We start from the raw sequence: 57,671 nt of genomic DNA on the forward strand, positions 1-57,671 counted from the left end.
ACTAGTGGATAATCACTCAGCTTGTTAACTTGTGAGCTTGTAAAATTGTAGACTAACACATTTGTCAACTCGTTAACTTGCCAACTTGTCAACTTGTTAACTCGACAACTAACAAGCTTTTCAACACGTTAACTTGTCAACTTGTTAACTTGTTAACTCGACAACTAAAAAAGCTCGTTAACTCGTCCACTCATAAACTCATAAACATCCCATATATATCCCGATGAAGAAAAATTTTGTAGAAGAACTAAGATGGCGCGGCATGTTGGCGCAGATTATGCCTGGAACAGAAGAACTGTTGCAGAAGGAAACGGTTACGGCGTACCTTGGAACAGACCCCACAGCCGACTCTTTGCACATCGGGCATCTAGCCGGCATCATGATGTTGCGACACTTGCAGATGTGCGGACACAAGCCCATCATCCTCGTTGGAGGAGCAACGGGCATGATTGGCGACCCCTCGGGCAAGAGCGCGGAGCGTAACCTGCTCGACTCGAAAACGCTATATCACAACCAAGAGTGCATCAAAGCACAGGTGGCTAAGTTCCTAGACTTCGATGCCAAGGGTGACAACGCCGCCGAGATGGTGAACAACTACGATTGGATGAAGGACTTTTCGTTCCTCGATTTCGCACGAACGGTGGGCAAACACATCACTGTTAACTACATGATGGCCAAGGATAGTGTGAAGAAACGTCTCAATGGCGATGCTCGCGACGGCCTTTCGTTCACCGAGTTTACCTACCAATTGTTGCAGGGTTACGACTTTCTACACCTCTATGAAACCAAAGGTTGCAAGCTACAACTAGGCGGTAACGACCAATGGGGCAACATGACCACGGGCGCCGAGCTTATTCGTCGCACCTTAGGCATAGAAAATGAGGCCTACGCGCTTACTTGTCCGCTAATCACTAAGGCCGACGGGACGAAGTTCGGCAAGACGGAGGGTGGCAATATATGGCTCGATGCCAAGCGCACTTCTCCTTATATGTTCTACCAATTCTGGCTGAACGTAAGCGATGCCGATGCCGAACGCTACATCAAGATATTCACTTCGCTGGATAAGGAAACGATAGACGCGCTGGTAGCCGAACAAAACGAAGACCCAGGAAGGCGCCCCTTGCAAAGGCGATTGGCCGAAGAGGTTACCGTTATGGTTCATTCGCAGGCTGCACTCGACCAGGCTATGGAGGCCAGCAACATCCTTTTTGGCAAGGCCACAAAGGAAAACCTGCTTAAACTAGACGAGCAAACGCTGCTCGATGTGTTCGAGGGCGTGCCGCATTACGAACTGGATAAGGCTTTGCTTGGCCAGCCTGCCATCGACCTTTTCACACGCGAAGACGTGCCAGTATTCGCCAGCAAGGGCGAAATGCGTAAGCTGGTGCAAGGTGGAGGCGTGTCGCTGAACAAGGAAAAGCTTGCCGCTGCCGACCGCCCCGTTACAGCCGACGACCTTATCGACGGCAAATACCTGCTTGTTCAGCGTGGAAAGAAAAACTATTATTTGCTTATCGTGAAGTAATGGGTTGCGCCTTTGCGCATACCACACCATAAAATTTCGCCCCTTTATCTCCTTTGGGACATTCGCAAGGCATAAAAGCCGATTGCTAAATCCTCAAAAGAGATAAAAGGGCGAAACTGTTTTTTAGGGCTAAGCGTTGGCGTTCTTTACACTTTCAGCAACCTTATCTCTTGCGACTGACCCATACAAAATAGTGAGGTTAATCTCAACTCGTGAGGTATTAACCTCACTAACTTCGTATATGTATAAAAGAAAAAGATGACGGCATGATCACTCATCCCGTCATCCCAAAGAATAATGTTAACGGACGTTGGTGTGTTGCAAAGCGATAATGCTAAGTGCAGTTACGATTGTAACGCCAACCAACATCGCGATTGTTTCAAAATCTAATAACATAATCTTTAACCTTAAAATCTATCAAACTACTAACCTAATGAAAACTTATTATGAAAAGCATTCTCTCGAATACAATGCAAAGTTACGATGTTTTTTTTAATCCTGCAATATTTGTACCGAAAAAATCTGCAAAATTTCCACGAAATTGATGTTTGTCAATGTTTTTTATGTTTTGCGACATTAAAAGGCGTGGTTTGTTAAGGCACATTTATAAAATTGTTTAGTTGGCAAGCGTTTTCCCATGTTGAACAACTTTACTTTTCCGAAGATAAATAAAGCCAGGTGATGTACCCTGTGTTGAAAGATTTTTGTAACTTTGCGCCAATATGAATACCATCTTTTAAACGTTACGCACAAATGCTACAACGCGATTACATAAAGCGACTTATCCGCGAATTTGCCGAGGCTCTGCGCCGTATGCTCGACCAAAAGGAGGTTGTTAAAAGGCGCGAGGCTATCCGTCTGCTGTACGAACAGTATTTAGGCCCGTACAGCCTTTACCATTTTGCAACTATCGACGAGTTGATGTCGGCCATTCAGTCGTTTCCCGAAGACGAACGGTTGGAACGATTGGCGATGCTGGCGGAGTTGTATTACGCTGAGGCCGATACCGAAGCATCGGTGCACGATAGGGAAGTGCTGTTGCAAAAGGCTTTCAATCTTTTTGAATATTTGGAAAGAGAAAGCGGCGTGTACTCGATGGAACGCCGCGGAAAGATGGCCGAACTGATGAAACAGCTTGCCAAATAGCGCCCCGTAGTTGGTGAAAAATGCGTTGGCGACAGGCCTTGTTCTGGGTGTATGTTGGCAATTGCATCGTATGTGTCAAGGCCGTTTCCCCTACATAATGCAAAGTGTTTCATCTTGCTTTATGGGCTTCAACAAGTTTTCTTGGGTTGACGGGATGTCGTGGGCGCATGCGTTGGTTGTAACCAAAAGAAGAACCGTGCAGGAACTTAACCTACGGCCATGTGGGCTCGTTGTGCATCTCATTAGGAGCAACTGTTGATGTGCGCCCGTTCGTCGGGCAATTGGCTTGTTGTAGTATTTCATTTCATCAGAAAAGGATGTTGGTAATCATAGTCAAACGAAATTGGATTTGGAGCATCACAAGCATCTTGTCGTGTCGGAACAAAACTTCTGCTATAACGTTTCCGATAGCTTTGAGTGTCGGTACAAGCGCATCGTCGTGTCGGTACAAGACTTCGGCTATAACAGTTCCGATAGCTTTGCGTGTGGGTACAAGGGCCTTTGTACCGATGTTCTAGTCAAACTTAATTGGATTTGGAAAACCACAGGGGCATCTTAAGCAAACAGGCATTCCCCTTTTCTCTGCATAAGGGTTTGTTGATGCCATGCTGCGCCCTTCTGGCATTCTCCTCACAACAATATTCCAAAAGCAATTCTGTTAGCCTATAATTCGTTCGTAAATATATGGTATTTTCAAACTTTTTGACTACTTTTGCAACGTATGTCTTGTTCTCATTTCAAGATTTTTTGATTTTCGGGATTAACACATACTGGGGTTAGGCTAGCAAACATGGTGTTTTATCAGGCCCTACGGATTGCACCTGCGCCTGTTTGGCTGCCGAAAACAGCCATGCTGGCGGTTCGCCTCCATATTATATGTACGGTTTAATGATGAACAGCGAAAAGAAAATCATAGTGATACTGCCGCCCGAGTTCGAGCTTTACAAGGCGATAGACAAGAACCTCAAACACCTGGGCTACACAAAGGCCGTTGTTTTGGCACCCAAGTTTAGGCATACGTTTAAAACGCGGATGGTAAATTTCGTGCTCAAACACTTACTCGGCCGTGATGAGTATAAGCGCCGCATTGCAGCCGCCTACTATTCTAAGCGGGTGGGACAGGTTGTGCACCGCTTGGCCACGAAGAGTTTTGACTATGCAATTGTAATGCGCCCCGATTTGTTGGAGATGGAAACGCTTAACGAGGTGCTTCGCGTGGCCAACAAAACAACGGCATACCAATGGGACGGATTGGAACGGTTTCCGCAGGTGTTCGAGGTCATTCCGCTTTTCGACCGTTTCTTTGTTTTCGACCCTAACGATGCCCCCAAGTACAAGGCGAAATACCCCAACCTGCTGGCTTGTACCAATTTTTATTTCGATTTCCCCATGCCCGAAGTGCAAGTAAACCCCAACGAAGTGATGTATGCGGGCGCCTATCAGGAAGGTCGCGTGGGTTCGTTGCTTAAAATGGTCGACGAATTGCAAAAATACAACCTAAAGCTCAACGTCCATTTGGTGCTGGGATGGAGGTCGGTTGCCTTCGAACACCCCATAATAACCTTTTCGAAGAAAGGGGTGGGCTTTCTTTCTTACTTGGAGACTGCAAGAAGAGCGGGCATGCTGCTCGACATTAAGGCTTGCGAACACGATGGGTTGTCGTTCAGGGTGTTCGAGGCTTTGAGGTATAACAAAAAGCTCATTACAGACAACAAGAGCGTGAGGTTGTACGACTTCTATCGCCCTGACAACATCTTTGTGGTTGAAGATGGATGTTTCGACGGCCTTAGCGAGTTCCTTGCCGCGCCATACACGCCACTTCCCGAAGAGATAATACAAAAATATAGTTTCACAAACTGGTTGAGGTATGCCCTAGACATGCCTCCTTATCAAGTAACAGACAGCAAGACATGAAAGTTTCAGTTATCGTAACCTGCTACAATCAAGAGGCTTTTTTGAACGATTGTTTAGCAAGTGTGGCCAAACAGACTTATCCCGGTTGGGAATGCATCATCGTAGACGATGGCTCTACCGACACTTCGGCACAGATTGCCAAAGGTTGGCAGGCGAAAGACGCACGCTTTAAATATGTGTATCAGGCAAACAAAGGTTGCAGTGGAGCACGAAATACGGGGCTGAGTGAGGCCGGGGGCGACCTCATACAGTTCTTAGATGGCGACGACATCTTGCAGCCTACAAAGCTGGAAGAGAGCGTAAAGGCCTTTTCGCAGGAGAAATGCGACGTCGTTGTCACCAATTTTTCGGAAGAGCACAATGGCGAACCACGTCCGCCTTTTTGCGATCTGACGAAGTACGATTTTACTTATAAGAATTTGTTGTTGCAATGGGACATCGACTTTAACGTGCCGCCCCATTGTTTTTGCTTCACAAAAAAGATATTGGAAGGCCTTACATTCAAGGAGTTTCTTAAAGCAAAGGAAGACTGGATAATGTGGCTCGAGGTGTTTAGGCGCAATCCTAAGGTGTGTTTCATAAACCAGCCACTGGTGATGTACAGGATACATGGGGGGAACATTACTCGTAACACATCTCTGATGGAACAATATACAGAGGCCGCCTCTCTTTACATATTAAAGAACGAAGACGCTTACTTCGAGGAGTTTTACCACAAGATGGTGAAACCGTATAAGGATAAGCTCAACAGGCTATTGTCGCGGCCGTGGTACAAAAAGGTGTTCTACGCCATAACGGGCAAGCAATAGGTCTGCCGAATGCCCTTTGTCGCTGGCCTCTCTCCCAGGTGTGGCTGTGGGGCGACGCCCCCTTCATGTTGATGGGCTGGTGGGCTTTTGGGCTTTTGGGGGTTGTTAGGGCCGTATTTTTGCAGGCCAACAGCGTAACCGTCACTAGATGGAAGGTGTTGGTTATGTAGGTTGGAGATAGAAAATGAAATGTTTAGGAATTCTTAATCAATGATGAAACGCCTCTTATTTATCCCGATTTTGGCATGGTCGGCCGCAATGCTCATGGCACAAGAAAAACCGCGGCGTGCCGTGTACAACGAGTTAGCTGGCGCAGCGGGCATTATTGGCGCGAATTTCGATTCGCGCTTTTCGGCTAACAGCCCCCTGGGCTACCGTCTGGGGTTGGCCTTTAATGCTGGCCGAACATCTGATAAAAGCGAAGGCGGCGCTTGCGTTTATCAAGGGCCAGCGGCGGTGTTCGAGGCTTACGGCCTTATTGGTGGCACTAACCATAGCTTGGAATTGGGGGTGGGGATGATGCACGGCATCTTTAAACGCGATTATGAGCGGGATGCAACGCCCCCTCTCGGCATGTCGTCTGATCCGCCCGAGATATGGAAGTATGGTTACTATGGCTTTGCGAACGTGGGTTATCGCTATCAGCCTGCCGTGGGTTTCTTTCTCCGCGCTGGTGTCAACCCAACGTTTGTTCCCGAAACCCATTACGGCATCTCTCGTTTCCTTGTATATCCTTACTTAGGCCTAGGCTTTGCCTTTTAACCTCCAATCGCACGTTTAGGCTGCTTGTCCATTGTTTTGGGGCGTTTGCATCGCTCCTTGGTTGTCTTCCGTTTGGTTGTCGGCATCTAGCTTGTCTTATCCTCTCCACGCAGCCCGCTACGCCTTCAAGAATATGACAAGCTAGGTGCCGACAGCCAAACAAAATCTGCACTGGCTCTAACGGCCGATTGGGGTTAAACTTTAATGGGCAGCCGACCAGTTGGCCCAGTTTGGCGATAAGACCCAGTTTGTTGCTAACTAAAAAACAATCGGGATGCCCAGACAGCCTAGGCATCCCGATGGGGTAAGCCACATGGCCAGTGGCGGTTGTGGCTATGAAGGTGTGGAAGGGGGCTTTATTTCTCTTCCAACATGGGCAGATACTTGCCGTAACCCTGCTTTTCCATATCTTCTTTTGGTACAAAACGCAGCGATGCGCTGTTGATGCAATAGCGCAAACCGCCCGTTTCTTTGGGGCCATCGTTAAATACATGGCCTAGATGCGCGTTGCCTTTGGCCGAACGAACCTCGGTGCGCAGCATACCATGCGAACGGTCTTCGAGGTTGTTTAGCAATCGGTTGTCGATGGGTTTAGAGAAAGCCGGCCATCCACAGCCCGAATCGAACTTGTCGGTAGAAAGGAAAAGCGGTTCGCCCGTGGTAACATCCACGTATATGCCGGGGCGAAACTCGTGGTCGTATTCGTTTGCAAAGGGGCGTTCGGTGGCCGCATTCTGCGTAACTTCGTATTGCAGGGGCGTAAGTTTGCTTTTCAGCTCCTCGTCGGTGGGCTTGGCGTAGGTTTTCTTTTCATCTGTTTTTTTGTTGGCTTTGCGTGCCATGTCGAACAGGGCTTGCGGCAGGTGGCAGTAGCCCGTAGGGTTCTTGTCGAGGTAATCTTGGTGATAATCCTCGGCATCGTAGAAATTTTTCAGGGGCAACACCTCCACTTGCAGCGGCCGATCATAGCGTTTGGCCACCTTCGCCATTTCTGCTTGGATGATGGGCAGGTCGTCAGGGTTGGTGTAATAGATGCCCGTTCGGTATTGTGTGCCCACGTCGTTGCCTTGTCGGTTAAGCGAAGTGGGGTTAATCGACTTGAAATAAAGTTGCAACAGCAGCGAAAGCGGCAGGCGTTCGGGGTTGTATGCCACGCGTACAGCCTCGGCAAATCCCGTTTTGTCTGTGCAAACCTCTTGGTACGAGGGGTTCTTGCCATGTCCGTTGGCATATCCCGTTTGCGTGTCGGTCACGCCGTCGATTTGTTTCAGATAGTGTTCCGTACCCCAGAAGCATCCGCCTGCGAGGTATATTTCTGCTTTTGTGTTCATTGTTTGTCCTTTCTTTTCTTGGTTTTTACTATTGCCAGTGCAGCATGCCAGGACCGTACACAACGCGGTCATGGTTAGTTTAAATGTCAGTCTGTTCATCTTTATTTGTTTTGAGTTACCACAAAACTATACATTTTTACGTAAATAACCAAAGAAAAATGGCATTTTGAACATTATTTAAAGATAAAACATTACTTTTGCACTAAGCTGATGTTGTTCGGCAGACTTTTAGTAGGGTGGTGTCGCCCACGTTTTAAAATTTCATTTACTTGCAAACAACATGCAAATACGATTGGCAACAAAGGCCGACCTCGATGCTGTGATGCGCCTGCTGGACATCGGTAGGCAGCGTATGGCGGCCACAGGCAACACCCAACAGTGGGTGCAAGGCTATCCGCAGCGTGCCACGGTTGAAGAAGACTTGCGCCGTGGGCAATGTTATGTGGGCGAGGATGCAGGGCGAGTGGTGGCTACTTTTGTGTTGGCAGAAGGTCCCGACCGCACATACGCACACATCTGGCAAGGGCAATGGCTCCACAACGAAAGGCCTTATTGCGTGATACATCGTATGGCGGCCGACGAAACCCAACGTGGCGTGTTTGCCGAGGTGATGGCCTTTTGCAAGGCGCGGGCAGCAAACCTGCGTATCGACACGCACAAAGACAACGCCCCCATGCTGCACAACATTAGGAAACACGGCTTTGCATATTGCGGGGTGATACATACCGACAATGGTAGCGAACGCCTGGCGTTTCAATGGTTACGAACAGAAACATAACGATAAAACTATATGAAGAGAGTTTTTATTAACATCAATAAGGTTGCGATGTTGCTGATGCTGATGGCATTGGCAATGGCGGCACAGCCCGCTTGGGCGCAGCACCAGTTTGGCGAAAGGCGCAAGAGTTATGGCTACGGTGTAGACCGGAACGCCGTTTATTTTGAAGGGCGTGTGATACCTGGTGCCGATGCGCGCACGTTTGAATATCTGGCACACGGCTATGCGCGCGACCGCAGGGCGGTTTACTATCGTGGCGAAGTGTTGCAAGGTGCTAATCCGCGCACGTTTCGTGTGGTGGGCGATGCCGAAGAACAGCCCCCAGTGGTGATTCCCGATGGACGGGGAGGCGGCATCGACCCACGTGATGGGGGCGATTGGGGGCGTTTCCCCGAAGAGTTGTTGCCTGGAAACAGCTTGGGTTTCGGTTATTCGAAAACCAATTTCGACGTGTATTACCTCGGAAAGAAGATAGATGCCTCGGCCAGTAGCTTTCAGGTGCTTAGCTTTGGCTATGCCAAGGATGCTTTCAACATTTATTTTGAGGGTGCAGAGGTGAAGGATGCCTCGAGCGGAACGTTTCGCGTGCTGATTGATGGCTATGCCAAAGATGCGTTTAACGCTTACTATCGTGGGCGCGAAATACCCGATTGCAATGTACGTACCTTTGAATGTATGGGTAAAGGCGTGGCGCGCGACGACGAGAATAAGTATTTCTTGGGGCAGAAGGTGGTGTGGTAGCGGCCTTGCCCAACGAGGTAAAGGCCCATTGCCCTCGGCCGCTCTCCTAGGCGTGAGTGGCGTAACATACTTTGCTGGCATGACGGTGGGCTTGCCGATTGTTTCAAATCGGCAAGCGTACCGTTGTTGCCGGCTTGTTAAATTGTGAACTCGTTAACTCGTCCACAGGTTAACTCGTCCACAGGTTAACTTGTCTACTTGTCCACTCGTCAACAGGTTGGCTTGTCCACTCGTCAACTGGTTAACCAGTCAACTTGTTCACTTGTCAACCAGTCAACTTGTTCACTTGTCAACCAGTCAACTTGTTCACTTGTCCACTAATTACTCAGGATAACAATAAAGAAAAATGAGAAAAGTATTAAGATTTTTGTTGCCCGATAGGCAACAGCGTTGTAGCACAGCCGCGTTTTTACTAGTGGCTCGTGTGGTTTTTGCCCTATTGTTGGCATCACATGGATTGCAGAAGTTAGAAGGTTTCGAACAGATGTCTGGCGGTTTCCCCGACCCTCTGGGGCTTGGCAGCGGCCTATCGTTGCTGTTGGCCATCTTCGGCGAGTTGGTTTGCTCGTTGGCTTTGGTAGTAGGTGTGCTCAGTAGGCTAGTATTGTTGCCCATGATATTCACCATGTGCGTTGCCTTTTTCATGGCTCATGGTGGCTCAATGGCCGAGGGTGAACTGGCTTTTGTTTACCTTGTGGTGTTCGTCCTGCTGTTTTTTGCAGGTCCAGGCCGCTTCTCCGTAGACGGATGGCTTGCCAAAAAACTGGGAGGGCAAGCCGCGAATTGATGCAAGACCGCTTATTTGCTCATGGGTCTGTGGGCTTACCAACCTGCAACCAACATGTGTTGTCGTCGATACAAAACGCATCGGGAACGATGTTACAACAGGGCGGTTCGGCTTGTTGCAGCCTTTAAACCGAAACCAGCGGTGCACAAGCACCGATGAAAGGTGCTTGTGCCTGCACTTCAAGATGCCCCATGCGGGTATGTTGCCAACAACTTGTTGGCACGCGTGGAGCTTAAACAATCCTTTTTTGCGTTAGCGGCTTATAAGCCCGTGAGCAGGTAGGCAGGTTTATAACTTTAAAGACGTGTGGACACAAACTAACGCAACTGGTTGCTGGTTCGTTGGCTTGTAAGTTACTGAACGCATCAACTTGTAAGCCAATAAAATCATAGATTTGTCAACAGATAGACACGCTAACTCGCAAACACATCAACACATGCACGCGCCAACTCATCAACGCAAAAGCTTAAATTGCTGCTTTTTATTTTACAATGTGGCTCTAATTTTCGCGCCATTCTAGCGAAAATACAGGCTAAAAAATAGGGAAATAGCCACTTTTTCTACCCTTTCACGTCTTTCGTTTCGTCTATTTTTAAGAAAAATACCTGCGTTTTGCACCATTTAGCCTTTCTATTTTGGTTGCCACCTCGTATTTTTTCAAGTCCAATAACTTGCTTTTAGCCCCTAAAACCCCACTTTTTAGTGCCTATTTTGCCCTTTTTGCCATGTGTTTCATGCCTCTAAAAGGTTTTGTTTATACCATTTGCCATGTATTTTTATGCTTTTCGGTTCACATTTTGCAGCAAATTGCCCCGCATTTAGCACCATTTTACCTTGCGTTTAGCACCAAAACGCACTGCGTTTTGCACCATATTGCACTGCATTTAGCGGCAAAACGCACTGCATTTTGCTGCAAATCGCCCAAAAATGGGTGTTAGTGGCGGTCAGTTTAAATAAAAATTCATTTTGCCTGCATGTACAACTACCCCCTTTTTGCACCAAAACAAACCTTCGCGAGAATCGATTTTTTGCGGCAAGGTGCGCGGTTGGTGGACGAAAAGGGTAGTCATAATGTTAAAATTTCTGCTGAAAAGTTTACAGCGGTTGACGGGTAACCCAGTTGACGAATTAACGAGTTCACTCGTCAACTGGTCAGCTCGTCAACTGTTCAACTGGTCAACTGCTTAACTGGTCAGCTTGTCTACTTGTTAACTCGTCAACTCGTTAACTGGCCAGCTCGTCAACTTGTCAACTGGTTAAATCGTTCGCCTTTTCGTGTTTTGACCTAAATACGTCCGTTTTTTGACATAAGAACATAAGAAACATAAGGAAGGCATCTTTACTTTTTTCCTCATGATGTGCCGCAGAGAAAATGCTTTCAACTTGTAAATAAAGAATTGATAAGGGCCTCTGCCAACTTACTTTTTGGGAGCATAACCGCGTTTTGACACAGACAAAGGGGGCGGAATTTCAGATTTTATCGTATCTTTGTTCAGTACTTCGTACACGGGCGGGAGCGTGTATCTTGCTTTTACGGCACAATGATAATAAACTCCTCTCAGTTTGTAGAGATTTTAAAAGTCTAGATGACTTCAAAGATTAAAGTAAGGACAACTTTAAATATTAAAATTCAAGACGACGTCAACTCATCCATTCATCCACTCTCTAACTCGTCAACTCAATATGATTGAACACCAACTCATCGTATCCATTCTGCTGGTTGTAGCCATCTGTTTGTTGGTGATGGTTAGTCAACGCATCAAGGTGGCCTATCCCGTGATGCTTGTTTTGGGCGGCATAGCCCTGAGTTTCATTCCCGGCATGCCGCGTTTGCACATCAATCCCGACGTGATATTCCTTGTTTTCCTTCCGCCGATACTCTACGAAGCCGCCGTGGCCAACTCGTGGAAAGAGCTTTGGCGGTGGCGGCGCATCATTGGTTCGTTCGCTTTTATCGTTGTGTTTATTACGGCTTTGGTTGTGGGGTATATTGCCAACACGTTCATTCCTGGGTTCTCTGTTGCCCTAGGTTTCTTGATTGGCGGCATCGTTTCGCCGCCCGATGCCGTGTCGGCTGCGGCCATCATGAAGTTTGTGAAAGTGCCGCGGCGCGTGTCGGCTGTGCTCGAAGGCGAGAGTTTGTTCAACGATGCCAGTTCGCTTATCATCGTTAAGTTTGCCCTTATCGCCATTGGCACGGGCCAATTTGTGTGGCATCAGGCTGCCGCATCCTTCGTTTGGATGGTTATTGGCGGTGCAGCTGTGGGCGTGCTGCTGTCGTATGTGCTTATCAAGCTGCACAAGTGGCTGCCAATGGACGAGAATATCGACACCATGTTCACCATCATCAGCCCCTACTTGATGTACATCTGTGCCGAAACGGTTGAGGCCTCGGGCGTGTTGGCCGTGGTTAGCGGCGGTTTGTATTTCAGTTATCGCCGAATACTCATCATCGGTTCGTCGTCTAGACTGCGAGCCGAGAACGTGTGGAACTTCCTTATTTTCTTGCTCAACGGGTTGGCTTTTCTTTTTATCGGACTAGACTTGCCCGAGATAATGGCGGGACTTAAAGCCGATGGCGTTAGCCTTTGGACTGCAACGGCCTACGGACTGCTGATTACGGGCGCGCTGGTTGTTATACGTATGTGTGCCGCGTTTAGTGCCGTGTTCATCACCCGCTTTATGAGTAAGTTCATCACCGTGGCCGATTCGCGTTCGCAAGGAATGGCCGGCCCCTTGGTTTTAGGGTGGACGGGCATGCGCGGCGTAGTGTCGTTGGCGGCCGCTTTGGCCATACCGCTCTACGTACCGGGCACACAGACGCCCTTTCCCGAACGCAGCATGATGCTGTATATCACCTTTGTGGTGATTACGCTCACGCTGGTGTTCCAAGGTTTAACGCTGCCGATACTGCTTAAATGGGTGAAATTTCACAACTACGACGACCATCTGCCGCACGAAGAAACGGAACGAATGATACGAATAGGTATGGCGCAAGCCAGCCTGGACTACCTTCGGCACAACAATAAGTGTGTGGATGTTACCCGTTCGGCCCTGTTGAACAGCCTGGTTGCGCATTGGAACGAGCAGTTGGAAACAGAAGGGTCGGCTACGCTGTACGATGACGAGTTGCGCAAGAACTATCATAACATCCTTAACGAACAGCGGTTGTGGCTGAACAAGTTGAATAACGAGAACGAAAGGGTGGACGAGGAGATTGTTCGCCACTTCATTCACCGCATTGACTTGGAAGAAGAGCGCCTGCTGAAAGAGTGAGGCCGCTTTGGGGTATGTGTGGTTGCGTTATGGCTTGCGGTAGTTGGCAGCTAGACGTAAGGTTGTGCCGATGCCGTTGCGGGGGCAACGGAAGGGCGTGGGGAACGCAATGCGTTCTCGGTAAAGGCGTTTCGGCTGTTTCGTTCGTGTAGGCCGTCCTTTTTAACTATTTTTCACCAGTACCCCATTGCTTGCTATTGCCAAAGCGGGTAATAATGTATAATTTTGTAGTTTGTAAGCTTACACATTATTTATATATAATACACAATACTTCGTATGAAAAAACTAGTTATTATTCGCCACGGCGAAAGCGAGTGGAACCAAAAGAACCTGTTTACGGGTTGGGTAGACGTGGAACTGTCTGAAAAGGGAAAGGCAGAGGCAAAACGCGCTGGCGAACTGATGAAAGAGGCCGGACTTGACTTCGATGTGTGCTACACGTCGTACCTGAAACGTGCCATCAACACGCAACAGATTGCGCTTAAGGTGATGGAACGCGAGTGGTTGCCCGTAATTAAGTCGTGGAGACTGAACGAACGCCACTATGGAGCACTCTCTGGCCTCAACAAGAAGGAAACAGCAGAGAAGTATGGCGACGAGCAAGTGCACATCTGGCGCAGAAGTTTCGACGTTCGTCCGCCCCAAATGGAAGAGGATAACGTTTACTCGGCTCGCAAAAACCCCGCTTATCGCGATGTTCCTGTTGAGGATGTTCCCATGTGCGAGAGCCTTAAAGACACTATCGCTCGTACCGTTCCTTACTTCGAAAACGAGATTAAGCCTCTGGTAATGGAAGGAAAACGCGTGTTTATCGCTGCTCATGGCAATTCGCTGCGTTCGCTCATTAAGTATTTCGAGAACATCTCCGACGAGGATATCATCAACGTTGAAATTCCCACAGGTACGCCACTGGTTTACGAATTCGACGACGACTTTAAGGTAACCAACAAGTATTACTTGAAGTAACCTGAAAAAACAACAGAGCTAGGTACACAGCCAACGCCATCGGCAAGCCTAGCCCATAAAAAAAACTGCACCCCAACCTGCTCTTAGTAAGGTTGGGGTGCAGCTTTTAAGGCATCGCCTATCAACGCGTTCGTCATTGGTTTTGATTGTCGGTGTGCTCTTCGCTGAAAGCGGCAGCTTCGGCCGCAGCGATGATTTCTTCGCGCGACTGTTGGCGAGCCGTGATATGGCTGAGGTCGAATTCGGGGTCGTCGTCAAAGTCAAGCGTCTCTGCGCTAAGCTCTTCAGATTCCCGTTCTGCATACAGGCGTTGTCGTTTTCCCTTTGGCTCGTCTTTGGGTTTGTCGTCCCTAAACACTTCCATCGGCTTTTCTTCCGCCTTTTCGTTCGTTCGTCTTTCTTGTTTCTTGGTCTTTTCTTCGGCACTGCTTGGCACTTCGGGCTTGTCTGTCACCTTATCGCGTTGCGCATCATTACGTGTCTTACGTTCGTTAGCACGCTCCGCTTTCTTTTCTGCAGCGCGTTCTTCCGGGCGTTCGGTGGTGCGTTGGGTGGCCGAACGTTCTGCCTGTTCGGCTGTTGGCAGGTTGGCTTTCGGCTTGTTGGCCTCGTTTGCCGTTTCCTTTACCGATGCCTTTGCCGACTCTTTTGGTGCCGTTTGCGGTCCGTTTGCGGGTTTTACGGGCAGCAGTTGTGTTGTTGCAGCCTTGTCGTTGCCCTCTGCGCTGTCCTCGTTCTTTGTTCGTTCGGCCTTGGCAGCAAACACACGGTCGATGAATTGCGGCTCTTTTTTCAGCCTTTCGAGCGTAAGTTTCGATGCCAACTGCTGACTTTCCTTCTTGCTGTACCCTCGGCCGTTGCATCCCTCAACGCCTTCCAGGTGAACGCAGAAAAGGAAGAAGGGACTGCCATTCTTATCCTTGCCCTGCTCTTTTACGATAAAGTCGAGTTTTACGCGGTTTTTCTGGCTCCATTCAATAAGCTTACTCTTAAAGTTCACCTCCTTGTAAGCCACCTTGTCAATGTTAATCATCTTGGCTAAGATGCGCTTTTCCATAAATCGCATGCAGCTGGAATAGCCGCGATCAAGATAGATGGCTCCCACCAGTGCCTCGAAAGCGTTGCCGCCCATGTAGCTGTTGTGCGATGAAGTGTGGCCCGAGGACAGTATCAGCCTGCTGATACCCATCTCTTGCGCCAACCTGTTAAGCGTTTCGCGCTGTACTAGTTTACTTCGTGTGTTGGTAAGAAAGCCCTCCCTTTTGCCGGGGAAGTGTCGGTAAACAATGTCGCCCACGATGGCGTCGAGTATGGCATCGCCCAGAAATTCAAGCCTTTCGTTGTTTACGGGCTTGCCGTTTGCCCCCCGTCGCATTACGCTTTTGTGCATCAGGGCGAGCTTATAGTAGCTAATGTTTCGCGGATAAAACCCAAGAATCTCAAATAAAGACGAGTAAAGCTCCTTTTCCTTACGGAAAGGGAGCCTCACCCTGTCGATAAGATTACTCAGCATACTTCTTGAAGATAACACAAGCGTTATGTCCGCCAAAGCCGAAGGTGTTGCTCAGTGCGGCACGCACCTCGCGCTTTTGTGCCTTGTTGAACGTGAAGTTGAGGTTATAATCAATGTTCTCGTCCACGTCGTCGTCGGCGTGGTTGATGGTTGGGGGTATGATGTCGTTCTGCACGGCCAGCACTGTGGCCATAGCCTCTACTGCGCCAGCTGCTCCGAGCAAGTGTCCCGTCATTGATTTGGTTGAGCTGATGTTGAGTTTATAGGCAGCATCGCCGAAAAGTTCCTTGATGGCCTTTGCCTCCGAGATGTCGCCCACAGGTGTCGACGTGCCGTGCACGTTGATGTAGTCGATGTCTTCGGGTTTTAGTCCGGCGTCTTCCATTGCGTTTTGCATCACCAGTTTGGCGCCTAGGCCTTCGGGTGGCTGGCCGTGATGTGGTGTGCGTCGGCACTTGCGCCCTCGCCAACCATCTCTGCGTAAATCTTAGCACCGCGAGCCTTAGCGTGTTCCAGCTCTTCCAGTACCAGGCAGCCAGCTCCTTCGCCCATAACAAAGCCGTCGCGACTTTTGCTGAACGGGCGCGATGCGTGTTCGGGGTCGTCGTTGCGGGTGGATAGCGCGTGCATGGCGTTAAATCCGCCTACGCCACAGCCGCATATTGCAGCCTCGGCACCACCGCTGACGATGACGTTGGCCTTACCCAAACGGATGAGATTGAAGGCATCTGCCAAGGCATTGGTAGATGATGCGCAAGCCGAAGTGGTGGCATAGTTGGGCCCGTGCAGGCCGTACATGATGGAAATGTGCCCGGCAGCGATGTCGGCAATCATCTTAGGGATGAAGAAGGGGTTGAACTTGGGTTCCTCGCCGAGGTGCTGCCCATAGTAAGTAACTTCCTCTTCAAAGGTCTTGATACCGCCGATGCCAACGCCGTAAATCACGCCAATGCGGTTACGGTCTTCTTTTTCCAAGTCCAGTGCGCTGTCTTTAATGCCCTGCATGGCCGCGATGATGGCCAATTGGGTGTAGCGGTCCATCTTGCGTGCCTCCTTCCGGTCGATGTAGTCGGTTACGTTGAGGTTCTTCACCTCGCAAGCGAACTTGGTTTTGAAATTGGTGGCGTCGAAATGTGTGATGGGTGCTGCGCCACTTTTACCGGCCAACAGGTTAGCCCACGTCTCTTCGGGCGTGTTGCCAACGGGGGTAACGGCTCCAAGACCCGTCACTACTACTCTTTTTAACTCCATTGAAATGAAAAATATTGCTTTTAAGGGCGTTTCAACCAAACGCGTTGAGTGGAAAAGAAAAGGTCGTTAAGAACACGTGCACCTTCGCTGTTCCACCCTCTTGATGCGAAAGTTGAAGTCGGCCTTGTTGTTAGTCCCCTTGGGGAAATGTTGAGTTAAGAGATTTTGGTTATGGCTCCGGCATTGCCAGAGGCCATAACCAAAAGCTTGTCACTTTACTTTGCGTTTTCTTCGATGTAAGCGATAGCGTCGCCAACGGTGCCAATCTTCTCAGCCTTGTCGTCGGGGATAGAGATTCCGAATTCCTTTTCGAACTCCATGATGAGCTCAACGGTGTCGAGCGAGTCTGCACCAAGGTCGTTGGTGAAGCTTGCTTCTGGCTTTACTTCTGCTTCGTCTACACCCAGTTTGTCAACGATGATAGCTTTTACTTTCGATTCAATTTCAGACATAATTGTAAAATTTAATAGTGTTTGTAAATAAATTTCATCCGATAATTTCGGGTGCAAAGGAAATCATTTTTATTCATACTCACAAGCATTTCGCTAAAAAAAGCAACTTAAATTGCACATATACCCCCTAATTGTGCATTGATTTTGGCGATTTTAACTACTTTTTAGGATTTAGAAAGGTGTTCTAAAGCACGATGTAGGGTGCGGAGTAGGGCGTATTTTTTGGTGAATTTCACCGATTTATCCTTTCTTGCTTGTGCCGTTTTTTTTTAAAGAGGCTGTTTGGAGTGCTTGTTTTAGTGGCTTTTGGGGGTGTCTGCAACAAACTCATGTCTATGCATTGGTGTCAGTACACTTATGTTTAAGTGCTTGTTCGGGTTGCCGTTGGTAACTTCGATGCCGTTGCGCGGGTGTCAGTACACTTATGTTTAAGTGCTTGTTCGGGTTGCGGTACTCCGTTTCCAAAAATTGGGTTTGGTGTCAGTACGCTTATGTTGAAGAACTTGTTCGGGTCGCCGTTGGAGCCTCGATGCCGTTGCGCGGGTGTCAGTACGCTTATGTTTAAGAGCTTGTTCGGGAGGAAACGCACGGCGACAGTGAGCCCGACGGACAGGAAACACGATCGTGTTTCTGCTGCATAATCATTGGCTTGCCGTGCATAAAGTGGGGTGGAATGCGTGTGTTACAGATGGGTTAAAGGGGGAAGGAAGGCCGCAAGAGCCGTCTTTCCTCGTTGCCGCTTGTCGGCATAAATACTTTTTTGGTGGGCATGGAGATTGGCATTAAGGGTGAGGGAGGGCAAAAATGCGTGGGCGAAAGGTAAAAAATGCGCGTGTGGAAGGCAAAATGCAGGCCTCGTGATGTTCTCTCCGCGCGTACGCGCGTAATATATAAGGTGTATGTGCGGCAAGACAACGACGATAGAGCCGCACTTCCGAGCTCCTTTCCAGGGGGAGAGGGGAACAGTACGCTTTTTTAATAGCACTACTAAACTCTCGCAAGTGGATAAGTCGAAGGATGATTTGTTCGCTTGCGAAAGTTTAGTGTAGCATCCGAATTTGTGACAGCTAGCACAAAACGGACAATGGATTTGTGGTTGTTTATGCTGTGTTTTCAGTTGCAGCACAAGCAACAGGAGGCTTGCTTGCCGTTAAAGGCAGGGCACACGTTTTAAGCAATGCCAAGTTTACTCGGCATTGCAGAGGGTGAACAAGCATGTTCGTTAAAGGCGTTATGGCTACTTACGGCGTTTGTATTTTATTGTGGCCTTTGTCTTTAAGTTGGTGAGTGTAAGTACGTCGCCGTTGATTTCAACCTTGAAATCCATCTCAACAAGGTCGCGCCCTTTGGGACAGGTGCTGCGCAGGTGTAGGGTGTTGTCTTTACATCCGAAGTCGCCCTTGCGAACCAGTTCAGCATTGCCGTCAACGATGGCATGCTTATCCCAAGTAAGGTCTTTGTACCATGTTTCGTAGGTGTTTGATTGTTCGCACGAATTGCAATTGTTGATTTGCTGCCACGAGCCGATGAGTTGCTGAACAACGGGGTTGTCTCTGTCGTCGTCTGAACTGCAAGCGGCGAATGCCATGACTACGATTGCGAACATAGCGCATAACGATAGGTTCTTGATAGTGTGTAACATGATGTTTGGTTTTTAGTTTATGGTATAAATATAAGCGTGTTTAGATTGTTGTTACCCACGCAGGTAGAACGCTTTTGGTTGGTTTCGCTTAGTGAGCGATGGCTATTTGGGTGGGCGGTAATGATGTTTAGCCGGCTAATGGTGTTGGGTTATGGATGGGGTCGCTGTGCCGCCAAGCCATAGGCAGCCTTTTAACCGATTGTACTTTTCATGATGGCGCAGTTTAATAACTATGCCTTTTCACTTCGCAAAGTTACAACTAATTTGATTAATATGAAAGAAAAAGAGAATATTTTTAAGGGTAAAGGAGTTATGTAGTTGAGGAGTTAAGGAGTTATGTAATTAAGGAGTTAAAGGAGTTAGGGAGTTAAGGAGTTAAGCCGTATGCTTAGTGTACTATGGGAATATTTCTTGCAAACTCGCCAGCTTGTTAAGTCCTTGATGGAGTTTAAGGGACGATAAGCTTTTCGCCACAAAGCTATTGGCTTAACTCCATAACTCCTTGATGATAAGCTTGTAGCTACAAGGCTATTGGCTTAACTCCTTAACTCCCTAACTCCTTTAACTCCTTAATTACATAACTCCTTAATTACATAACTCCTTAACTCCTCGGCCCTTACTTAATTCTGTCGATAAAATGTTTGGGGATAGTGGGCATTGCGCCGTTTTGTGTGCAAACGAAGGCGCTGGTTTCAACGGCTAGTCGATGGGCCTCGCTAACAGGAACGCCACTGAGATAGGCCGCACAGAAGCTGCCAGTGAACGAATCGCCTGCGCCAACGGTGTCGGCAACCTCAACTTTGGGCGTTTCTAAGAACGACATTGCGCCAGGGGTGAACACGTAACTGCCGTTTACGCCACAGGTAAGCACAAGGGCATCGAGGTTGTATTTGCCCAAGATGAGCCAGCATTTGTTGGTCATGTCGAGTCCGGGATAACCAAACAAGCGACCAATGGTAACCAGTTCTTCGTCGTTTATCTTCAATATGTCGCATCGCTTGAACGAGTCGAGCAGCAGTTCTTCGTTGTAGAACGTTTGTCGGAGGTTGATATCGAAGATTTTAAGGCAGTCTTTGGGTGTGGCATCGAGGAAACGGCGAATGGTGTTGCGGCTCACTTCGTTGCGTTGGGCCAACGAACCCCAACACACGGCACGGCAGTTTCGGGCCACTTCTTCAAGTTCGGGGGTGAAGGGAATGTTGTCCCAAGCCACTCCTTCCTTAATGTCGTAAGTGGGTACGCCTTGTGCATCGAGCGAAACTTGCACCGTTCCTGTGGGGAAAGGCACACGCGGCATCAGCACGTTCAGCTTTTTATCGGCGAACTTCTGGGCTATTTCGTCGCCCAAGGCATCGTTGCCCAAGGCACTAATGGCCAAGGTGTCTAGTCCGTACTGCGCGGCATGGTAGGCAAAGTTTGCCGGTGCACCGCCTATTTTCTTTCCTTCGGGCAGCACATCCCACAGTGCCTCGCCCAATCCTACGATAAGTCGTTTCATATCTTCTTTGTTGTTTTTAGTTAAGTATGCTTACTTTGCGCCAATCTTTCGGCCGTAAGTAAAGAGGTAGATTACGCCAACAGCCATCACAACGGCGGCTCCCCATTGGCCAACGGCATCGCTGGCAGGCCCCATGAGGAGGGGGAAGATGGTTCCGCCGAACAGTCCCATAATCATTAGGCCCGACACTTCGTTCTTCTTGTCGGGCAAGGACAGCACGGCTTGAGAGAACACGAGCGAGAAGATGTTGGAGTTGCCGAAACCAACCAACGCGATGGCGGTGTACAGAACGGCTTTGCTTTCGCCCACGGCTAGGCCCACCATGGAAAGAGCCATCATGACAACGGAAACGTAGAAGAAGGCGCGGTTGTTGAATTTGGCCAGTATGAACGAGCCGCTAAGACAGCCAAGGGTACGGAAAATGAAGTAAAGGCTGGTGGCAAAGCCTGCCTCGTCGAGTCCCATGTGCAGTCGTTCTTGCAGTATTTTTGGGGCGTGGGTGTTTGTTCCCACGTCTATTCCCACGTGGCACATGATGCCGATGAACGACAACAGCACGATGGGCGTGCCCAATAGCTTGATGGTTTCCATGAAAGAAGAGGGCTTATCCTTCATGGGCTCTTCTTCGATGGGCGTGGCCGACAGCATCAGGGTGGCCAAGATGCCGATTACCATGTAGATGGGGAAGAGTACACGCCAGCCCAAACCAAAGTGGGGGATGCTGGCTGCTGCGCCCCAAGCGGCGATAATGGGTGCCATGAACGAGGCGATGGCCTTTACAAACTGGCCGAATGTGAGGGTGGCTGCAAAGCGGTCGCCACTGATGATGTTCGAGATAAGGGGATTGAGCGAGGTTTGCATAAAGGCATTGCCGATGCCCAGCAGCGAGAACGAGATTAACATCAGCGTGTAGCTGTTGCCAAAGAGGGGCAAAAGCAAACTCGCCACGGTGATAACGAGCGACACGAGCACCGTTTTCTTACGCCCAATCTTGTTCATGAGCATGCCCGTTGGCACGGCAAAGATGAGGAACCAGAAGAAAACGAGCGACGGGAAAACGTTCGCGGCCGAGTCGGTAAGGTTGAGGTCGGCCTTAACATAGTTTGAGGCGATGCCTACAAGGTCGACAAATCCCATGGCGAAGAAACAGAACATCACGGGAATGAGTGTGAGTTGGGTTGATTTACGCATAATTATTTTGTATTTAAAGCCTCACCCCCAACCCCCTCTGCAAGGGAAGAGGGGGGATATGCCTTGATGTTTATAAAGATAAAGCCTCACCCCCAACCCCTCTCCGAGGGGAGAGGGGAGTGATATGCCTTGTTGTTTATGAAGATAAAGCCTCACCCCCAACCCCTCTCCGCGGGGAGAGGGGAGTGATATGCTTTGTTGTTTACTTGTTAAGATTGAATGGTTGGGGTGGAGCAGTCGGACTTGTCTGACAGGTCTGACAGGTCTGACTTGTCCGACTAGTCGGACAAATTAAACCTTATTTCATCTCAAATACCGACACACTGGACTTGTTTCCACCCGAATTTTCGAGCAGCAAGGTGTTGTAGGGCGTTGAGGGGAACACCAAATTGGTGAGCGAAACCTTGCCTTGGGCATCTATAACCTCAACGCTACTCTTATCTACAAAGATGCGGAGCATGGTTATCAGACCGCGTGTTGGGGCAATGGTAACAGCCTTGAAACCGTCGCTGAAATCGGTTCTGCCGCTTTGGGTGCGGTCTACCGACAGCGTTTGCGCGGCCACATCGTAGCTAACAACCACCTTTTCGCCTGCGGCGTTTTGCAAAGTAAGGCGCGTTTTGCCCTTGGCTTGGGGCTTAACCACCATCACTAGCTCGTATGCGCCCTGCGCTGGGTTGAAGGTTTTGCGTGCCGAAGTGCTGTTTTTGAACAGAGGTTTGGCGCGTGCGGCTAACAGTTCTTTGGAAGGTGTGCGCCCAACAAAGGTCTGACCGTTGTGTTCGAATAGGTCGAGGTCGCATGCAATGGTGTTTGCCGAGCGGAATTGCAGCGTTGGAACTTGGTTGCCGTATTGCCAATTGCTCATCCACGTCATCAGTATGCGGCGACCTTGCGGTGCGTTGTCAAAGGTTATGGCGGCATAATGGTCTTTGCCATAGTCCATCCATTTGGTCGTTTCGGGCTTGTCTTCGCAGGTAAACTGGTGCCCGTCGAACTCGCCGATGAAGTATTGCGTGGCGTTTCCGCCGAAAGGACCGCCAGGATTAATGTTGCAAATAAGCATCCACTTCTGTTTGTCGGTGCCGCGAACGGGCAGCTGCATCAGGTCGGGACATTCCCAAACGCCGTCGTGGTTGCCGTATCCTTCACCGAAGTTACTCTCGAAAGTCCACTCTTTCAGGTTCTTCGATGAGTAGAATTGCATTTCTTGTCCAGCGGCAAGCACCATTATCCAGCGTTCGGTTGGTTGATGCCAAAACACATGCGGGTCGCGAAAATCGGGTATCGGAGCCGTTATCACGGGGTTGCGGTCGTACTTGGTGAAGGTCTGCCCGTTGTCTGTGCTGTACGCCATGCTTTGCGTTTGGTTCTCGCCGGCCGATGTATAGAAGGCCACTACCGCACCTGCACCAAAGCCAGCCGTATTGTTGTGGTCTACAACGGCACAGCCGCTGAATATCGTTCCGAGGGCATCGGGGGCTATGGCCGTGCCTCGGTCCTCCCAGTGCACAAGGTCTTTGCTAACGCTGTGCCCCCACGTCATGTTCTCCCATTGCGAGCCGTATGGGTTCCATTGGTAGTAAAGGTGGTACAGACCGTCTTTATAAAACAGTCCGTTGGGGTCGTTCATCCATCCGTAGGGCGGTGTGTGATGGTACAGCGGACGCCACTTTTCGCGGTTGGTAGTGTCGAAGTTGTCGGCCATTGTCATGTTTTTCCAGCACACATAGTCGTTTAGGTTGCCGTTTTTACGAACGTCGCCCTGCACGTGCACATCGAGAACGAAGGGTTTCCCCTTAACGGCATCGAGTGCAAGTGGCACGAAATAGTCTACGTGGTCGGCCGCCAAGCGCACGTTAAACGTTTCGATGGCGTTGTTGTCTACGATAAGTCGCAGGTTGCAAAGCTCCGCTTTCTCCTCAACGGGCAACAGCAAGTAGCGCGTTGTGGGCGTATCGAAAGCCAGCATGCAATGGTTTTTGCTGAGCATGTTCATCTTTTTGGGGTTGTCGGCGTGGGCAATGGCATGCGCCACAAAGAGCAACAAGAGGGTTGTTGCAAGCCGAAGTAAAGGTTTGGTTAGTTTCTGTGCCATAATCTTTGAACGGTTGTTGCGGTTTAGGCGATGCGCGTTAGGTTATGCATAGTTATAATTCTCTGCTCCAAAGATAAAACTAAGTGGGCTAAATGCCAAGTTTTTGCGCATCGGATATGGGCGGATTAATGTTTATTAACGGGGCAATGCGCTGTGTGCGAACAACGGGTTGCCTGCGACACTTGGCCAAAGACAACCCGTTGAGTGATAAGCTGGTTATTTAGTTGTACCTACACTGAGGTTGCTAACATTAACTTCGCCGCCATAGCTGTTGATGCTCCAACAGTTTTTGGCCATGTTGTAGATGCGGTTGGTGTAGCAACACACGTCGTTGACGTACATCACCAGCACGCTGTTGTCGGTGTATATGGTTACGTTATAGGTGTTGTCGGCGGGTCGAGCAAACACATAGCCGTCTATTCCTTCAACAAAGCCCTTACCCTTCGGTCCTTCTTCCTCGAAGTTCACCTTGCGTTTGTCGGCTCCTTCGGGGTTAACCACTAGGGTGTACCACTTTTCCGAGTCGGTTCCACGAACAAACGAGATGCCGAACTTATCGGTGTTGGCGGCCGTTTTCACGGTGAAGCTGATGCGGTTTACCTGTCCCAATCGGTGGAAAAGCGCCCATGCCTCGCCTTGTAGCTTCATGTTGTCGTCGTTTTGCGTTACGCCTTGCGCGCTTTGTGCCATCAGTTTGGGGGCGGCGTTTTGGCCAAACTGCGTGCTAATGGCAGGCACTTCGCCAAGTGTTAGCGTGCCGTCGGCATGCTGTATCAGGCGATGCACCACTAGATTGCCTGCCCATTCGGGCTCGTGGGGATAAGCCCCAACATCCGTATTGTTGTTTCCGGGACGCGTAGGACACCATCCCCAAATGTAGCGGTTAGTGCCGTCGCTAGCCGTTTTGCCTGCATAGAAACCGCGACTGTCGAGAAATCCCTCGTGGTCGTCGGGCCATTTGCCTGCATCGTTGGCCGTAGCAGCCTTCAATTCGTCGAGGGTGCGCCCCTTGAAGTATTGCACGCGGCGCACGGCAGCATGTTTTTCGCTGTAAACCAAGTACCACCAATCGCCCATCTTGAAGAGGTCGGGACACTCGTAAAAGCGATCCCACATCATCGTCATAAACACTCCGACGTGTTTCCACGCCTTTAAGTCGGCCGAAGAAAACTCTGCCAACACGCCTTTTCCATCCTTATAGGTGGCCACGAGCATGCGATAACCGCTGCCATCTTCGGCCTTATAGACGTAAGGGTCGCGGAAATCGTTGGCGCTATAACCATAGTCGTTGCCGCGAATGGCGAACGTTTGGTTCTTGGTCCATGTCTTAAAGTCGGCAGAAGTGGCCACCATCACCACCTGTGCATTGTCGCCTTGGCGTGGCTGATGCTTGTTGCCGGTGTAGAAGGTGTAGTAAGTGCGCTGCGTTTCGTCGTAGATGGTAGAGCCTGTGCCCAATGCCGCATCTTGTTCGGCAGCTCCTCCGCAGGGTATCAGTTCGCCTAACGAAGTGTAGTGAGCTGCATCTTTGGTGCTGACTGCCCAAATGGGGTGATAGGTTGCGGCAGGGTTGGGACGATAATCTTGCAGATAAAGCACCTTAAAATCCTTTTCCACGGGGTCGAAGAAGGGCATGGGGTCGCCCACGAAACCTGCAAATGGCTTGTAATAGGTGTCTTGTTTCTTGTCGTCTACAGATTGGAAGAAGGTTGTTGTTCCCTGCCAGTCGCGCTCTTCAACTATTGGCGCGTCGCTTTCGCAGCTTGCTAGCGGTGTGGCTAGCAAGGCAAACGAAGCGATGATATATGCTGTTTTGTTCATTGTTGCTGGGTTTATCGTTTAAGAAGGTTGATGGCGTTGCGCGTTAAAGTGGCTACGTTCTGGTGATAATGTGGCGTTACGGGGTCGATGCTGTACCAGTCGTAGCAGCCCGAACCAATGCAGACGATGCCGCCCTTGGTGCCGTTGGCGGGAATTTCCCATGCCACGATGGCGCCATCGCCACCATATCCAAGGTCGCGCGCACCGGTTTTGTTGCGCCAAGTGTCGTAATCGGCATATCCACCCCAGTCTGCGCCGATGTGCCATTGGGCTGTCGAGTTGGTGATGCGATAGCCTGCGTCGCAGGTAAACACGTCGTTGGGGGCGTCGCTCTTCATCACGAGGTTGCGATAAAGCGCGTTATCGGTGTGTCCGCGCATAGAGAAGCTCCACGGCGAGCCTACCGTTTCGGCCTCAGTTTCTTTCTGTCCCCAGCAGTTATTGGGCACAGCATCGTTCTTCATCGCCCCGATGAAGGCCGGCATGTTGGTGGCATAGCGCGTAAAGAGGAACGAACCGCCTGCGTTGTAGTAGTCGCGAAGGGCCACCGATGCCTCTACTGCGGCTGGTGCAGCCTTCTCGAAGGCCTCTTTTCCATCCACTCCGCCGTCCTTATGGTAGTGCCACCATATCACCTTGCAGGCACTTAGGTCTATGTTTCCGTTCTTAATGTCGGCGAACGAGGCGTAAAGCGAGTTGGGCACGTTGGCCAACATCCAGCGACAAGCCGTTAGCTCTTCGATGTTTAGTTGGTCCATGCTCTGTGCTAAGCCCACGAACACCACTTCGGGCTTGCCTATCTTCGTAACGGTTACGGTGTAGGTGGTGGTAGCGGTGTTGTTGGTAACGGTTATTTGCACAGGTTTGGCAAAGCTAGTGGCCACTCCGCTAGCGATAGAGGCTGTGGCGTTGTCGCTCAAAGTGAATGTGGGAACGAGCGAAGAGAGGTTGAGTGCCTCGGGAACATAAACCGAAATGGTTCTTGCCCCTTCGTCTATGATGCCCGTATACAGGTCGTTTATCTTGAAACTAGTTATCTTTGCCTCGTCGCGGCGCACGCTGATGGTCCAGTCTTCGTACACGTCTGCGTTACGCACACGCATCGTTCGGGGCGTGGTAAAGTCCAGATGGTCGCCCTGTTTGATGTTGGCCGTTGCGCCTGCGCTAAGTTGCAGGGTGGTAAGTTCCATGTTGCTGACATCATAACTTTGTGGAACACGCACGGTTATGCTGCGTGTAGGCAGGTGGGTTGTGCCTTCGTATTTGTCTAATGCAAGGGCTTGCACGTTACAGTCGCCACCCAGTTGCAGGTCGCTAACGTTGCTTTCGCTGCACGCCGTGATGGCAACGAGCGTGGCAAAGGCCATCACGATTTGGGTTATCAGGGTTTTCATCGTTACCAATCTCCTATGTTTTGTTTGTAATTACCTTTAGATGCGGCCACCTGTGCATGGGGTATGGGCAGGTATTCGTTTTTGTTGGCGGTGAAGTGGGCACCGTTATATATGGCGCAATCGTTGGCTTCTTCGGCGTAATACTTATTAATGACACTGGCTGCCTCGCCCCAACGCACGAGGTCGAAGAACCTTTCGCTCTCCATTCCCATTTCCAAACGGCGTTCCATTTTCACGATTTTGAGTGTTTGGGCTTGGTTGTAGCTGCCTGTGTATTGGCCAACATTGAGCCTAACGCCATATTGCGACTCGTAGTTGGCTATGGCGGCGGTGCTTTGTTTGGCTCTTCTACGTAGTTGATTAACCAGTGCCAGTGCCTCTTGCAGGTGGTTCCCGCCTAGTTGGGCCAAGGCCTCAGCACGTTCGAGCAGCACATCGGCGTAGCGGAACACGATGCGATTCATGGGCGTTCCCCACCACGAACCTTTAATGAGGTATCCGCTTTTGGGGTCGACGTTTTGCTTTAAGGTTACGTAATAGCCATAAAGCCCGTTCGAACGGCTCCATGTTGCAGAGCGGTCCATCATGAAATCGCGGTTAAACTCGTAGGGCAAGCCAGGCATGCCCACGGTGAGGAACAGGCGTGGGTCGGCATAATCGCGGCTCTTGTCGTAGTCGGCCTTGTTAAAGTCGTCTATTCGGGGCAGACCCGCGTTGTCTGTACGATAGGCGTTCACGAGGTTTTGACTAGGCTTATAGAAGTCGCAGCCGCCGTCGGTAACGCCAGGAATGTTGGGCACAATCAGTCCGTAGCTCCAATTGAGGTTGCCGTATGTTGTTCCGTCGTTCATCGAATACTGCATGGCCCAAATGCTTTCGGGTCCGTTTTCGTACTGCGGTTCGGGTCTGAAGTTGTTGTGGAAATCGCTTTCCAATGCAAATCCGCCTGCGGCATAGATGTCGGGTGCGGTGTATTGCAACACCTTTTGCAGGTCTTCGGCAGAGATAGAGGTCACTTCGTTGCTGTTTTCGTTGTCTTGACGATAGGCCTTGTACAGGTAAACCTTGGCCAAGAAAGCGGCAGCAGCGGCTTTCGAGGGCCTACCCACTTCTGTTTGGCGTGCGGGCAGCACGTTATAGGCCTCTTCAAGGTCTTTGGCAATGAGTGCCCAACCCTCGTCGTTGCTGTATTGGCGGTTCGAAAGGTTGTTGTATTGTTCGCTCGTCAGACTTGGATCTACTACAAAGGGGATGAATTTGTATAGCCTTTTGAGCAAGAAATGACCGTAGGCACGTAGAAATTTCATTTCAGCCAGGCGCTGTTCTTTCAGTGGATAGTTGGCTGCATCGGTTTGTTGCAGCAGCTCGATGGCGGTATTTACGCGCGATATGCCGTTGTACAGCCGTTGCCACATGTCGCTGATGTTCCAATTGGTGGTAAGTATGCCTTGCGACACTTCCAGTTGGTGGAACACATCGCCGTCGCTCGTGCCGTTTCCACCCTTATAGGCATCGTCGGAACGTACGTCGAAGTTCCACATCGAGAACGAAGAGTTGATGTCTTCGGCCGAAATCCAGATGGCATAGGCCGATATAACCAGCTTGTCCACGTAGCGGGCATCTTTCACTTGGTCGTTGTTTAGCGTGCCCTGTGGTTTCTGTTCGCCCAAAAAGTCGTTGCAGCTAGATGCCAGCATGGCGCAAAGGGCTAATATGATGGTTGCTTTTTTCATTGTGATTGAACGTTTAGAAAGTGACGTTTAGGCCGAAAGTAAGGTTCAAGGGGATGGGATAACCAAAGTTGGGGTTCTCCGGATCAACGCCCGTAAAGCTGCTGCTCTTGATGGTGAGCAGGTTTTGCGCGCTTACATAAAGGCGCAGGCGTTCCATCATGAGTTTCTTAACAACGGCCTGGGGCAGGTTATAACCTAGCTGTATGGTGCGTAGTTTGAGGTACGAACCATTCTCAACCCAGTAGCTCGACACGCGTTTCTCGTTGGCATTGTCGGATAACGACAGGGCAGGGATGTCGCTTGAGGGGTTGGATGCGCTCCATGCGCCCAGCAAACGACGGCCTTTGTTCAAGAAACCGATGTTAAGACCGGCCCAAAGGTCGGTTTCTTTCTTCAAGTCTGAGATGATGTCTACACCCTGAACGCCTTGCCAAAACATGGTGAGGTCTAGGCCTTTGTACTCTAAGTAGACGTTAAGGCCATAGCTAAATTTGGGCACGGGCGAGTAAATCCACGTTTGGTCGGCCTCGGTTATCTTGTTGTCGCCGTCCAAGTCGCGGTATCTAATTCGGCCAGGGGCCGCTCCTTGCTGTTGCGCATGGTTGTCTACTTCGGCCTGACTCTTAAAAATGCCGTCGGCCACATAGCCCACTTGCGCGCCCATGGGATGCCCAATGACGCTCTTTACGCCGTTTCCGCCGAACGTTCCGTTGGCTGCCACGGTTTCGGGCAATTTGGTTATCTTGTTGCGATAGGTAGATAGGTTGGCGGCCAGGTCGTATTTAAGGCCAAAAGCGGTGGTGTTGCGATAGCCTAAGTTCAGTTCCACGCCGCGGTTTTCCATCTCGCCGGCGTTAATCCATTGCGTGCTGCCTTCGCCCATGGCGGCAATGCCGGCCATTTGCACAAGTATGTCGCGCGTCTTTTTATAGTACCAGTCTACACTTCCATAGAGTGTGGCGTTGAAGAACGAGAAGTCGGCACCCAGGTTGGTTTGCGTGGTGGTTTCCCATTTAATGTTGTCGTTGCCTATTTGGTCGCGCTTAAAGCCCGAATCGAGTGTGCGACCGCCGTTGGTGCCTGCAATGTCGTAGGATGTGTCATAGCTTTGACCGCCGTTTTCGTTCACGCCGTAGTTGCTAACATACACGGTGTAGCGTGCGATGTTGGATATTTCTTGGTTACCCGTTTGTCCCCACGAGGCACGCAGCTTGAGGTCGTCTATCCACGAGGCACGATTGAGAAAGCGTTCGCGGTTGATACGCCAACCAAGCGATAGTGCGGGGAAGGTGGCGTAGCGGTTGTTCTTGCCGAAACGCGATGAACCGTCGTGGCGAAGGGTGAGCGATGCCATATAGCGGTCGTCGTAATTATAGTTGAGTTTGCCAAAGAACGACACCAGCGAGTAACCCGAACCGCCGCCACGACTTTGTGCTGTGCCCACGCCTGCGCTTGGCCACATGTAATCGGGCGAGAGAATGAGGAACCCTTCCTTATAAGCCGAGAAGTAAACGTCGTCTTGGCGATTAAGCTCCATACCCGCCATGGCATCGGCGCGGTGCTTTCCGCTCTCCACGTTGTAGGTAGCCACGGCGTTCCACATCCATTTTGTCCAATGCTCTTGCTTGGGTTCAACGGCGTTGGTGTTCTTAGCCACGTTGCCTTCGGTAACGGGATAGGTGAAGAAACGTTGCATCTTTTGACTGTAATCCAAGCCGAAAGTGGAACGCAGGTTGAAGTTTTTGAAGGGGTTTAGGTTGATGTAAGCATCGCCGAACATGCGCCAGTAGGTGTAGCGGTTGTCTTTGTTGCGCTCTAACACGGCCACGGGGTTGTAACGGTCGGGATAACCGCCCACAGGTCCGCCCCAATTACCATCTGTTGTACGCACAGGTAGCGAGGGATTGAACTGCAAAACGTTGGAGAGGAAACCGCCAGGAGCCTGCACTTCTGATGTACGGTTTAGCGTGAAATGCTCGCCAACGGTGAGTAATTTGCCGATAAGCTTATATTCGGTGTTCATTCGGGCCGAGAAACGGTTGAAGTCGCTTTGCTTGATAATGCCCTGATTGTTGTAATATCCCAAAGAGAAATACGAACTGCCTTTCTCTGAACCGTTGCTCACTGCCACGTTATATTGCTGCACAAAACCCGTGCGCGTGGTTTCGTTAAACCAGTCGGTGTCTGCCGCTGGTGTTTTTCCTGCTGCATCAAGGTATTTCTTCATGCTCATTCCCTGCAATGTGGGCAGGCCTTGCGCATCGTATCCCCAATTGAAATGATAGCCCAAACCATTGGTGTTGGGGTCCATGCCATCGTTAACGTAGGCTTGCCACATCACCTGGCCATACTCCTTGGCATTAAGCACATCAAGCTTGTGTACGTAAGTGGCGGCCGAGATGGAGGCGTCTAGGTCTACACGTATGCGCCCGCTCTTGCCTCGCTTGGTGGTGATGATGATAACGCCGTTGGCGGCACGACTTCCGTAGATGCTGGCCGATGCCGCATCTTTAAGCACCTGTATGCTTTCTATGTCGTTTCCGTTCAGCTCGTGCATACCCGCCTTTGTGGGAACACCATCTATAATATATAGCGGGTCGTTGTCGTTAAGCGTACCCACACCGCGAATACGCACCGTGGCTTGTCCCGAAGGAGCACCATCTGCGGTGATGTTCATGCCCGGCACACGTCCTTGCAAGGCTTTGATGGGGTTGTTTTCGTTTTGTTTGGCCAGGTCGTCGACGTTAACCACCGACACGGCACCCGTTAGGTCGGCCTTGCGTTGGGTGGTATAACCTGTCACCACCACTTCGTTCAGGCTCTTGGCGTTTTCTTCCAATGCGATGTTCATGCTTGTCGTGGCCTTCACTTCAATGGTTTTAAACCCCAAGTAAGATATAACCAGCGTTGCCCCGCTGTTCACTTCGAGTTTAAAATTGCCGTCGATGTCGGTGACAGTTCCGCGTGTGGTTCCTTTCTCCACAACGGATGCGCCCGTGATGGGTTCGCCGTCGGTGGCCGAAGTAACCTTTCCACTAACGTTTACGCCTTGCGCGTGGGCAAGGGCGCATACGAAAATAGCCATCGCGATGATAAGAAGAGTTCGTAGCTGCTTCATTTCTTGTTGCGTAATTAGGTTTTGTAAATGTAGGATTGTTGCTTATAGGTGTGGGTCAGCGCGTCTGTTCATCGTCTGATGCGGCTCTGAAGAATAATTGATTTATGTCAATTCCATTGCGCTTTCTCCCCATCTTCTGCGGTGGCAAATTTAGTGCAACCGCGTGTAAAAGGCATGCAATAATCGTTCAAATGCTTGCAAAAATCGTTCATGAAACATTTTTGTAAGAGAAAGAAACGTTTAAAGGTGAAAAGGTGAAAGGGTGAAAAGGTGAAAAGATGGCTGCGCCTTTAAAGGTGAAAGGGTGAAAAGGTGAAAAGGTGAAAAGATGGCTGCGCCCCACCGATGAGCGAGCAGGCCTAATGTAGCTAAATAACTAGGATGCCTAGGAAACCTAGAATAACTAGGAAATCTAGAATAACTAGAAAACCTAGAATAACTAGAAAGCCTAGTATAACTAGAATACCTAGAAACCCTAGCCCACTTGCCAGCTAAATGTTCGCAACCTATCTACATGACTATCCCCCAAAAGTCAACGTTGAACGCATGCGTTCAGCCATCGGCCCAGGGGGATAGACGGGGTGTTTTCAAAGAGATTGATTGTCTAATTGTTGTAGTGCGAGTGTAAAATGGAAGGAATGCGAACAAGCAATCAAACAACCACCCATCGCCCCCGCTAGTTTAATGATACAACCTTCATCTCTGAAATGCTATGCAAAAGTAATGATTTGTTCAAAAACGTACAATAAATACTCTAAAAAACACTTTTTATGGCCTTATTTATTGATATAGATTATAAAATAAGGCTGTTTTCTGATGTTGTATCAGGGTTAGAGAGGGCTGTGCAGGGGTTAAATTATTGGGAGCTGTTATGCGAAAAAACGAGAAGGTTTAGATAAGGCAGGGGCTAGAAAATCCCCACTAAGGTTCAATCGCTGTTCCTTGTATCGCTCTTCACTGGCTTGTTTATTTTTGTTCGGCATCTTGCCATTGCTCTTTCAATGGCATCGTGCGTGATGCTCCTTCAAGAACTAAGCCATAACAGCTCGGCTACAAACTAGCCATACAATAAAGGCAGCGCAGTTCTTAGAACCTGGAATAAAAGTTTGGAAAAACATAGGGCAATAGCGATTATGTCTTACCGTGTGTAAAGTTTTCGGCGCGATTTTTAACATTATGAGTGCCCTTTTTATCCACCAATCGCTCGCCTTGCCGCAAAAAATTGATTCTCGCGAGGGTTTGTTTCGGTGCTAAAAGGGCGTTGTTGTAGATGCAGGCAAAATGAATTTTTATTTAATGGAACAGCCATTTGCCCCAGTTTTGGGGCTATTTGCAGCAAAATACACTGCGTTTTGCCGCAAAACGCAGTGCAATATGCCGCAAAATGCAGTGCGTTTTGGTGCTAAATGCAAGGTAAAATGGTGCTAAACGCAAGGTAAAATGGTGCTAAATGCAGTGCAAAGTGCAGCTAAATGCGAAACAAAAAGCATAAAAATACACCGCAATGGTATAAACATAACCTTTTAGATCCATGAAACACATGGCTGAAAAGGGCAAAATACCCATTAAAATGTGGGTTTTTAGTACTTAAATGCAGATTTTTGGGACCGAAAAAATTACGAGTTGGCCACCTTCTAGAAAGGCAAAATGGTGCAAAATGCAGGGAAATCACTCAAAAAGGACAAAAACGAGCGCGCGTAAAGCTGAAAAATACCCCTAAAACCTTGCTTTTGATGCCTTTTTCTCGCTAGAATGGGGTGGGGATAAGGGTGTGTTTTGTAAAGAACGTGGAAGGAGATTTTGTTGATGGGAGGTTGAATGCGAGAGTGGACGAAAAGAATTGAAAGGCGAAAGGGTGCGAAACCTACTTTGTTTCTAGGCTTTTGTCCTCGTGAGATTTGCCCTCGTTCGTTATCCTCTGCTAACAATTTCAGAAGATACTGCTGGGCTGCGCGCCGTGGGGTTTGCCCTTGTTCGCTGTCCTCTTCTAGCAGCCCATTGTACTGCCGCCACCACAGGCAACGTGGGATTTGCCCTAGTTCGCTGTCTTCTTCTTACTAATTGAAATGCTAGCCGCTGTTTATGTGCGGTTGCCTATGTTTACTTGCAGCTCAAGTAGTTCTCTCCAAAACTCTGATAACCATCGCCTGATGTTTGTGTAAGCCGCTTTCAACCCCGCCATTACGCCCCATAACGCCACCTTTTGCTTATATCTTGTCCCAAACATTTTGGTGTTTTCCCACTTTTTATCTTAAAACAATTTGGTGTTTTTACACTTTTTACCCTAAAACAATTTGGTGTTTTTACACTTTTTGGACTAAAACATTTTGGTAAATCAAAAATATAGGCTAAATTTGTGAAGTAAAATACAGGTGGTGGGCAATGAAACGAATTTTCAAACGCAAGTTGTATGAACGACTTCTAGAATGGAAACGTGTTCAGAATGGCAAGTCGGCCATTTTGATAGAGGGCGCTCGGCGAGTGGGGAAATCAACGCTTGTTGAACAGTTTGCTAAGAACGAGTACGAGTCGTACATACTTATCGACTTTAACGAGGCGTCTGATGAGGTGAAGTCTTTGTTCAGTAATATTATGGATAAGGATTTTCTCTTCTTGCAACTCCAAGCCATCTACAATGTTGTATTAAAAGAAAGGCGGTCGGTTATCGTCTTCGACGAGGTGCAAAACTGCCCCCTTGCTCGCCAAGCCATTAAATATTTGGTTAAAGACGGCCGTTACGATTATATTGAAACAGGTTCGCTTATCAGCGTAAAGAAGAGCACAAAAGACATCACTTTGCCCAGCGAAGAAGAGCGTGTTACGCTTTATCCTATGGATTATGAGGAGTTTCGATGGGCTTTGGGCGATGAGGTTACTGTGTCATTGCTACGTACTTTTTACGAAAAAAGGCTGCCTTTGGATAAGGCCCATCGTGATAAGATACGCGATTTTAGGCTTTATATGCTCATTGGCGGTATGCCCCAAGCCGTAGAAACCTATCTTGAAACGAATAATTTTGCTTTGGTAGACCGTGTGAAACGTGGCATTATCAATATTTATCAGGCCGATTTTCAGAAGTTAGACCCAACAGGACGCTTGGAAACGCTGTTTATGGAGATACCCGCTCAGCTAAGCAAAGCCAATGGTAGATATAAGCCGTATTCTGTGCTTGGTAAGGTGGATGGAGACAAACTGACGGATTTAATGAGAAATTTGGAAGACAGTAAGACTGTGCTTATTTCGTATCACTCGAACGAACCCAATGTGGGCATGTCGTTAACAAAAAACCTTTCGCGGTTCAAGGTGTTCTGTGCAGACACGGGCTTGTTTGTTACGCTTGCCTTTTGGGATAAAAGTAACACCGAAAATGTTATTTATCAGAAGTTGTTGAACGACAAACTTAGCACTAATCTTGGTTTTGTTTATGAAAATGTTGTTGCCCAAATGCTTGCTACTTCGGGCAATAAGCTGTTTTATTACACATGGGCAAAAGATGCCACGCACAACTATGAGGTTGATTTCCTACTTTCGCGAGGAACGAAATTGCATCCCATAGAAGTGAAGTCCTCGGGTTATAACAGCCACGTTTCGCTCGATGTGTTTTGTGAGAAGTTCTCTCATGTGGTAGACAAGCGGTATCTTATCTACACAAAAGATTTGAAACGTGATGAGAAAACGCTGTTGTTGCCTGTGTATATGACGATTTTTTTGTAGGTCAGCAACTTGTTTGGGGGCTGTTTTTAACGATGTAATGCCTTTCTTTGGGCGTGTTCTAAACGCTCCCCGCTAAGGTTTAATCGTTGTTCCTCGTGTGGCTCTTAGCTGTGTTTAAAGCAAGGAGGGTAGGGGGATAAGGCCGTTTGTGGCTCCTACATACCGCAACCTCACACTATTTAAACACCTTTTGCGCAAACATTGTAAGGTAAATTCGCCAATTGCGCCATATATGTCCGCCATCGGTTTCCACATATTGGTATGGATAATGGTTGTCGTCGAGGAAGTGGCGAAGGTCTACATTCATCTGATAAAGGAAGTCGGTGTTGCCAATGGCAATCCAAAAAAGTTTGGGCTTGCTTGCAAACAGCCGTTGCATCTGTGCCTGAAAAGCCTTGTCGGTACACATTTTGGCGTACAGCGGAGCACCCAAGGGGTTGATGTGTCTGCCTGTATAGATGGCGGCAGAGAAAAGTCCGTAGTAGTGGAAGGTGGTGGGGTATAGCCTGCTTATGCCAAAGGTGTGGCCACCACCCATTGAAAGTCCGCAAACGGCACGCCCGTTGCGGTTTTTGATGGTTTTATAGTGGCTGTCAACGTATTTTACGATGTCCATAAAACTCTCTTCCATGCTCATTGCCGAGGCGGTTTTAGGCCCTGTTTCGCCCATGAACGAAGGTCTATACATGCCAAACGACCACTCACCGGGAGCCGCCTGACAGTTGGGGTTGCCGTTGGGCATCACCACAATCATGGGTTTGGCCTTGCCTGTGGCGATAAGGTTGTCCATTATTTGTGCGGCTCGCCCTAGCTCGCTCCATGCGTTTTCGTCGCCGCCTGCACCGTGTAGCAGGTATAGCACGGGGTAAGCCTTGCCCTGTTCGTAGCCTGCTGGCGTGTAGATGGTCATGCGGCGGTTCATTCCCAAAGCATCGCTGCGATACCAAACTTTGAATAAGTTGCCGTGCGGCACTTCGTTAACGCTGTACATGTGGCCTTTGTCGCTTTGCTTGTTGGATATGATGAAGATACTGCTCAGTGTGGCAATGTCGCGACTGGTGTATACGTTGGCCGGGTCGGTTATTCGCAGTCCATCTACGTCGAAGGCGTAGGCGTATAGTTCGGGAGCAAGGGGCGGCGTGGTGTAAGTCCATACGCCTTGCTCGTTCTTCTGCAATGGTGCGTGCTTAGTAATTTGGTTTTCTGTCTTCGTTCCTTGCGTGTCCTGCTTGGGCAGGAAATCGCCGCTAACGCTAACGGCCTTTGCTTGTGGGGCAAAGAGGTTGAAAGTGACGCTGCCGTCGGCGTTTATCACGGGCGAGAGTACTTGCGCGGGGGTTGAAAGCTGCTCTTGCGCCATGCCGTTTACCCATGCCATGAGGGTTAATAGGGCTAGTAACATCGTTTTTTTATTCGTCCGCATGTTGTTTCTTTATTAATTATGGTGTATTGTTTCTTTGTGCAATCGCTTGTCATCTTCATTGTTTTGGCGCGGGCTTACATCTTTTTTCGCCTAACAAAGGCCACCATTTCGTTGAACACATCCACGTTGGCCAACTTCATGATGCCGAGATATAGCAGGCCTGCAACGACAATGCGCACGCCAAGCAGCAAGGGCAAGAGGGTGATGGTTTGCGTGGCGAACCATGTTAAGGCCATAACACCGAGGGCGGCGAGGGCGAAAGGCATCGTGTCGAGAGCCAATAAGCGAAGTTTGTAGTCGGCCAATCGGCGGGCGAACAGTCCCCAAACGCCAAAGCAGATGATGTTGAGCGTAACCAAGGCACATATCATCCACTTGATGCCGAAGGGATAGAGCGAGAGCATGGCCGCCACTTGCGTAACGCCTAAGCCCAGGTTTACGTAAAGGTAAACAGACGAGCGGCCCTTGCTTATCACTAAATTGGAAAGCAAGAACGACAAAGGCACGAAGGCACCACCGATGCAAAGCAGTTGCATGTATTCTGCACTTCGCGCCCACTTCTCGGTGATGGCCACGGTGATAAACTCGTGCGCTACCATGCCCAAACCGAAAAGCAAGGGGAAGGAGAGCAAGGCCGCCAGCCGCATCATCTTTCTAAGTATGCGCAATTGCCGTTCGCGTTCGTCGCCAACGTCTACCAATACGGGCTGCGCCACCTGTGTAAGCATGCCTTGTATTAAGAAAAAGGCCTTTGAATGCCATTGGTAGGCCTGGTTGTAGGCACCTGTGCTGGATGCCGAATAATAGTGGCCGAGCAGCAGGTTCATGATGTTGTTGTTGATGTCGGTGAGTATCGACGAGAACAACAGCTTGCTGCTGAACTTGAACATGTGCCTAACGGGTTGCCAATCGATGCTGAATGTGGGTCGCCAATGCGAGTAGTGCCAATAGAGTAGGGTGTTGATGAGCACGTAAAGGTTGGTTTGCGTGGCGAATGCCCAATAGCCGTAACCGCTCCATGCCATCCATACGGCCACAGAGCTAGACACGAAGGTGCCGGTGAGGTTGGCTTTGGCCACTTGTTTGGCCATGATGTTCTTGGCGAGATAGGCCGATTGGGCTGTGCCGAAACTGGAAAAGATGAGGGATAGGAAGGCATAACGGCACAGCGGAATGAGTTTGGGGGTATGGTAGTAGCTGGCGATGAGTGGCGCCAGGAAGAAAAGTAGCACGTAAAGGCCACTCCCCATGGCGATGTTAAACCAGAAAACGGAGTTGTAGTCGCGGTGTTGGGGTTGCTTGATGTTGTTCAGCGCGGCCTTGAACCCGCTGTTTTGCAGGTCGTTGGCCACCAACGCAAAGATGCTTATCATGGCAATCATGCCGTAGTCGGTGGCGTTGAGCAATCGTCCCATCACGATACCCATCGTCACGCCGATTAGTTGGAGCATCACGTTGTTGAGTGCGCCCCAAAAAAGACCCTTGGCTGTTTTCTCTTTTAATGATTCCATAATTATATCTAGATGGGCTAGGTGTTCTGGTTGTTCTAGGTGTTCTAGTTAATCTAGAAGTGCTAGGGATTCTAGTTGTTCTAGTTGTTCTAGTTAATCTAGAAGTGCTAGGGGTTTTAGTTGTTGTAGGGTTTCTAGTTATCCTAGTTTCCTAGCTGCCTAGTTTCCTAGCTTGCTAAACCAGCGCTTGGCCTTAACCATTCGCCCTTTCGCTGCCTGCAAAATTACCACTTGTTGCGAAAACCACAAAGAAAAGCGGCAAGTATTAGGGTGGGGCGGGCGAAATCGTTCGCGATATTACAGCCGGGGAACATCGAATAGAAACTTTTGCAAGGCCAAACACGATGCTCATACAATCTGAAATTCAGAAAGATAATTTGTTTGATTTAGGCCAAAAGGCTCACGTTTTTCAAAAATAATCGTCCAAATACTTGCAAGTTATAAAATAAATGCCTAACTTTGCAATGTGTTTTTCATGGTATTAGATTTAAGGTTAACAAAAGGTTGGGATTCAGCGGAATCCCTTTTTTTGTGCCCATAGGTTGCGATGGCTTGCAACCTGTGTCTAATTGGCGTGGGTAAAAGGTGCAAAAAATCTTTTTGCTTATTGCTTCCTCGTTTTATGTTTCATATTGCTTGTGCCTTAGTAAGCATGCTGCACGTCTTGCCCGAAAAGCTTTGCGCGGTGGTTTCAACTTGTAAGCATCGCGTGGTTTCGCCTTCGTCTCGTTTGTTTGTCAAACCAATTTAATTGTTATATCTTTGCACGCGAAATCTGCTAAAAGCTAAAAATACAGCAATCAACATTTATAAACAAACCCAAAGAAGATGCTAAAACACTATTACGCATTGCCGCCCTTGGCTAATAGGGCGGTATTGGTGGCTTGGTTGGCCCTTTCGCCTGTGGCATGGGCAATGGCCGGCACAAGCAACACGCAGCCTAACGCAACATCTTTGCAGCAAAGCACGCGCAAAACGGTTACAGGAACCGTTACCGACGCCAACGGCGAACCGCTTGTTGGCGTTAGCGTACGCAGCAAAGGCGGCAAGGGAGGTACGATAACCGACATCGACGGACACTTCTCGATGCAAGTTGGCGATGGAGAAACCATCGAAATTTCGTATGTGGGATACGCCACACAAACGTTGACGGCCAACACCAACATGCCCATGACCATCGTTTTGGAAGAAGACAAGAAACTATTGAACGAAGTGGTGGTGACTGCACTGGGCATAAAGCGCGAAGCAAAGGCACTTACCTACAACGTGCAAGACCTGAAAGGGAGCGAAGTTACGCGCGTTAGAGACGCTAACTTTGTGAACGCCTTGGCCGGAAAGATAGCCGGCGTTACCATTAATCAGAGTTCGTCGGGCGTGGGAGGCTCGTCGCGCGTGGTGATGCGTGGAACCAAATCGCTGTTCGGAGAGAACAACGCGCTTTATGTTCTCGACGGCATCCCCATGCAAGGACTTCGCACCAAGCAAAGCGACAACTTCTACGAGTCGGTGGAAGTGGCCGACGGTGACGGCATTTCGAACATCAACCCCGACGACATCGAAAGCATGTCGGTGCTGACGGGTGCGTCGGCTGCCGCCCTTTATGGCAATCGCGGCGCCAATGGCGTTATCCTTATCACCACGAAGAAGGGCGCGGTGGGACGTCCCAAGGTGTCTTTCTCCAACAGCACCACCTTCACCCGACCCTTCGTTACGCCGCAGTTCCAAAACACCTACGGCCGAAAAGACGGCGAATTTGCCAGCTGGGGCGAGAAAATGGAACGCCCGTCGAGCTATAATCCGCTCGATTTCTTTAATACGGGTTTCAATGTTTCCAACTCTGTGGCCTTGTCTACGGGTAGCGAAACCAGCCAAACCCATGTTTCGGTGGGTGCAGTTAATGCGGGCGGCATCGTTCCCAACAACCGATACAACCGCTACAACTTTACTTTCCGCAACTCGTGGGACGTTATTAAAGATGTGTTGGAATTGGATTTCAGCTTGCTTTACGTAAAGCAGAACACCCGCAACGGCATTGGTCAGGGTATGTACTACAACCCCTTGGTGCCTACCTACCTTTTCCCGCCCAGCGACGACATCAATCGCTATGCCGTATACGAAATGTACAATCCCGTGCGCAACTTTAAAACGCAGAACTGGCCCTATGGAAACCTGGGTTTGGGCATGCAAAACCCCTTCTGGATTGTTAACCGTAACAAGTTTGAAACCAATCGCGAGCGTTTCATCGCCAGCTTCTCGGCGCGTTGGAACATCACCTCTTGGCTCAACATACTGGGTAGGGCGCGCATGGATAACGCTTATACCGACTTTGAACGCAAGCTCTACGCATCTACCGACGGACTTTTCTCTAAGCCCGCAGGTAACTGGATGACACAAGACGACAAGAACACGTCTACCTATCTCGACTTCCTGATTAACATCGACAAGCAATTTGCCAACGACGAGATACGCCTTTTGGCCAACATCGGTGGGAGTTACTTTGACGAACGCTATACAAGCAAAACCTTTGAAGGTAACTTGGCACGCGTGCCCAACTTCTTCCATCCCTCCAACATGTCGCCCACCGAGAGCAACACGGCACATGCCAACTTGCACACGCAAACGCAATCGTTCTACGCCAAGGTTGAAGTGGGCTACCGCAACTTCCTCTTTGCCGATGCAACGGGCCGCATCGACTTCTTCTCTACTTTGCTCGGAACCAGCAGCAACAACGTGTTCTACCCCTCGGTAGGTGCCTCGGTGTTGCTCACAGAAGTGTTGCCTTTGCCCAAAAACATCTTCTCGTTGTGGAAGATACGCGGTAGTTATGCGCAGGTGGGTAACCCGCCGTCGCCCTATCTTACGCGCGAAGCCGTGGCCTTGTCTAACGGAACGCCCAAGAGTGGGGCCTTTACGCCGGCCAGTCACCTGAAACCTGAGATGACAAAGGCCTTCGAGTTGGGTATGGACTTGCGCCTGTTCGACAACAAACTGAACATCGCCGCCACCTATTACAACAGCAACACCTACAACCAACTGTTCCGTTACAAGCTGCCGCCTAGCTCTGGCTACGAGTATGCTTTCGAAAACGCAGGTAAGGTAAACAACTGGGGTGTGGAACTTAGTGCCACCTACAACCAAAAGCTGGGCCCTGTTGATTGGTCGGCTAACCTCGTTTATTCGCTCAACCGCAACGAAATAAAGGAGCTGTTGCCCGAATACGTAACCGACCGCACCACCAACACCACGGTGAAAGCACCAACGGAGTTTGAAGTTTCGTCGGCCGAGTCGTACAAAATGATACTGCGCAAGGGCGGAACGATGTCGGACATCTACGCATCGCACCTCAAACAAGACTACCAAGGCAACATCTTGGCTAGCGGAGGCGTGCAGAAAGACGAGAACGACTTTGTGAAAGTGGGCTCTGCCGCACCCCGATACAACATCTCGCTACGCAACAGCTTTGCTTGGAAGGGCATCGAACTGGGCTTTATGTTCGATGCACGCGTAGGTGGAGTGGTTGTTTCGGCAACGCAAGCACTGATGGATCAGTTCGGCGTTTCTAAGCAAACGGCCGACGCTCGCGACGCTGGTGGAGTGCGCGTGAATAACGGACTGCTGAATGCAGAACAATATTATGGCGTGGCTGCCGGCGGACGAACGGGACTTTTGGCGCATTACACTTACAGCGCAACCAACGTTAGGCTTCGCGAAATGTCTATTTCGTACGACCTGCCCACGGCTTGGTTTGCCAATAAGCTTAAAGTAAATCTGTCGCTAACGGGTCACAACCTGCTGATGATTTACAACCGCGCACCTTTCGACCCCGAACTGACTGCCAACACGGGAACCTATTATCAAGGGTTCGACTACTTTATGCCCCCCAGCCAACGCAGCATGGGCTTTGGAGTAAAGGTGAACTTCTAAACTTCACAACCTAAAACAAGCAACAATGAAAAATAAAATAAAAACTCTTTTTGTGCTCCCTGCACTATGTCTGCCCTTGGTTGGCTGCCTAGATTCGAGCCTTAACGACGACCCCGACAGGGCTAATCCCGCATGGTTGGGATATGATAACCTGCACGGAACCTACCTTACATCCTTGCAACGCAACGTAGTGCCTGAAGACCAGAACGACTTTCAGCTGGCCGAAGACCTCGTGGGCAACATGTTCGCCGGCTATTATGCAGGAACGCAAAGCTGGGAAGGCGGTTTCAACGGTACTACCTACGCCTTTCCCGACGGCTGGAAAGACCGCCCCTTCTCGGTGGCTTTCACCAAACTGATGAGCAATTGGCAACAATTGCGACTTAAAGCCGACTCGGCCAGCGTGCTTTTCGCTGTGGGCGAAATAGTGAAAGTTGAGGCGATGCACAAAACAACCGACATATATGGCCCCATACCTTACACCCGCTTCGGCTTGGAAACGCCCGTATCTTACGACTCGCAAGAGGCCGTTTACATGCGTTTCTTCGCCGAACTGAACCATGCCATCGGCGTTTTGACGAACTTCGACAGGCTCAACCCGGCCGCAAAGCCCTTGGATAAGTTCGACCTTATCTACGGAAGCGACTTGAAAAAGTGGATTAGGTTTGCCAATTCGCTTAAACTACGCTTGGCTATGCGATGCCGCGCCGTGTATGATGGAGCGCAGAAACTGGCAGAAGAGGCCGTGAACAACCCCTATGGCGTATTGGAAGACAATGCCGACAACGCGGTGATGCAGACGGTTGGCGCGCTTTCGTTCACCTATAACAATCCTTTCTACAACATATATAGTCCCGAAGGCTATAACGAAGACCGCATGGGTGCCACGATGGACGCTTACCTGAACGGCTTTGCCGACCCGCGTTTGCCCAAGTTCTTTGCCAAAGCCAAAGGAGATGTGTATCGCGGACTGCGCAACGGACTGCGTAATGGTAAGGATTTTCAGGGCGATGAAAGGCTGTCGATGCCCACAATAACCCGCTCTACCCCCTACGTGTGGATGACTGCGGCCGAGGTTTGGCTGCTTAGGGCCGAAGGTGCATTGTTTGGTTGGAACATGGGTGGCACGCCAGAAGAGCTTTACGCGCAAGGTGTAACCACATCGTTTGAGCAACATGGGCTGGCCGATGCAGCCGAAGCTTATCTCGCCAGCACCGCCAAGCCCAGTGCTTACCCTGGTTTGGGAACCAGTACTGCGGCAGAAGCACCATCAGACATCACGCCGGCATGGGACGAAAGCGCAACGAAAGAAAAGAAACTCGAACGCATCATCACCCAAAAGTGGATTGCCATCTATCCCTTGGGCCAAGAGGCATGGAGCGAATACCGCAGAACGGGCTATCCTAAGCTCTTCCCCGTAGTAGACAACCTGAGCAATGGCAAGGTAAACACCAACGTGCAAGTGCGCCGTGTGCCCTTCCCCGCCAGCGAATACAGCGGAAATAAACAGGAAGTGGAAAAGGCTGTGCAGCTGCTTGGCGGCGAAGACACGGGCGGAACACGCCTATGGTGGGACAAACAATAACCTCGAACGCCACATTAGCTACTATCATTTACGCATCAACAAGCGTTTGTGTTAAGCCAACGTTAATATAACGACAAGTACCGAGAGCCTTGCAGCTCTTTAACTTGTCAACCGATAAACAGAATATAATAATGAACGTAACAAACATATTCCACGGGATTGCATCCCTTGCTCTGGCTGCTGCGGCACTCACCTCGTGCAACACCAGCATCGAGGCGCTTGAAATCATCAAGCCCGAAGAGAAGAGCGAACAGTATTACGCCGACTTGCGCGCTTACAAGCAACGAACAGACCACGAAGTGTTCTTCGGTTGGTTCGGCGGTTGGAACACCAAGTCGCCCAACATGATTGGTTCGCTTAAAAGCGTACCCGACAGCGTAGACATCATCTCCATTTGGAGTGGAACATACGACCGCGAAGACATTGAATACGTGCAACGAGTGAAGGGAACACGCGTTACCTTCACCATCTTCGCCCACAAAATACCCGCACAGTTCTTGGAAGGCGAAAACCACGACCAAGTTACGCGCGAAGCTATCGAGCGTTATGCCGTGTCGTTGGTAGATACCATGAAGGCTTACGGCTACCAAGGCATCGACCTAGACTACGAACCCGGCTATCAAGACCCCGCCGGAGGGCCTTTCACTGGGCCACTTGTAGGTCCGTTGAACGTGTATCCCAACTATCGCGACAATATGGAGATATTCGTAAAGAAGTTAGGCGAGTTCATCGGGCCTAAGAGCGGCACGTCTAACCTGCTCATTATCGACGGCGTGCCCTTCGATGTGAAACCCGAATTGGCCGAATACTTTAACTATGGCGTGGTGCAAGCCTATAACAGCCCCAGCTATGCCGACCTGCAACGCCGCTTCAACGATGCTGCCGCGCGCGGATGGAAACCCGAACAGTATATCTTTGCCGAAACTTTCGAGGGCGGTAGGGCCGCCACAGGAGGCGTTACGCATATGTTGCAAGATGGTAAGCAAGTGCCTTCGCTCCTGGGTATGGCCCTTTTCTTGCCCGAATATCAAGGCAAGAAGGCTACGCGCAAGGGCGGATGCGGCACTTATCACATGGAGAACGACTACGATAACTGGCCCAACTACAAGTTTACGCGCCGGGCAATAGAGATTATGCAGACCCATCGCGACACCGTAGCAACCACAAAACCCTAACAAACAGCATTCAAAAAACAATGAAAAAGATATTAAGAAAACTGCCCCTCGCACTGGCCATGCTCTTGGTTGCGGCCTGCAACGACGGCATTAAAAGCTACGATGGACTATACATCGTGGGTACGCAAGGCAAGGAAGTAACAACTACACTCACCGTAGACGATGTTCCTTCGGCCATTGCCGTGAACGTGGCGGCCAGCGAACTGGCTAAGGAGAACATCAACGTAGAGCTGAAAGCCGCACCCGAACTGGTGGAAAGCTTCAACAAGGAGCATCACAAGAACTACGTGTTGCTGCCAAAAGACGCGTATAAGCTAGAAAACACCACGCAGACCATCATGGGCGGCAAGCACGTTTCGGATAAGGGCACACAGCTTACCATCGTTAATCTCGAAGCCATGCGGCCGGGCACCACTTACCTTCTGCCCCTAAGCATTGCCAACGTTCAGGGCTCCGACATGCCCGTTATCGAGGCTTCGCGCACCATTTACGTGGTGGTTAACCAAGTTATCGTTACCAAAGCTGCCGATTTGAGCAGGTCGTGGAGGTTCTACTATGCCGATTTCAGCGACAATAAGGGCCGATTTGATACCCATGCCATGAAGAGCGTTACCTTCGAGGCGCGTGTTAGGTTCAAGAAGATGGACGCCAACAGCAGAAAGTGGTGCTATTCGGTTATGGGATTGGAAGAAAATCTCTGCCTGCGAACGGCAGGAGGACCGGCAGATGGATGGAAATTGCAGCTTGGCGACCCCAACCATATCGACTCGCGCGACGTGTTGCCCAACGACAAGTGGGTGCATTTGGCCTGTGTTTACAACGGCGAAACGGGCAAAAAGTACATCTACATCAACGGCGAACTGCAAGCCGAAACCACGGATAGCCGCAAAACCATCAGTCTGGCCAATGCTTATGGGCAGAACGACCTCTTTTATATCGGTCAGTCGGCCTCCGACGACAGGTGTATGGAAGGCTGGGTAAGCGAGGCGCGCGTATGGGCAACGGCCAGAACGGCTGCCGAATTGAAGAACAACGTGTGCTGGGTAGACCCCACTTCAAAAGATCTCGTGGCCTACTGGCGCTTTAACGAGGCACAAAAGAAGGATGACAAATGGATTGTTACCGACCTTACGGGCAATGGTTTCAACGCCTATTACTTCTCCTGGCCCTCTGGTCAAGAGCCCAGTTTCGTTGATGGCGTGCGCTGTCCCGAATAGTTGCAGCCCCAATAGGCCGCCATTGGCGCACACATCAGCTAGCAGGGCGAAGGCTCTGCAACAATAAAAAGCAACAACCTATACCGCAAGGGGGGGAGCGTACATGCCGTACGTTCCCCCCTTTTTTGATGGTGTTCGCGCACTTCATTGCTCCACATGCCAACGAAAGATTTACAGTGAGCGATGGAAACAACCTGCAATATCTGATAAATGGTCTAATGGCCGATTGTGGTTAAATATTGCTAACGTACGCGAATTTGTAAAATAAATGGCTATCTTTGTGCAATGAACAAGCCCTAGATACGGGCATTCTTTCAGCGACAACAAACACCACAACCATGCGAATAACTGTAATAGCCAAAAATGCAGGCAGAAGAAAAGAACTGGGAAAACGCCAAATAGAACTGGCCAAACACCCCCAAACGCTGCAACAACTGCTAGAAGAACTAACACTGATAGGCTTGGCCGATGCCCAAGCCGAACGTACTAACCAGCCTTTGTCGCAAAGCGACATCGATGCGCAGGCCGAAGAGGGGCGCGTACGCTTTGCCGAGGGCTACGCCACCAACAACGACACGCCCGAAAAATCGCTCGAACGCATGCGCCAAGCCTTCGTCGACGGCTTGTTTCGCGTGTTTGCCGACGGCGAAGAGCTTACCCAATGGGACGGCCCCCTGGCTTTGCACGAAGACAGCGAACTGGTGTTCATCCGGTTTACCATGCTTACAGGCCTTTGTTGGCGAATGATTTTCTAAACGCCTTTTGTGTAAACCGCCTGTAAACATGCTTAAACATCGGCTTTAATAAATGCCTAAACCATACCTTATATATAATATGCAAACTTACAAAGAACTAGTGGCAAAGAGCCACGACTATCTGAAATCCCTCGACCAAGACAAGCTCAACCAGTACGAAAAGAAGTTTGTTAAAGAACTGCTTAGCAACAAAGACCGCCTTCGCGAGTATTCTTTCGATCGCGAAGTCATTGCCCAAATGCCCCTGCTAAACGCCACCGCACTGATAAATGGCGGCGGAGCACTGCCCAATTTGCTGCCAACAGACCTGTCGCAGTTGCTGGCTAGCTATCTGCACGAACTGGGAGAATACTCGCCCACACGCGGCATATACCGCATAAGCCTGCGCCGGCGCGACTTTAACCTGAGAAATAGGCAAGAGGACATAAAGGAAGCCTACTTCGCTTTCTATGTTTTCGCACTGCTGGGAGGCGACATCTCGCAGCTTGTGCGCGGACAATACCAAGTGAAAGACTGGGACTACGGCAACCCATCTTTCGAACATGTGATAACCGCTTACTTGTTGGCAAACCACCAAACCGCCATACAAGCCGCGCGCGAAGTGCTTACCAGCGAAAACAACGTGGGCATACTTACGCACGCCCTGATACGAAGTATTGAGCGAACAAACATAGAAGAACTGCACACACTGCTGTTGCAAACCCTGAAAGCGGCACAACTGCAAGAGGGATTAAGGCAAAGCATCGTTGAAACAGGCGACGAATGCAACCTCGCTTTCTTCGAACGACTGCTGCAAATCATCGACCAAGAAAACATGTTGCGCTTCGCATCGGTAAGGCGTTCGGTACAAGTGTGGGCCGGCTTAGGCTACGAAGAAATAGAAGATAAGGACATCAAGACCATATTTAACGCCATACGCACATTCTTCCGCAACCCCGAAATGCGCGAAGAGGCCTATCGCGGCGACAACCCCTTGCTGGTGTACGTGGCACTTTATACGGCTGGTCTTGACGATTACGAACAGAGCGAGCGGGCCGCACTGAACCTCATCGACGGCCAATACCCGCAGCAAGTGCGCGTGGCCGCCATATATTACCTGTATCGCAGCGACAACTTCGAGGGCGAAAAGCATCTCGAACTGTTGTGCAGACACCTCGACGACAAGTATGTGCTTGCCTTTACGGTGAACATGCTAAATAGTTCCGAACGATTTGCAAAGGTAGATCGTGGCGACTTTGCCCGCCTATCAGACAGCGAACATGCGCTGTACCTACGACTTTTCGACACCGTTTACGAGTGGCATAAGGGCTTAAAGGCTAACGAAACCTTGCGTTATGGCGGTTTTGAATGGTTTGCCTTGAACACAGGGACATCTACCACTACCGACGTGCTGTGGTATCTGGCCGCCCGACTGGGCGAACAAAGCTGCATCGACCGTTTCCTTACGATGAAACAACCCGCGTATTATGTGCACTGCATGAACGATTACAGCTGGGGCAGCAACAACAAACGTGTGCCGTTAACGGCTTTCATCGAAGATTTCTTCCCCAAAGGCAGCGCCGAATGCCGTGCGCAGTTTGTGGTTAACAACCTTGTGGCGATGGAAAGCGACAAGTTTAAACGCTTTGCAGAGATTGGACCTAAGCAAACTTACAACGAGGCGCAGATAAAAACACTGGAGAATAAGTTGAAGTCGAAGGTGTCTACCACGCGCCAACGCGTTATAGCCATGCTCTTGTGGCTGCCCGACGAACAGCTCATTGAGAGCTATACGCGCATACAAAAGCTGAAAGCACCCGACATTGAAGGCTCGTTGAGCGAGTTGCGCGAGGGGTCGCCTGCCTTGGCTAAGGCCTTCGGACCGCCCACAACGCAAACCACTGGCCAGGCCATGAAGGCTTATCCTGGTGAAGAAGGCGGCTACGGACTGTACACCCCCGTAGAAATTGCCGAACCCGAAGTGGCTAACCCCTTTAACAGTGCACCCCAAGGCGGGCTGAAAGGCATGCTCTCGAAGATTACGGGAAAGGATAATGCGCCCGACGTAAGCGGCATTTTTGCCTATACCTACGAGCAAATGCACGACCTTTACCTAAAAATGGAGGCCATTATAGATGCCAATGCCGACAGGCAATATAAGGACAGGTGGAACGACGACCGTGTGTTGGGCGACAGATACCTAGCGTACACAAGTAAAGAGTACGGTTATGATAGTCTGCCTTTCCCCGAATTGTGGGAACAATTCTTTGAAGAAAGCGGCATAAAAGACGAAGAACTGTATGGCTTATACCTAATGGTCGAATGGATTGGTAGGGATGACAACTTCTTGAAACTCGACTTGCCCAACTATCCCCTTACTTCAAAGCAAAGAGGTGGGGAAATGAAGTACCGCTCGCATTTTAGAGAGGTGATAGAAGGCCGCTTTTATAAGGTGCGCGAGCAACGCCCCGAATTGTTCTTCGAGCCTTCTTACCTCATGTCGTCGCTTTTCTACTTCTTCTGCAACGAGAAAAAGATTGTGCGGAAAACAAAGTATAGCACCTATATTTACCCCATACCGTCTTGCACGCCGCTAAACGGAGCAATGCACACAATGACGCAAACCTGGCGCACAGACGAAGAGTTTGCCCGTTGTTCAAACCTCTTGTTGGCCATTAGTCGCAAGTTTTATCTTGAAGACGACGAGAAGGACAGGAGCAACTATCGGCTCCCGCCGCTCATGGCTGCGCGAATGAACCTCGAAGGTAGGCTCACCGACGACCAGCTCATGCAGATGTTGATGGCCGAAAAGGGCGGTATGTTGGAGAGTGCAACCTTTGCCGTGTACTACGACAGCGACTATCGTCGCAAGCCCCAATGGGAACTGACACCCCAAAAATCACGTTACGACAAGGCCGTGTACGAGCATTTGCGCAACGTGGTTAACCGCATTGCCAACCATTTGTTCGACATCGAGCTCACAAGGCGCAATGCACCCACGCCCGCAACCAACCTCTTGACTGGCAGCTATCGCAGCAAGGTGGTGCTATGGGGCACGGCCAACTTGCAAAAGGCCATGGCCGCACTGGGCAAAGAGCATCTGGTGCGCGATTATAGCGGCAAAGAAAAGCGTGCCGTGCTTACTTCGTGTATCGTGCATTGCTATCCATTAGACACCGATACGCCCGACATGCTTAAAGGCATTGATGCTGCCCGACTGGTGGAATTGGCCTTCTTCGCCCCACAGTGGATGGAACTGGTGCGCCAACACCTCAATTGGAAGGGCTTCGACGAGGCGTATTACTACTTCGTGGCGCACACCAAAGAGAGCGACAGCGAAGAAAAGCGGGCAACAATAGCCCTTTACACCGACCTCGCACCCGAAGACCTGGCCGATGGTGCTTTTGATGCGCGCCTGTTTAACGAGGCTTTTAAGAAGGTTGGAAAGAAAAACTTCGCCCTTTTCTACGATGCGGCTAAGTATATGGGCAGCAGCAATTATCATGGTCGTGCACGTCGTTTTGCCGATGTTACGCAAGGCTTGATAAAAGAAAAGCAACTGATGGAGCAGATAGACAAGACACGCAACAAAGACGCATTGTGCGCCTTGGGTCTTGTGCCGCTGCCAAAGAAGAATATAGACACGGCCTTGCTGAAACGCTACAAGCGCATTCAGGCGTTCTTGAAAGAAAGTAAACAGTTTGGCGCACAACGTCAGGCATCCGAGAAACGAACGGTTGAAATTGCCTTGATAAACCTTGCTCGTTCGGCTGGATACGACGATGTGATACAGCTCGTGTGGCGCATGGAAGGCCATTTGGTGGCCGACAAGAAGGCACTGCTCGACGGCATGGTGGCCGAAGGCTACCTTATCCGCGTTGAAATTGCGCCCGATGGCACTAACAAAGTGGTGATAGAGAAAGACGACAAGCCGCTGAAATCGGTGCCAACGAAGTTGAAGAAGAACGCCACTTACCTGGAAGTGAACCAAACGCACAAGGAGTGGACACTGCAATATCGTAGGGCACGCGAGATTTTTGAAGACATGATGCGCCAGCAAACAACCATCATGCCTGCCGATGCCGCCGTTATCGAGGCCAATCCCATCGTGGCTCCGCTCTTTGCCAAGCTGCTTGTGCAGCAACACGACCACATGGGACTGTATGCCGAGGGTAAGCTGCACACGCTGGATGGCGAACAAACCATCGACCCCGACACGCCGCTAACCATCGTGCACCCCTATCATTTGCACGCATCGGGCAAGTGGGCGGCATGGCAGAGCCGACTGTTCGAGATGCGATTGGTACAACCCTTTAAGCAGGTGTTCCGCGAATTGTATGTGCCCATCGAAGAAGAGGCCGACAAAAACGAAAGCCGCCGTTACAGCGGTTATCAGATACAAGTGCGCCAAACGTTGGCAACGTTGCGCTCGCGTGGATGGGTGGCCGACTACGAGGAGGGCCTTCGCAAGGTGTTCCATAAGCAAGGGGTGGTGGTTTCGCTTTATGCGCGGGCCGATTGGTTCAGTCCGTCAGACATCGAGGCGCCTGCCATTGAGTATGTTCGCTTTGACAGAACGCGCGGTATAGAGCCTTTGCACATTGCCGATGTCGACCCTGTGCTGTACAGCGAGGTGATGCGCGATGTTGATTTGGCTGTAAGCATCGCCTTCGTTGGTGGTGTTGACCCCGAAACGGGTCAGTCTACGCGTGAGCTTAGGGCGGCAATTGTTCGCTGTACGGCCGAGATGCTCAAACTTAACAACGTGCGTGTGGATGGCAATTTTGCCTTTATCGAGGGCACTTTGGCCGACTACACTGTGCATTTGGGTTCTGCCAACGTGCGCCAGCAGGGCGGAAAAGAAATTCCCATCGTTCCCGTGCATAGCTCGCAACGCGGTAAACTTTACCTGCCTTTCGTTGACGAAGACCCGAAGACGGTTGAAATCGTGTCGAAGGTGGTGCTGTTGGCCGAAGACAATAAGCTGAAAGACCCCACTATCTTGCAGTGGATTGAGCGGAGGTAGCGACATCGGGCGGGTGTGAACAGCCCCGAAAGCGTGCTGCCCACAACATATCTTGGCATTGTTGGGTAATAATAAGTGGTGTGCTTGCCCCCAAAATGCGTATTACGCCCAAGAAACTCGATATTTGTAATACCTATGCGTAGGGTGTGCTTGCCCCTAAAAAGAGTACTACGCCCAACACAAGTCTGACTAGTCTGACTAGTCTGACAGGTGTGTTTGCCCCTAAAAAGTGTACTACGCCCAAGTTGCCTAGCCTAGCAATTAAATGGAAAAGAGCCATATCAAACCCTGTACGAGGGCGTTGATGTGGCTCTTTTCATTGTGTTTAAGCGCATCTAAGCTCCATGTTTTATGCCCATGCCCTCTGCACTACAATACTGCTGCCTTGCTTAAAGGTGTTCCTACGTTCCGTGTTTTATGCAGATGCCCTCTGCACTACAACACAGGCACCTTGCTTAAATTTGCTCCTACGTTCCTTGTTTTACGCTGATACCCTCTTCACTACAACACAGGCGCCTTGCATATAGTTGCACCTACGTTCCGTGTTTTTACGCTGATGCCCTCTGCATTACAATACAGATGCCTTGCTTAAAGCTGTTCCAACGTTCCTTGTTTTACGCTGATGCCCTCCGTTCTGTCTGTGTTTTGTAAAGTAATCAGTGTAAATTTTAACATTATGAGTGTCATTTTTGCCCACCAACAACTCACTCGGTTGCAAATTTTCAATTCTCGCGCGAGTTTCTTTGTTGTAAATCGAGGTGTAAGCCTTCACCATTGGCAGGCTCATTTTGTGCATGTTAATGCAAACCTAATACAAAGAAATATGCTATTTGCAGCAAAAACACGGCTATTTGCTGCAAAACATCTTGCAATATGCCGCTAAATGCGTTGCGTTTTGCCGCTAAATGCAGTGCAATTTGGTGCTAAACGCAGTGCATTTTGCTGCTAAATGCGCGGCAAAATGCTGCTAATTGCAAGGCATTTTGCATATATACGCATTGCGAATTGTATATTTATCGCTTTCTTTTCTACATGGAAGAGCGTGCAGGCTATGGTAAAGAGGTGCTTTTTGCGTGCAATTTAGTGGCAAAATGCAGATAATTGGGCTTGCTAAAAACACAACCCATCGGCCAAATAGGAAGGCAAAATGGTGCTAAATGCAGGCGGCGTTCTCAAAAATGGACTAAAAACGAAACGTGCAAGGCCGAAAAATACCACTATTTGCCTGCTTTTTGGGCTTGTTTTTCGCTAGAATGGGGTGGTGGGGAAGGTGTAATTTGTAAATAAAAGGCAATTATTTTTAGTTGTTCTAGTGTTTTTAGTTGTTCTAGTGTTTTTAGTTGTTCTAGTGTTTCTAGTAATCCTAGGCTTTCTAGGTTTTCTAGTAATCCTAGGTTTTCTAGTTATCCTAGGTTTTCTAGTTATCCTAGGTTTTCTAGTTATTCTAGGTTTTCTAGCTATTCTAGTGTTTCTAGTTATTCTAGGCATCCTAGCAATTTAACAACATTAGGCCTGCTCGTTCATCGGTGGTGCGCAGCCATCTTTTCACCCTTTCACCTTTTCACCCTTTCACCTTTAAAAGGTGCGCAGCCATTTTTTCACCCTTTCACCTTTTCACCCTTTCACCTTTAAAAGGCTTAGCCCTTTTGCTACACCCGATGGTACATTTCGCTTAAAGGTAGGCGGAAACGGTCGCCCCAAACGCCGTCGGGAAGGCGTATGCCGCATGCTATCACCATATTGATGTCGGCCGAATAGGGTAGGTGGAGCAGGCGTTTAACGCGCCAACTGTCGAATCCTTCGAGCGGACAGGTGTCGTATCCCACTTCGCTCATGGCCAACATGAACGTTTGTGCCACCAAACCGCAACTCTTGTGCATAACAACGCGCATGTCGGCCTCGCTTGCTTGGCGAACAATAGGGCGGAAAAGGCCTATCGCTTGTACCAATGCCTTGCGTAGAAGTCCGGCTAAGCCGAAACAACGCCCATACCAAAGGGGAATGAACTTGCCATAATAAAGCTGCCATCTGCGTATGCGTTTCTCTTGTTTCTCGGCAGGACTGTTTCGGCGAACATTGTCTTGCTCGAACGCAAGCACAGCTTGGGCATGGTGTTTAGTTAAGTCGGGGCGCGTGACGAACACCACTAGCTGTTGCGCGGAACTAGCGGCAAGTTGGTCGAGACATGCAGGTACCATCTTCTCCAACATGGCTCTATCGGTGATGTGGTAGCATTCCCACAGCTGCATGTTAGAACTTGTTGGGGCAAGTGTGGCCAGTTGTAGGCATGCTTTCACTTGTTCTGGGTCGATAGGCTTGGCTGAATCGAAGTGGCGCACGGAGCGTCGGTGGTTCAAAATCTCTTCTAAACGCATGTGATTACTTATTTTTTTGTACGCAGTAAATCAATGCCAGGATAGCGTTGGCTTGCAAAATGCGTGCAATTATTTAATTACAAAGATACGATGTTCTGGATATCGTGCAAACTACGAAATTGTTGCGCATATTGTCTGTCTTGTTTTTGAGGGTGTAGCGGGCTACGTCAAGAGAATAAGACTGGCAAGATGCTGGCAAACGAATGAAAGATAGGCTGGGAGCAATGGAAACAAGGTAGGACACGTGATAAGCGGTGCAATGGGCGATTGGGGTTAATTTCAAACGCATTTTCTTCGGGTATACTTCTTTAATTATGAATTTTGATAGGATGAGATAAGTTGGTATACAGTTCTTTACCCTAACCAATTCATAGCCTTTTCTAACATGCCTTTGTACCATGTGCGTTCGTCTTCGGTTTTTTGAGCCAAAGTATTTGAGGTTTCAAAAAATGCTTTTATCTTTTCAGGATTGGGTATATAACCCGCTTTGTAAGAGTCTTCGACCATCTTCTGAAACAAAGTCAGCGGAAGTGGTACAACCGTAGATTTACCTCCATACATTGCCAAATTGGTTTTGTGTAGCATATAGAAGAAAGAAATGCTGGCTTCGTTGATAGTCGGGGCTATAAACAAGCAATAACAAGGCTTGCCCGATGCAACCTTCAATTTGCCGAGATGCCTGCTCACGGGTTCACCCTCCATTTCAAACTGCTTTTGTCCAGAAGCCATTGTTACTTCTACCGTAACAAGGAAGTCGGCATAATCGCAGACAATATCTGGCATGTTTCCTGCTGCTGTTGATAGCGGCTTGCCGAAATCATCGAAGTTAAGATTGGCCTTAATGTTACCACCGTCAAGCATTGTCATCGCTCGCCATGTGTTCCATTCAAGCATGATGGGGTTGTCGTAGAACTTTTTGGCTGCAATATCACCGAAGACGGATTGAATGTCGTCATAAAGTTTATATTCCTTTATGGACTTCACCTCGTTCTTAATATTGTTATCGCGTCGCTCGTCTCGCAGGTTGCCCAGCAAGTCTTTCAGCTCTTCTATGGAAGATTCTTCTGAAATGGTCTGTCCGGAGAATTCGGTATGCAACTTTTCAAGTAGATTGGCTTTGTTATCAGTGAACAATTTTGGATTTCCAGTGTCCCCGAGATAAGTACAATACGCTGCTTCGCTTTTGAATGTGAGCGGATTGCGGTCTATTTTCTCCAAAAGAAAATCCACATCTTCTATGCGTTCAGGTACAATGGATAGTGACTTACCAACCTGTGATACATTTATGAGGCCGGTTGCTCTTAAATATCTGAAACAAGAGTCCGCATAATCTCGCATGTTGCTTGACTGTGTACGCAAGAAATTGTCAAGCGAAGTATCTGCACTTTCTCTTGTCTGCGTTTCTCCTTGCCCTATACGCTCCTTGTAGATTTGTTTCAGTTCGGTGTTTAGGTATTCCGCTTTAAATACTCTGTAACTGCCCTTGTTCTTTGCTTTTTCAATGCGGAATGTTTCTATTTTTTGAACTATACGCTCAAAATCGTGCCAATCAGTAAGCTGCATTCCGAACATTTGGAGCTCGTCGAATTTCAATGTTCCCATCGTTCTCACCAAACGCAGCATCTCTAAATATGGTTTTATGCAGAATTTCGCAGCCTTGCTTGATGGCTTGTGATAAGGGGAGGGCACTTGGAATTTAAGCATCTGGCGGAGAAAAACCTCGTCTTTCCGTTTGGAACTTATGAGTTGTTCGCCTGCCGGGGTTAGCTTAATAGTGGGTGAAAGTTTTACGAAACCTAATGACTTCGGTGCACGATTTATTCTATCCCTTGCACTGAATGCAGGGTCGTTTTCGCCTTTACCATTAAAGAAGTTTTCGTTCTTCAATACTTCCATAAAGGCACATTGGCTTTCCTTGTCCCACTTCTTACCTGCAAAGTGTTCTACAAGTAGCATGATCTCGGGGATCATTTTGCTTGGAGTTCTTGGCGATGTCGTCAAGAACAATGTCCTACTATTTATTCTTGCCACGATATTCCTTTTTAGGTTCAAACAACATTACCTGTGCGGTTTCAAGAATTGCATGCTCTTTGTTTGTTTCGGGGGCAAAGAACTGTACATTGTCCCAATCCTTTTTATAATTAGCTATTACAAGATGCTTGGCTTCCGACTTAAATCTATTCCTAATATTTACCGCATAGCTTTTTTCATATTCATCAACTATAAATTGTCTATAGAGTTCCTCCGTAAGCGGGGTTTTGCCAATAACCATTAATGCCTTACAGGAGAAGTTCTTAAAATCTTCTGCTAACCTTCTATGGCTATCTTCATTGAAACCATCTTTATATTCCGCATTGCCATAATCAGAAAATGCACAATCGTATGGGGGGTCTAAAAACACAAAGTCGTTATCAGCACACATGTTGAAAATTTTGGCATAATCGACATTGTGAATTTCTGTTCGCTTCAACAGCTCACAATGCGATAAGGAGACTTGTTGAGTGCCTAAATGCTTATAGCGACCATACGGAACATTAAAATCACCATCTGCATTGTAGCGAATCATACCGGAGTATGCGGTCTTGTTAATGAAGTAATAGAGGAGGGCATCACTATATTTTTTGCTGACTTTGTTGTTAAACATGTCACGCAGCAAGTAGTATAGCACTTCATTTTTATCTTCTACCCTTTCGTTTGGTGTGTTTGCCTTCAATGTTTCATAATCTCTCCTGTTGATTTCGTATAACGCTTCTATCTCGTCTAACTCCTTTCTCAGGTTTGGGAAATTGTTTCGTACACCTTTATAGAAATTGATTAGCTGCTTGTTTATGTCATTGATGATAGCTTCTCTTGGCTCTAAATAGAAATATAGTGCACCTCCACCAATGAAAGGCTCAACATATCTACCCGTAAATCTAGGGATATGCCACATTATATGAGGAATTTCCTTAGATTTTCCCCCTCTATATTTAATCATTGGTTTCATAAGAAGTTGATTTTATGATGCAAATATAGTTATTTTTTCTGACAATTGGCATTGCCCTATAATGTTATTTTCAAAAACAATGTAAGCCGCCAAATGTGTCTCTAATAATTCACTACAAAAGTGAAGGGAGTGGTTTCCATTAAGGCAAGCAGGTATTAACCTGGTGTTTCACAAAACCAAATTTCCCTTCATCGCAAAGAAATACTTTTAGCGTAAGTAGTCTGACTGTTACCGAAGGAATTGAGGCTGTGTAGA

General features: G+C 49.2%; 33 protein-coding genes and 1 pseudogene. 17 read left to right on the plus strand and 17 right to left on the minus strand.

Features of this window, described 5'->3' with window-relative positions; translation table 11 throughout:
• Positions 1-223 precede the first annotated feature (223 nt).
• From tyrS to HMPREF0670_RS08275, 5 genes are all read left to right on the plus strand, one after another.
• On the plus strand, positions 224-1,525 hold the full coding sequence (gene tyrS / locus HMPREF0670_RS08255) for a tyrosine--tRNA ligase (protein WP_009230707.1): 1,302 nt from the start codon (positions 224-226) through the stop codon (positions 1,523-1,525).
• Positions 1,526-2,278: 753 nt separating this feature from the next.
• A complete protein-coding gene (locus tag HMPREF0670_RS08260) occupies positions 2,279-2,671 on the plus strand; it encodes a hypothetical protein (RefSeq protein WP_009230708.1) in 393 nt (130 codons plus the stop codon).
• 888 nt (positions 2,672-3,559) lie between these two features.
• On the plus strand, positions 3,560-4,585 hold the full coding sequence (locus HMPREF0670_RS08265) for a hypothetical protein (RefSeq protein WP_044078071.1): 1,026 nt from the start codon (positions 3,560-3,562) through the stop codon (positions 4,583-4,585).
• Positions 4,582-5,394 (plus strand): glycosyltransferase family 2 protein, encoded by an 813-nt coding sequence (locus HMPREF0670_RS08270; protein WP_044077982.1) that lies wholly within the window; start codon positions 4,582-4,584, stop codon positions 5,392-5,394. Before HMPREF0670_RS08265 ends, HMPREF0670_RS08270 begins: the two co-directional genes overlap by 4 nt.
• A 210-nt stretch (positions 5,395-5,604) precedes the next feature.
• A complete protein-coding gene (locus HMPREF0670_RS08275; protein WP_009230711.1) occupies positions 5,605-6,156 on the plus strand; it encodes a hypothetical protein in 552 nt (183 codons plus the stop codon).
• Between the two features lie 356 nt (positions 6,157-6,512).
• On the opposite strand, the gene msrB is transcribed toward HMPREF0670_RS08275, so the two are convergent.
• Positions 6,513-7,586, minus strand: a complete 1,074-nt coding sequence (gene msrB / locus HMPREF0670_RS08280) for a peptide-methionine (R)-S-oxide reductase MsrB (RefSeq protein WP_009230712.1) — start codon at positions 7,584-7,586, stop codon at positions 6,513-6,515.
• 181 nt (positions 7,587-7,767) lie between these two features.
• Between msrB and HMPREF0670_RS08285 the strand changes: the two genes are divergently transcribed.
• From HMPREF0670_RS08285 to gpmA, 5 genes are all read left to right on the plus strand, one after another.
• Positions 7,768-8,265, plus strand: coding sequence for an acetyltransferase (locus HMPREF0670_RS08285; RefSeq protein ID WP_009230713.1), 498 nt, complete (start codon positions 7,768-7,770; stop codon positions 8,263-8,265).
• Positions 8,266-8,277: 12 nt separating this feature from the next.
• Positions 8,278-9,006, plus strand: a complete 729-nt coding sequence (locus HMPREF0670_RS08290; RefSeq protein WP_009230714.1) for a DKNYY domain-containing protein — start codon at positions 8,278-8,280, stop codon at positions 9,004-9,006.
• A gap of 346 nt (positions 9,007-9,352) precedes the next feature.
• Positions 9,353-9,793 carry a DoxX family protein gene (locus HMPREF0670_RS08295; protein ID WP_009230715.1) on the plus strand — a complete coding sequence of 147 codons (441 nt, stop codon included), beginning with the start codon at positions 9,353-9,355 and terminating at the stop codon, positions 9,791-9,793.
• A gap of 1,683 nt (positions 9,794-11,476) precedes the next feature.
• Positions 11,477-13,069 (plus strand): Na+/H+ antiporter, encoded by a 1,593-nt coding sequence (locus tag HMPREF0670_RS08300; protein ID WP_198009289.1) that lies wholly within the window; start codon positions 11,477-11,479, stop codon positions 13,067-13,069.
• Between the two features lie 276 nt (positions 13,070-13,345).
• Positions 13,346-14,035, plus strand: a complete 690-nt coding sequence (gpmA, locus tag HMPREF0670_RS08305; protein WP_009230718.1) for a 2,3-diphosphoglycerate-dependent phosphoglycerate mutase — start codon at positions 13,346-13,348, stop codon at positions 14,033-14,035.
• Between the two features lie 133 nt (positions 14,036-14,168).
• On the opposite strand, the gene rnc is transcribed toward gpmA, so the two are convergent.
• The 11 genes and pseudogenes from rnc to HMPREF0670_RS08360 all read right to left on the minus strand — a co-directional run bounded on the left by rnc (position 14,169) and on the right by HMPREF0670_RS08360 (position 31,746).
• On the minus strand, positions 14,169-15,548 hold the full coding sequence (rnc, locus tag HMPREF0670_RS17530; protein WP_009230719.1) for a ribonuclease III: 1,380 nt from the start codon (positions 15,546-15,548) through the stop codon (positions 14,169-14,171).
• Positions 15,538-16,799: pseudogene (fabF, locus tag HMPREF0670_RS08315) on the minus strand (beta-ketoacyl-ACP synthase II). Before fabF ends, rnc begins: the two are co-directional and overlap by 11 nt.
• A gap of 215 nt (positions 16,800-17,014) precedes the next feature.
• On the minus strand, positions 17,015-17,251 hold the full coding sequence (locus HMPREF0670_RS08320) for an acyl carrier protein (RefSeq protein ID WP_006947693.1): 237 nt from the start codon (positions 17,249-17,251) through the stop codon (positions 17,015-17,017).
• Positions 17,252-18,488: 1,237 nt separating this feature from the next.
• Entirely contained in the window at positions 18,489-18,893 is a 405-nt protein-coding gene (locus HMPREF0670_RS08325; RefSeq protein ID WP_009230721.1) for a hypothetical protein, read from the minus strand.
• A gap of 616 nt (positions 18,894-19,509) precedes the next feature.
• Positions 19,510-20,391, minus strand: coding sequence for a carbohydrate kinase family protein (locus HMPREF0670_RS08330; RefSeq protein WP_009230722.1), 882 nt, complete (start codon positions 20,389-20,391; stop codon positions 19,510-19,512).
• Between the two features lie 30 nt (positions 20,392-20,421).
• Positions 20,422-21,582 (minus strand): MFS transporter, encoded by a 1,161-nt coding sequence (locus HMPREF0670_RS08335; RefSeq protein WP_009230723.1) that lies wholly within the window; start codon positions 21,580-21,582, stop codon positions 20,422-20,424.
• A gap of 298 nt (positions 21,583-21,880) precedes the next feature.
• Positions 21,881-23,680, minus strand: coding sequence for a DUF4980 domain-containing protein (locus HMPREF0670_RS08340; protein ID WP_009230724.1), 1,800 nt, complete (start codon positions 23,678-23,680; stop codon positions 21,881-21,883).
• A 216-nt stretch (positions 23,681-23,896) separates the two neighbouring features.
• Entirely contained in the window at positions 23,897-25,501 is a 1,605-nt protein-coding gene (locus HMPREF0670_RS08345) for a glycoside hydrolase family 32 protein (RefSeq protein WP_009230725.1), read from the minus strand.
• Positions 25,502-25,512: 11 nt separating this feature from the next.
• Positions 25,513-26,895 (minus strand): DUF4960 domain-containing protein, encoded by a 1,383-nt coding sequence (locus tag HMPREF0670_RS08350; protein ID WP_044077983.1) that lies wholly within the window; start codon positions 26,893-26,895, stop codon positions 25,513-25,515.
• A gap of 2 nt (positions 26,896-26,897) precedes the next feature.
• Positions 26,898-28,628: a RagB/SusD family nutrient uptake outer membrane protein gene (locus tag HMPREF0670_RS08355; RefSeq protein WP_009230727.1), complete on the minus strand. Its 1,731-nt coding sequence runs from the start codon at positions 28,626-28,628 to the stop codon at positions 26,898-26,900.
• A 13-nt stretch (positions 28,629-28,641) separates the two neighbouring features.
• Positions 28,642-31,746, minus strand: a complete 3,105-nt coding sequence (locus HMPREF0670_RS08360; RefSeq protein WP_009230728.1) for a SusC/RagA family TonB-linked outer membrane protein — start codon at positions 31,744-31,746, stop codon at positions 28,642-28,644.
• 2,382 nt (positions 31,747-34,128) lie between these two features.
• On the opposite strand from HMPREF0670_RS08360, the gene HMPREF0670_RS08365 reads away from it, so the two are divergent.
• The gene (locus HMPREF0670_RS08365) at positions 34,129-35,460 is read left to right on the plus strand and encodes an ATP-binding protein (protein WP_009230730.1); all 1,332 of its coding nucleotides are present in this window, start codon (positions 34,129-34,131) and stop codon (positions 35,458-35,460) included.
• A gap of 175 nt (positions 35,461-35,635) precedes the next feature.
• Here HMPREF0670_RS08365 and HMPREF0670_RS08370 read toward each other — a convergent pair whose 3' ends face one another.
• Entirely contained in the window at positions 35,636-36,883 is a 1,248-nt protein-coding gene (locus HMPREF0670_RS08370) for an esterase (protein WP_316928772.1), read from the minus strand.
• Positions 36,884-36,957: 74 nt separating this feature from the next.
• Positions 36,958-38,394, minus strand: coding sequence for a lipopolysaccharide biosynthesis protein (locus HMPREF0670_RS08375; protein WP_009230732.1), 1,437 nt, complete (start codon positions 38,392-38,394; stop codon positions 36,958-36,960).
• Between the two features lie 828 nt (positions 38,395-39,222).
• On the opposite strand from HMPREF0670_RS08375, the gene HMPREF0670_RS08380 reads away from it, so the two are divergent.
• From HMPREF0670_RS08380 to HMPREF0670_RS08405, 6 genes are all read left to right on the plus strand, one after another.
• On the plus strand, positions 39,223-42,318 hold the full coding sequence (locus HMPREF0670_RS08380) for a SusC/RagA family TonB-linked outer membrane protein (protein ID WP_009230733.1): 3,096 nt from the start codon (positions 39,223-39,225) through the stop codon (positions 42,316-42,318).
• A 25-nt stretch (positions 42,319-42,343) separates the two neighbouring features.
• Entirely contained in the window at positions 42,344-43,903 is a 1,560-nt protein-coding gene (locus HMPREF0670_RS08385; RefSeq protein ID WP_009230734.1) for a RagB/SusD family nutrient uptake outer membrane protein, read from the plus strand.
• Positions 43,904-44,034: 131 nt separating this feature from the next.
• Complete coding sequence (locus tag HMPREF0670_RS08390; RefSeq protein ID WP_009230735.1) at positions 44,035-45,078, plus strand: glycoside hydrolase family 18; 1,044 nt, start codon at positions 44,035-44,037, stop codon at positions 45,076-45,078.
• A 20-nt stretch (positions 45,079-45,098) separates the two neighbouring features.
• Positions 45,099-46,295 (plus strand): DUF1735 and LamG domain-containing protein, encoded by a 1,197-nt coding sequence (locus HMPREF0670_RS08395; RefSeq protein WP_044077985.1) that lies wholly within the window; start codon positions 45,099-45,101, stop codon positions 46,293-46,295.
• A 338-nt stretch (positions 46,296-46,633) separates the two neighbouring features.
• The gene (locus HMPREF0670_RS08400; protein ID WP_044077986.1) at positions 46,634-47,050 is read left to right on the plus strand and encodes a hypothetical protein; all 417 of its coding nucleotides are present in this window, start codon (positions 46,634-46,636) and stop codon (positions 47,048-47,050) included.
• A gap of 79 nt (positions 47,051-47,129) precedes the next feature.
• Positions 47,130-52,055 (plus strand): DUF4132 domain-containing protein, encoded by a 4,926-nt coding sequence (locus tag HMPREF0670_RS08405; RefSeq protein ID WP_044078074.1) that lies wholly within the window; start codon positions 47,130-47,132, stop codon positions 52,053-52,055.
• 1,649 nt (positions 52,056-53,704) lie between these two features.
• Here the strand turns inward: HMPREF0670_RS08405 and HMPREF0670_RS08420 are convergent.
• The 3 genes from HMPREF0670_RS08420 to HMPREF0670_RS08430 form a co-directional block, all read right to left on the minus strand.
• Positions 53,705-54,430: a nitroreductase family protein gene (locus HMPREF0670_RS08420; RefSeq protein WP_009230739.1), complete on the minus strand. Its 726-nt coding sequence runs from the start codon at positions 54,428-54,430 to the stop codon at positions 53,705-53,707.
• A gap of 354 nt (positions 54,431-54,784) precedes the next feature.
• Complete coding sequence (locus HMPREF0670_RS08425) at positions 54,785-56,461, minus strand: AlwI family type II restriction endonuclease (RefSeq protein WP_009230740.1); 1,677 nt, start codon at positions 56,459-56,461, stop codon at positions 54,785-54,787.
• Positions 56,445-57,416 carry a DNA adenine methylase gene (locus tag HMPREF0670_RS08430; protein ID WP_157579598.1) on the minus strand — a complete coding sequence of 324 codons (972 nt, stop codon included), beginning with the start codon at positions 57,414-57,416 and terminating at the stop codon, positions 56,445-56,447. Before HMPREF0670_RS08430 ends, HMPREF0670_RS08425 begins: the two co-directional genes overlap by 17 nt.
• Between the last annotated feature and the right edge of the window lie 255 nt (positions 57,417-57,671).

Origin of the sequence: Prevotella sp. oral taxon 317 str. F0108 (assembly GCF_000162415.1) — a bacterium.
Lineage (GTDB): Bacteria > Bacteroidota > Bacteroidia > Bacteroidales > Bacteroidaceae > Prevotella > Prevotella conceptionensis.

Bases quoted from the DNA above. Each gene is read 5' to 3' on its own strand.
- HMPREF0670_RS08300 (WP_198009289.1), top strand. From the start codon at position 11,477: ATGATTGAACACCAACTCATCGTATCCATTCTGCTGGTTGTAGCCATC.
- HMPREF0670_RS08385 (WP_009230734.1), top strand. From the start codon at position 42,344: ATGAAAAATAAAATAAAAACTCTTTTTGTGCTCCCTGCACTATGTCTG.
- HMPREF0670_RS08370 (WP_316928772.1), bottom strand. From the start codon at position 36,883: ATGCGGACGAATAAAAAAACGATGTTACTAGCCCTATTAACCCTCATG.
- HMPREF0670_RS08380 (WP_009230733.1), top strand. From the start codon at position 39,223: ATGCTAAAACACTATTACGCATTGCCGCCCTTGGCTAATAGGGCGGTA.
- HMPREF0670_RS08265 (WP_044078071.1), top strand. From the start codon at position 3,560: ATGATGAACAGCGAAAAGAAAATCATAGTGATACTGCCGCCCGAGTTC.
- HMPREF0670_RS08275 (WP_009230711.1), top strand. From the start codon at position 5,605: ATGATGAAACGCCTCTTATTTATCCCGATTTTGGCATGGTCGGCCGCA.
- HMPREF0670_RS08335 (WP_009230723.1), bottom strand. From the start codon at position 21,582: ATGCGTAAATCAACCCAACTCACACTCATTCCCGTGATGTTCTGTTTC.
- HMPREF0670_RS08390 (WP_009230735.1), top strand. From the start codon at position 44,035: ATGAACGTAACAAACATATTCCACGGGATTGCATCCCTTGCTCTGGCT.
- tyrS (WP_009230707.1), top strand. From the start codon at position 224: ATGAAGAAAAATTTTGTAGAAGAACTAAGATGGCGCGGCATGTTGGCG.
- HMPREF0670_RS08355 (WP_009230727.1), bottom strand. From the start codon at position 28,628: ATGAAAAAAGCAACCATCATATTAGCCCTTTGCGCCATGCTGGCATCT.
- HMPREF0670_RS08345 (WP_009230725.1), bottom strand. From the start codon at position 25,501: ATGAACAAAACAGCATATATCATCGCTTCGTTTGCCTTGCTAGCCACA.
- rnc (WP_009230719.1), bottom strand. From the start codon at position 15,548: ATGCTGAGTAATCTTATCGACAGGGTGAGGCTCCCTTTCCGTAAGGAA.
- HMPREF0670_RS08295 (WP_009230715.1), top strand. From the start codon at position 9,353: ATGAGAAAAGTATTAAGATTTTTGTTGCCCGATAGGCAACAGCGTTGT.
- HMPREF0670_RS08430 (WP_157579598.1), bottom strand. From the start codon at position 57,416: ATGAAACCAATGATTAAATATAGAGGGGGAAAATCTAAGGAAATTCCT.
- HMPREF0670_RS08340 (WP_009230724.1), bottom strand. From the start codon at position 23,680: ATGGCACAGAAACTAACCAAACCTTTACTTCGGCTTGCAACAACCCTC.
- HMPREF0670_RS08325 (WP_009230721.1), bottom strand. From the start codon at position 18,893: ATGTTACACACTATCAAGAACCTATCGTTATGCGCTATGTTCGCAATC.
- HMPREF0670_RS08365 (WP_009230730.1), top strand. From the start codon at position 34,129: ATGAAACGAATTTTCAAACGCAAGTTGTATGAACGACTTCTAGAATGG.
- HMPREF0670_RS08400 (WP_044077986.1), top strand. From the start codon at position 46,634: ATGCGAATAACTGTAATAGCCAAAAATGCAGGCAGAAGAAAAGAACTG.
- HMPREF0670_RS08320 (WP_006947693.1), bottom strand. From the start codon at position 17,251: ATGTCTGAAATTGAATCGAAAGTAAAAGCTATCATCGTTGACAAACTG.
- HMPREF0670_RS08375 (WP_009230732.1), bottom strand. From the start codon at position 38,394: ATGGAATCATTAAAAGAGAAAACAGCCAAGGGTCTTTTTTGGGGCGCA.
- HMPREF0670_RS08290 (WP_009230714.1), top strand. From the start codon at position 8,278: ATGAAGAGAGTTTTTATTAACATCAATAAGGTTGCGATGTTGCTGATG.
- HMPREF0670_RS08360 (WP_009230728.1), bottom strand. From the start codon at position 31,746: ATGAAGCAGCTACGAACTCTTCTTATCATCGCGATGGCTATTTTCGTA.
- HMPREF0670_RS08395 (WP_044077985.1), top strand. From the start codon at position 45,099: ATGAAAAAGATATTAAGAAAACTGCCCCTCGCACTGGCCATGCTCTTG.
- gpmA (WP_009230718.1), top strand. From the start codon at position 13,346: ATGAAAAAACTAGTTATTATTCGCCACGGCGAAAGCGAGTGGAACCAA.
- HMPREF0670_RS08285 (WP_009230713.1), top strand. From the start codon at position 7,768: ATGCAAATACGATTGGCAACAAAGGCCGACCTCGATGCTGTGATGCGC.
- HMPREF0670_RS08270 (WP_044077982.1), top strand. From the start codon at position 4,582: ATGAAAGTTTCAGTTATCGTAACCTGCTACAATCAAGAGGCTTTTTTG.
- HMPREF0670_RS08405 (WP_044078074.1), top strand. From the start codon at position 47,130: ATGCAAACTTACAAAGAACTAGTGGCAAAGAGCCACGACTATCTGAAA.
- HMPREF0670_RS08260 (WP_009230708.1), top strand. From the start codon at position 2,279: ATGCTACAACGCGATTACATAAAGCGACTTATCCGCGAATTTGCCGAG.
- HMPREF0670_RS08420 (WP_009230739.1), bottom strand. From the start codon at position 54,430: ATGCGTTTAGAAGAGATTTTGAACCACCGACGCTCCGTGCGCCACTTC.
- msrB (WP_009230712.1), bottom strand. From the start codon at position 7,586: ATGAACAGACTGACATTTAAACTAACCATGACCGCGTTGTGTACGGTC.
- HMPREF0670_RS08330 (WP_009230722.1), bottom strand. From the start codon at position 20,391: ATGAAACGACTTATCGTAGGATTGGGCGAGGCACTGTGGGATGTGCTG.
- HMPREF0670_RS08350 (WP_044077983.1), bottom strand. From the start codon at position 26,895: ATGAAAACCCTGATAACCCAAATCGTGATGGCCTTTGCCACGCTCGTT.